Source organism: Saccharothrix sp. (assembly GCF_031180885.1).
Lineage (GTDB): Bacteria > Actinomycetota > Actinomycetes > Mycobacteriales > Pseudonocardiaceae > Actinosynnema.
In genome coordinates, this window is record NZ_JAPSLK010000028.1 from 1 (window position 1) to 56,490 (window position 56,490).

The 56,490-nt window shown below is 72.1% G+C and carries 56 protein-coding genes and 2 pseudogenes (1 of these 58 only partly in view); 35 read left to right on the top strand and 23 right to left on the bottom strand.

The window, feature by feature from the left end; all coding sequences use genetic code 11:
• The 9 genes and pseudogenes from RIN75_RS26675 to RIN75_RS26715 all read right to left on the bottom strand — a co-directional run.
• Positions 1-2,639 (bottom strand): annotated as a pseudogene (locus RIN75_RS26675) (hypothetical protein); the annotation flags it as partial.
• A 127-nt stretch (positions 2,640-2,766) separates the two neighbouring features.
• On the bottom strand, positions 2,767-3,939 hold the full coding sequence (locus RIN75_RS26680) for a histidine kinase (RefSeq protein ID WP_309114776.1): 1,173 nt from the start codon (positions 3,937-3,939) through the stop codon (positions 2,767-2,769).
• Positions 3,936-5,645 (bottom strand): cation acetate symporter, encoded by a 1,710-nt coding sequence (locus tag RIN75_RS26685; RefSeq protein ID WP_309114777.1) that lies wholly within the window; start codon positions 5,643-5,645, stop codon positions 3,936-3,938. Before RIN75_RS26685 ends, RIN75_RS26680 begins: the two co-directional genes overlap by 4 nt.
• Positions 5,642-6,025 (bottom strand): DUF485 domain-containing protein, encoded by a 384-nt coding sequence (locus RIN75_RS26690; protein WP_309114778.1) that lies wholly within the window; start codon positions 6,023-6,025, stop codon positions 5,642-5,644. Before RIN75_RS26690 ends, RIN75_RS26685 begins: the two co-directional genes overlap by 4 nt.
• Positions 6,022-6,846 (bottom strand): LytTR family DNA-binding domain-containing protein, encoded by an 825-nt coding sequence (locus RIN75_RS26695; protein WP_309114779.1) that lies wholly within the window; start codon positions 6,844-6,846, stop codon positions 6,022-6,024. The genes RIN75_RS26690 and RIN75_RS26695 overlap by 4 nt, the downstream gene beginning before the upstream one ends.
• A gap of 33 nt (positions 6,847-6,879) precedes the next feature.
• Positions 6,880-7,188 (bottom strand): hypothetical protein, encoded by a 309-nt coding sequence (locus tag RIN75_RS26700; protein WP_309114780.1) that lies wholly within the window; start codon positions 7,186-7,188, stop codon positions 6,880-6,882.
• 492 nt (positions 7,189-7,680) lie between these two features.
• On the bottom strand, positions 7,681-10,653 hold the full coding sequence (locus RIN75_RS26705) for a BTAD domain-containing putative transcriptional regulator (protein ID WP_309114781.1): 2,973 nt from the start codon (positions 10,651-10,653) through the stop codon (positions 7,681-7,683).
• 108 nt (positions 10,654-10,761) lie between these two features.
• Entirely contained in the window at positions 10,762-13,236 is a 2,475-nt protein-coding gene (locus tag RIN75_RS26710) for a DUF3516 domain-containing protein (protein ID WP_309114782.1), read from the bottom strand.
• A 288-nt stretch (positions 13,237-13,524) separates the two neighbouring features.
• On the bottom strand, positions 13,525-14,634 hold the full coding sequence (locus tag RIN75_RS26715) for a helix-turn-helix domain-containing protein (RefSeq protein WP_309114783.1): 1,110 nt from the start codon (positions 14,632-14,634) through the stop codon (positions 13,525-13,527).
• 121 nt (positions 14,635-14,755) lie between these two features.
• Between RIN75_RS26715 and RIN75_RS26720 the strand changes: the two genes are divergently transcribed.
• From RIN75_RS26720 to RIN75_RS26740, 5 genes and pseudogenes are all read left to right on the top strand, one after another.
• The gene (locus tag RIN75_RS26720; RefSeq protein ID WP_375296028.1) at positions 14,756-15,982 is read left to right on the top strand and encodes a YncE family protein; all 1,227 of its coding nucleotides are present in this window, start codon (positions 14,756-14,758) and stop codon (positions 15,980-15,982) included.
• Between the two features lie 265 nt (positions 15,983-16,247).
• The gene (locus tag RIN75_RS26725; RefSeq protein ID WP_309114784.1) at positions 16,248-16,937 is read left to right on the top strand and encodes an energy-coupling factor ABC transporter permease; all 690 of its coding nucleotides are present in this window, start codon (positions 16,248-16,250) and stop codon (positions 16,935-16,937) included.
• Positions 16,934-17,221: a PDGLE domain-containing protein gene (locus RIN75_RS26730; protein WP_309114785.1), complete on the top strand. Its 288-nt coding sequence runs from the start codon at positions 16,934-16,936 to the stop codon at positions 17,219-17,221. The genes RIN75_RS26725 and RIN75_RS26730 overlap by 4 nt, the downstream gene beginning before the upstream one ends.
• Before the next feature lie 80 nt (positions 17,222-17,301).
• A pseudogene (locus tag RIN75_RS26735) lies at positions 17,302-17,799 on the top strand (energy-coupling factor transporter transmembrane component T family protein); the annotation flags it as partial.
• A 63-nt stretch (positions 17,800-17,862) separates the two neighbouring features.
• On the top strand, positions 17,863-18,645 hold the full coding sequence (locus tag RIN75_RS26740; RefSeq protein ID WP_309114861.1) for an ATP-binding cassette domain-containing protein: 783 nt from the start codon (positions 17,863-17,865) through the stop codon (positions 18,643-18,645).
• Between the two features lie 117 nt (positions 18,646-18,762).
• Here the strand turns inward: RIN75_RS26740 and RIN75_RS26745 are convergent, their stop codons facing one another.
• On the bottom strand, positions 18,763-19,821 hold the full coding sequence (locus tag RIN75_RS26745; RefSeq protein WP_309114786.1) for a lytic polysaccharide monooxygenase: 1,059 nt from the start codon (positions 19,819-19,821) through the stop codon (positions 18,763-18,765).
• 483 nt (positions 19,822-20,304) lie between these two features.
• Positions 20,305-20,961, bottom strand: a complete 657-nt coding sequence (locus RIN75_RS26750; protein WP_309114787.1) for a uridine kinase — start codon at positions 20,959-20,961, stop codon at positions 20,305-20,307.
• A gap of 106 nt (positions 20,962-21,067) precedes the next feature.
• Here RIN75_RS26750 and RIN75_RS26755 point away from each other — a divergent pair, with 106 nt between their 5' ends.
• The 4 genes from RIN75_RS26755 to RIN75_RS26770 are packed head-to-tail and all read left to right on the top strand — an operon-like array spanning position 21,068 to position 23,905.
• Positions 21,068-21,511, top strand: coding sequence for a hypothetical protein (locus RIN75_RS26755; protein ID WP_309114788.1), 444 nt, complete (start codon positions 21,068-21,070; stop codon positions 21,509-21,511).
• Positions 21,508-22,701 (top strand): PPE domain-containing protein, encoded by a 1,194-nt coding sequence (locus RIN75_RS26760; RefSeq protein ID WP_309114789.1) that lies wholly within the window; start codon positions 21,508-21,510, stop codon positions 22,699-22,701. Before RIN75_RS26755 ends, RIN75_RS26760 begins: the two co-directional genes overlap by 4 nt.
• A complete protein-coding gene (locus RIN75_RS26765; RefSeq protein WP_309114790.1) occupies positions 22,698-22,958 on the top strand; it encodes a hypothetical protein in 261 nt (86 codons plus the stop codon). The genes RIN75_RS26760 and RIN75_RS26765 overlap by 4 nt, the downstream gene beginning before the upstream one ends.
• A complete protein-coding gene (locus tag RIN75_RS26770; protein ID WP_309114791.1) occupies positions 22,955-23,905 on the top strand; it encodes a hypothetical protein in 951 nt (316 codons plus the stop codon). The genes RIN75_RS26765 and RIN75_RS26770 overlap by 4 nt, the downstream gene beginning before the upstream one ends.
• 483 nt (positions 23,906-24,388) lie before the next feature.
• Here the strand turns inward: RIN75_RS26770 and RIN75_RS26775 are convergent, their stop codons facing one another.
• Positions 24,389-25,135 (bottom strand): helix-turn-helix transcriptional regulator, encoded by a 747-nt coding sequence (locus tag RIN75_RS26775; RefSeq protein WP_309114792.1) that lies wholly within the window; start codon positions 25,133-25,135, stop codon positions 24,389-24,391.
• Between the two features lie 118 nt (positions 25,136-25,253).
• On the opposite strand from RIN75_RS26775, the gene RIN75_RS26780 reads away from it, so the two are divergent.
• The gene (locus RIN75_RS26780) at positions 25,254-26,012 is read left to right on the top strand and encodes an ESX secretion-associated protein EspG (RefSeq protein ID WP_309114793.1); all 759 of its coding nucleotides are present in this window, start codon (positions 25,254-25,256) and stop codon (positions 26,010-26,012) included.
• Here the strand turns inward: RIN75_RS26780 and RIN75_RS26785 are convergent.
• The 4 genes from RIN75_RS26785 to RIN75_RS26800 are packed head-to-tail and all read right to left on the bottom strand — an operon-like array spanning position 25,979 to position 28,276.
• A complete protein-coding gene (locus RIN75_RS26785) occupies positions 25,979-26,251 on the bottom strand; it encodes a hypothetical protein (RefSeq protein WP_309114794.1) in 273 nt (90 codons plus the stop codon). The genes RIN75_RS26780 and RIN75_RS26785 overlap by 34 nt on opposite strands.
• Entirely contained in the window at positions 26,251-26,511 is a 261-nt protein-coding gene (locus RIN75_RS26790; protein WP_309114795.1) for a YbaB/EbfC family DNA-binding protein, read from the bottom strand. Before RIN75_RS26790 ends, RIN75_RS26785 begins: the two co-directional genes overlap by 1 nt.
• Entirely contained in the window at positions 26,508-27,527 is a 1,020-nt protein-coding gene (locus RIN75_RS26795) for a CHAP domain-containing protein (RefSeq protein WP_309114796.1), read from the bottom strand. Before RIN75_RS26795 ends, RIN75_RS26790 begins: the two co-directional genes overlap by 4 nt.
• Before the next feature lie 5 nt (positions 27,528-27,532).
• A complete protein-coding gene (locus RIN75_RS26800; protein ID WP_309114797.1) occupies positions 27,533-28,276 on the bottom strand; it encodes a type VII secretion target in 744 nt (247 codons plus the stop codon).
• A gap of 91 nt (positions 28,277-28,367) precedes the next feature.
• Here RIN75_RS26800 and RIN75_RS26805 point away from each other — a divergent pair, with 91 nt between their 5' ends.
• Positions 28,368-29,738 carry a replication-associated recombination protein A gene (locus RIN75_RS26805; RefSeq protein WP_309114798.1) on the top strand — a complete coding sequence of 457 codons (1,371 nt, stop codon included), beginning with the start codon at positions 28,368-28,370 and terminating at the stop codon, positions 29,736-29,738.
• Between the two features lie 13 nt (positions 29,739-29,751).
• Entirely contained in the window at positions 29,752-30,483 is a 732-nt protein-coding gene (locus RIN75_RS26810) for a methyltransferase (RefSeq protein WP_309114799.1), read from the top strand.
• On the opposite strand, the gene RIN75_RS26815 is transcribed toward RIN75_RS26810, so the two are convergent.
• Together RIN75_RS26815 and RIN75_RS26820 are read right to left on the bottom strand one after the other, a co-directional pair.
• Complete coding sequence (locus RIN75_RS26815) at positions 30,464-31,438, bottom strand: sucrase ferredoxin (protein WP_309114800.1); 975 nt, start codon at positions 31,436-31,438, stop codon at positions 30,464-30,466. The genes RIN75_RS26810 and RIN75_RS26815 overlap by 20 nt on opposite strands.
• Before the next feature lie 55 nt (positions 31,439-31,493).
• On the bottom strand, positions 31,494-32,681 hold the full coding sequence (locus tag RIN75_RS26820; protein WP_309114801.1) for a JmjC domain-containing protein: 1,188 nt from the start codon (positions 32,679-32,681) through the stop codon (positions 31,494-31,496).
• Positions 32,682-33,112: 431 nt separating this feature from the next.
• On the opposite strand from RIN75_RS26820, the gene RIN75_RS26825 reads away from it, so the two are divergent.
• The 6 genes from RIN75_RS26825 to RIN75_RS26850 are packed head-to-tail and all read left to right on the top strand — an operon-like array spanning position 33,113 to position 39,067.
• Entirely contained in the window at positions 33,113-33,505 is a 393-nt protein-coding gene (locus RIN75_RS26825) for a DUF948 domain-containing protein (RefSeq protein WP_309114802.1), read from the top strand.
• Complete coding sequence (locus tag RIN75_RS26830) at positions 33,502-33,768, top strand: hypothetical protein (RefSeq protein ID WP_309114803.1); 267 nt, start codon at positions 33,502-33,504, stop codon at positions 33,766-33,768. Before RIN75_RS26825 ends, RIN75_RS26830 begins: the two co-directional genes overlap by 4 nt.
• Positions 33,769-33,821: 53 nt before the next feature.
• A complete protein-coding gene (alaS, locus tag RIN75_RS26835) occupies positions 33,822-36,494 on the top strand; it encodes an alanine--tRNA ligase (protein WP_309114804.1) in 2,673 nt (890 codons plus the stop codon).
• Positions 36,481-36,996, top strand: coding sequence for a Holliday junction resolvase RuvX (ruvX, locus tag RIN75_RS26840; protein ID WP_309114805.1), 516 nt, complete (start codon positions 36,481-36,483; stop codon positions 36,994-36,996). Before alaS ends, ruvX begins: the two co-directional genes overlap by 14 nt.
• Positions 36,993-38,216, top strand: coding sequence for an endolytic transglycosylase MltG (mltG, locus tag RIN75_RS26845; protein WP_309114806.1), 1,224 nt, complete (start codon positions 36,993-36,995; stop codon positions 38,214-38,216). The genes ruvX and mltG overlap by 4 nt, the downstream gene beginning before the upstream one ends.
• A gap of 2 nt (positions 38,217-38,218) precedes the next feature.
• The gene (locus RIN75_RS26850; RefSeq protein WP_309114807.1) at positions 38,219-39,067 is read left to right on the top strand and encodes a shikimate dehydrogenase; all 849 of its coding nucleotides are present in this window, start codon (positions 38,219-38,221) and stop codon (positions 39,065-39,067) included.
• Between the two features lie 318 nt (positions 39,068-39,385).
• On the opposite strand, the gene RIN75_RS26855 is transcribed toward RIN75_RS26850, so the two are convergent.
• Genes RIN75_RS26855 through RIN75_RS26865 form a run of 3 tightly spaced genes read right to left on the bottom strand, consistent with a single transcriptional unit; the run spans position 39,386 to position 41,753 of the window.
• The gene (locus RIN75_RS26855) at positions 39,386-39,655 is read right to left on the bottom strand and encodes an HPr family phosphocarrier protein (RefSeq protein ID WP_309114808.1); all 270 of its coding nucleotides are present in this window, start codon (positions 39,653-39,655) and stop codon (positions 39,386-39,388) included.
• A gap of 32 nt (positions 39,656-39,687) precedes the next feature.
• The gene (locus RIN75_RS26860) at positions 39,688-40,989 is read right to left on the bottom strand and encodes a PTS transporter subunit EIIC (RefSeq protein WP_309114809.1); all 1,302 of its coding nucleotides are present in this window, start codon (positions 40,987-40,989) and stop codon (positions 39,688-39,690) included.
• Positions 40,986-41,753 carry a GntR family transcriptional regulator gene (locus RIN75_RS26865; RefSeq protein ID WP_309114810.1) on the bottom strand — a complete coding sequence of 256 codons (768 nt, stop codon included), beginning with the start codon at positions 41,751-41,753 and terminating at the stop codon, positions 40,986-40,988. The genes RIN75_RS26860 and RIN75_RS26865 overlap by 4 nt, the downstream gene beginning before the upstream one ends.
• Before the next feature lie 167 nt (positions 41,754-41,920).
• Here RIN75_RS26865 and RIN75_RS26870 point away from each other — a divergent pair, with 167 nt between their 5' ends.
• The 10 genes from RIN75_RS26870 to RIN75_RS26915 all read left to right on the top strand — a co-directional run bounded on the left by RIN75_RS26870 (position 41,921) and on the right by RIN75_RS26915 (position 49,760).
• Positions 41,921-42,157, top strand: a complete 237-nt coding sequence (locus RIN75_RS26870) for a glucose PTS transporter subunit EIIB (protein ID WP_309114811.1) — start codon at positions 41,921-41,923, stop codon at positions 42,155-42,157.
• Positions 42,154-42,609: a PTS glucose transporter subunit IIA gene (locus RIN75_RS26875; RefSeq protein WP_309114812.1), complete on the top strand. Its 456-nt coding sequence runs from the start codon at positions 42,154-42,156 to the stop codon at positions 42,607-42,609. The genes RIN75_RS26870 and RIN75_RS26875 overlap by 4 nt, the downstream gene beginning before the upstream one ends.
• Positions 42,610-42,699: 90 nt before the next feature.
• The gene (locus tag RIN75_RS26880) at positions 42,700-43,263 is read left to right on the top strand and encodes an A24 family peptidase (protein WP_309114813.1); all 564 of its coding nucleotides are present in this window, start codon (positions 42,700-42,702) and stop codon (positions 43,261-43,263) included.
• Positions 43,264-43,347: 84 nt separating this feature from the next.
• On the top strand, positions 43,348-44,547 hold the full coding sequence (aroC, locus tag RIN75_RS26885; RefSeq protein ID WP_309114814.1) for a chorismate synthase: 1,200 nt from the start codon (positions 43,348-43,350) through the stop codon (positions 44,545-44,547).
• Entirely contained in the window at positions 44,544-45,053 is a 510-nt protein-coding gene (locus tag RIN75_RS26890; protein ID WP_309114815.1) for a shikimate kinase, read from the top strand. The genes aroC and RIN75_RS26890 overlap by 4 nt, the downstream gene beginning before the upstream one ends.
• Positions 45,054-45,063: 10 nt before the next feature.
• Positions 45,064-46,167, top strand: coding sequence for a DNA glycosylase AlkZ-like family protein (locus tag RIN75_RS26895; protein WP_309114816.1), 1,104 nt, complete (start codon positions 45,064-45,066; stop codon positions 46,165-46,167).
• Positions 46,168-46,186: 19 nt separating this feature from the next.
• Positions 46,187-47,293, top strand: a complete 1,107-nt coding sequence (gene aroB, locus RIN75_RS26900; protein ID WP_309114817.1) for a 3-dehydroquinate synthase — start codon at positions 46,187-46,189, stop codon at positions 47,291-47,293.
• Positions 47,290-47,733: a type II 3-dehydroquinate dehydratase gene (gene aroQ, locus RIN75_RS26905; RefSeq protein ID WP_309114818.1), complete on the top strand. Its 444-nt coding sequence runs from the start codon at positions 47,290-47,292 to the stop codon at positions 47,731-47,733. The genes aroB and aroQ overlap by 4 nt, the downstream gene beginning before the upstream one ends.
• Positions 47,730-48,170, top strand: coding sequence for a VOC family protein (locus RIN75_RS26910; protein ID WP_309114819.1), 441 nt, complete (start codon positions 47,730-47,732; stop codon positions 48,168-48,170). Before aroQ ends, RIN75_RS26910 begins: the two co-directional genes overlap by 4 nt.
• A 90-nt stretch (positions 48,171-48,260) precedes the next feature.
• The gene (locus tag RIN75_RS26915) at positions 48,261-49,760 is read left to right on the top strand and encodes a beta-xylosidase (protein ID WP_309114820.1); all 1,500 of its coding nucleotides are present in this window, start codon (positions 48,261-48,263) and stop codon (positions 49,758-49,760) included.
• Between the two features lie 34 nt (positions 49,761-49,794).
• Here RIN75_RS26915 and RIN75_RS26920 read toward each other — a convergent pair whose 3' ends face one another.
• Positions 49,795-50,205, bottom strand: a complete 411-nt coding sequence (locus RIN75_RS26920) for a B-4DMT family transporter (protein WP_309114821.1) — start codon at positions 50,203-50,205, stop codon at positions 49,795-49,797.
• A gap of 52 nt (positions 50,206-50,257) precedes the next feature.
• On the opposite strand from RIN75_RS26920, the gene RIN75_RS26925 reads away from it, so the two are divergent.
• Genes RIN75_RS26925 through nusB form a run of 3 tightly spaced genes read left to right on the top strand, consistent with a single transcriptional unit; the run spans position 50,258 to position 52,361 of the window.
• Complete coding sequence (locus RIN75_RS26925) at positions 50,258-51,343, top strand: Xaa-Pro peptidase family protein (RefSeq protein ID WP_309114822.1); 1,086 nt, start codon at positions 50,258-50,260, stop codon at positions 51,341-51,343.
• 33 nt (positions 51,344-51,376) lie between these two features.
• A complete protein-coding gene (efp, locus tag RIN75_RS26930) occupies positions 51,377-51,940 on the top strand; it encodes an elongation factor P (RefSeq protein WP_309114823.1) in 564 nt (187 codons plus the stop codon).
• 1 nt (position 51,941) lies between these two features.
• A complete protein-coding gene (gene nusB, locus RIN75_RS26935; protein ID WP_309114824.1) occupies positions 51,942-52,361 on the top strand; it encodes a transcription antitermination factor NusB in 420 nt (139 codons plus the stop codon).
• 145 nt (positions 52,362-52,506) lie between these two features.
• Here nusB and RIN75_RS26940 read toward each other — a convergent pair whose 3' ends face one another.
• Entirely contained in the window at positions 52,507-52,995 is a 489-nt protein-coding gene (locus RIN75_RS26940; protein ID WP_015103676.1) for a transcriptional regulator, read from the bottom strand.
• A gap of 258 nt (positions 52,996-53,253) precedes the next feature.
• Here RIN75_RS26940 and pyrR point away from each other — a divergent pair, with 258 nt between their 5' ends.
• The 4 genes in view from pyrR to RIN75_RS26960 are tightly spaced (each overlapping or abutting the next) and all read left to right on the top strand, a layout consistent with a single transcriptional unit that may run on beyond the window.
• Positions 53,254-53,826 (top strand): bifunctional pyr operon transcriptional regulator/uracil phosphoribosyltransferase PyrR, encoded by a 573-nt coding sequence (gene pyrR / locus RIN75_RS26945; protein WP_309114825.1) that lies wholly within the window; start codon positions 53,254-53,256, stop codon positions 53,824-53,826.
• Complete coding sequence (locus RIN75_RS26950) at positions 53,823-54,755, top strand: aspartate carbamoyltransferase catalytic subunit (protein ID WP_309114826.1); 933 nt, start codon at positions 53,823-53,825, stop codon at positions 54,753-54,755. The genes pyrR and RIN75_RS26950 overlap by 4 nt, the downstream gene beginning before the upstream one ends.
• On the top strand, positions 54,752-56,035 hold the full coding sequence (locus RIN75_RS26955) for a dihydroorotase (RefSeq protein WP_309114827.1): 1,284 nt from the start codon (positions 54,752-54,754) through the stop codon (positions 56,033-56,035). Before RIN75_RS26950 ends, RIN75_RS26955 begins: the two co-directional genes overlap by 4 nt.
• A protein-coding gene (locus RIN75_RS26960; protein WP_309114828.1) for a transporter crosses the window boundary here: on the top strand, positions 56,032-56,490 show its 5' portion. 24 nt of this gene lie beyond the right edge of the window; the window shows 459 of its 483 coding nt (coding positions 1-459); it begins with the start codon at positions 56,032-56,034; its stop codon lies beyond the right edge, outside the window. Before RIN75_RS26955 ends, RIN75_RS26960 begins: the two co-directional genes overlap by 4 nt.

Sequence of the window (56,490 nt, forward strand, 5' to 3'; positions counted from 1 at the left end):
TAGCGGGGGTCGTGGGGGACGCGGTGGGGCAGGTCGCCCATGTCCGGGTCGCCGCGGTGGTGGGAGATGCCGGACGGGGTGGTCTCGCCGTGCCGGGCGTGCGCCTCGTCGATGTCGGGACGGTCGGTGTCGTGCTGGTTGGGGGTGTTCGGGTTGTCGGCGCTGTCCGGGCGATCGGTGCCGTCGGTGCGGTCGGGGTCGGTGTGGGGCTGGTCGGACTTGTGGGGGGTGGTGTCCTCGCGGGTGTGGGGCGGGGTGTCGGGGTCGCGGTCGCGGGTGGGCGGGGACCACTGGTCCGGGTCGCGCTTGGGCGGCTGTGTGGAGTCGGGGTCCCGGCGAGGGGACGGGGTGTTCTCCGGGTCGCGGCGGGGCGTGGGAGTGCTGTCCGGGTCGCGGCGGGGGGACGGGGTGCTGTCCGGAGAGCGGTGCGGTGGTGTGGGGGTGTTGTCGGGGGTGCGGTGGGGTGGCGTCCAGTTCTGCGGGTCTTGGCGGGGGGACGGGACGCTGTCGGGGGAGCGGCCCGGGGCGTGCGGCGGTGGCGTGTCGCCGCCGCGGGGGCGGGGGGCGTCGGGCCCCGTGTGCTGCGGGCCGCGTTGGGTGGGCATGCCGGATTGGGGTGGGGCCGAGTGCGGGCCGCGCTGGGGTGGAGGGCCGGCGTTGGGGTGGTTCGGGGACGGGTGGGTGGACGGACCTGGGTGCGGGCCGGGGCTGGTGGGGCCGGGGCCGTGGGTCGGCGTGTGAGGGCTCGGTGCGTGAGAGGGCGGCGTGTGAGGGGTCGACGGGCTCGACGGGCCGTAGGAGGACGGGCGCGGGTTGTCCGGGGTGCGGGCGGGCGGGACGCTGGAGCCCAGGTCGCCGCGGTTGCCGGGAGTGCCGGTCCAGCCGGCTCCGCCGCCGGGGCGGTTGCCGCCGGTCGGTGCGCCGCCGCCGCTGTTCGGGGTGCCGCCGCCGGGTGCCCCGGCCGGGGCCTGGCCGGGCGGAGTCGTCGGCGTGGACGACGGGGAGTTCGGGTCGCGTGGCGTCGAGGACGCTGCGGGCTGGTCCGGGCGGGGCGGAGCGTCCGGGGGTGCGGCGGTGGACGAGTGCGTCGAATCCACCCGGGACGGGGTGGGCGACGGCGTGTTCGGGGTGCCTGAGCCACCGCCGGGAGAGGAGCCACCACCGGGCGATGAGCCGTAACCGGGAGACGAGCCGCCGCTGGGAGACGAGCCGCCGGGCGACGGCGAGCCGCTGGAGGGCGACGTGGAGTGGGGTGCGGGCTGGCCCATGGGGCCGCCGCGGTGTTCGCCGGACGCGCGTGGCGAGTCTGGCGACGACGGTGACGACGGCGTGTAAGGCGAGGAAGGACTCGTCGGCGACGATGGCGGGTTGGCGCTGCCGGGACCGCCTCGGTTCTCGCCCAAGCCCCGCGGCTGGTCGGAGTCCGGGCTGTTGCCGCCGGGATCGCGGCCCGGGCGTGGGGCACCGGTGGGCGTGGTGTCGCCGGGGTCGGCGCGGCCGGGGCGCGGGGTGTCGGTGGTGGTCGGGGTGCTCGACGTGTTCGTCGTGCCGTCTCCCGGGCGGTTCGACGGCGGGGTCGAGTCGCTGTCCGGGCGTGAGGACGAGTTCGGGGTGGAGGACGAGTTCGGGGTCGACGAGGACGGTGAGTTGCCGTCACCGGAGCCGTTGCCGTCGGAGCCGTTGCCGTCGGAGCCGTTGCCGTCGGAGCCGTTGCCGTCGGAGCCGGTGCCGGTGGAGCCGGTGCCGGTGGAGCCGTTCGGGGTGTCCACATTGGACTTCCCCGTCTGGAGGAAGCCGCCCTTCTTGATGTTCTTCGGGTCCAGCACGTCCAACCCGGTCGCCTTGCCGGCGATCTTGCCCAGGACCTTCATCACCTTCTCGAACACCTCGACCAGACGCTTCAGCATCGGCGAGACCTTCTTGATGGTGTCCAACAAATCCTGGATGATCTTCGCGATCTTCGCGGCCCACTTCGAAATCGCCGTCACCGCCTGCGCGACGATCACCGGCGTCCCGAAACCCAGCGAGAACACCGCCTCCAACACCCAGGCGATGAGCTTCCCCACCAGATCCGCGATCAGGTCGCGCACCATCTCGCGCACGAACCCGACCACCATGCCCATCATCCCGACAACCGTGCCGACCGTCCCCGCCGCCGACGCCGCACCGGTCAGGGCGTCACCGTGCGCCGAAGCGTTGGTCAGGTACCGCGAAGCCGCCGCACCACCCCAACCCGCCGTACCCTTGGCCACCGCCGCCTTGTAGTCCTCGGCGATCTTCCCCAACTCGGTGCCGACGTTGTTCCACGTCGTCGCATACGACTCGATCACCGGCGGGTTGCCCGCCAGCCAGTCCAGCATGTCCTTCAACGGCTGGACGTGCTCCATCAAGAACGACGCCGACGACGACATCAACGTCCCGAACGGGTCGATCGCCATCGCCGCGGCGTCCGCGGCCAGGCCGACCATCCCCAGACCCGCCTGGATCCAGTTGCCGTCCTTGATCCCGTTGAACGTGTCCATCGCCGACTCCGCGATGGAGATACCGGTCGCCCACCCGTTGTCACCGGTGCCGGCGTTGAACACCCCACCGGGCTCGGCGGGCGGGGCGGCCACCAGCGGGTTCTCGGGATCGGTCATGCGGTCCACCCCCGCGCACCGCATCCGCGCACGTCACAACAGAACACCAAGGCGCTGCCCTCCCCATAACAGGCACTGGTCATCCACAATGACGCATCCCGGACCAGAACGGTTCCGGATTCGTCGATCAGGCGTGCACACCGGCCTGGTACTTGGGCACCCGCACGCTGATCTTCGTCCCCAACCCCTCCGCCGTCTCCACGACCAGGCCGTAGTCGTCGCCGTAACACCTGCGCAGGCGCTCGTCGATGTTGCCCAGGCCGATCCCGGCCGTCTCGCCGACCTGACCGGCCAACGTCCGGCGCAGGGCCTCGGGGTCCATGCCGATGCCGTCGTCCTCGATGGTGATGTGCGCTTCCTCGCCCGCGTCCGCCGCCTGGATGGTGATGTGCCCGGGCCCGACCTTGCCCTCCATGCCGTGCCGCACCGCGTTCTCCACCAGCGGTTGCAGGCACAGGAACGGCACGGTCACCGGCAGCACCTCGGGCGCGATCTGCAACGTCACCTTCAGCCGCTCCCCGAACCGCGCCCGCTCCAGCGCCAGGTACTGGTCGATCGACTTCAACTCCTCCGAAAGCGTGGTGAAATCACCCGCCCGGCGGAAGGAGTACCGGGTGAAGTCGGCGAAGTCGAGCAGCAGAGTCCGCGCCTTCTCCGGGTCGGTGCGCACGTAGGAAGCGATGGCGGACAACGAGTTGTAGATGAAGTGCGGCGAGATCTGCGCCCGCAGCGCCCGCACCTCCGCCTCCACCAACCTGGTCCGCGACCGGTCCAGCTCGGCCAGCTCCAACTGCCCGGACGCCCAGCGCGCCACCTCGTTCGTCGCCCGCACCAGGCCCGCCGACGGCTCCCGGCTGTACGCGGCCAGCACCCCGACCACTCGGCCCTCCACGGTCAACGGCGCGAGGACCGCCGAGTGCACGGGGCAGTCCGGCGAACCGCACGTGATGTCGAACGCCCGCGTCCGCCCGGTCGCGAACACCTCCCGCGCCAGGTCCATGGCGTCCGCCGCGTGGTGCTCGCCCTCCCCCTCCCACGCCACGACCTCGGTCTCGTCGGTCAGCGCCAGCGCGGGCGTGCCGAGCAGGGTCCGCAGGTGCTTGGCGGACTTCTTCGCCGCGTCCGGCACCAGCCCCGCGCGCAGCGGGGGAGCGGCGGACCACGCGGTGTGCAGGGTCTCGAACGTGATCCGCTGCTCGTGGGTCAGGAAGTCGTTGCGGGTCCGCGACGTCCGCCACAGCGTGATCACCACGGCCAGGCCGGCGAGCAGTATCGCCCCGGCCGTCCACAGGCCGTTCACAGCCGGTCCTGACTGCGCAGACCCAGGTTCTCCGGCGCGTGCAACCGCACCATCACGTGGTTCACCCCCGGCGGCACCTTGCGCGGTGTCAGCAGCGACACCACGTACATCACGATGAACCCCAGCGGCACGGTCCACGCCGCGGGCCGGGCCAGGAACACGTTCCCACCGCCCGCGCTGATCGTCACCAGCCCGGCCACCAGGGCGGGCACCCCGCCGGCCAGCATCCCGGCCACCGCCCCCGCCGTGGTGATCCGCGTGCTCCAGATCCCCAGCACCAGCAACGGGCACAGCGACGACGCCGCCACCGCGAACGCCAGCCCGACCATGTCCGCCACCGGCACCTTGCCCACCAGCCACGTCATGCCCAGCGGCACCAGCACGGCCAGCACCGTGGACACCCGGAACCCGCGGATCCCGCGGAACTTCAGCACGTCCCGGCTCAGCACCCCGGCCAGCGACACCATCAGCCCCGACGACGTCGACAGGAACGCCGCGAACGCGCCCCCGGCGACCAAAGCACCCAGCAACTGCCCGCCGACCCCGTCCACCATCCGGCTGGGCAGCACCAGGACCACCGCGTCGGTGTCCCCGGTCATCAGCAGCTCCGGCGTGTAGAGCCGGCCCAGGGCGCCGTAGATCGGCGGCATCAGGTAGAAGATCCCCAGCAGCCCCAGCACGATCAGCGTCGTGCGGCGCGCGGCCCGGCCGTTCGGGTTGGTGTAGAAGCGGACGATCACGTGCGGCAGGCCCATCGTGCCCAGGAACGTCGCGATGATCAGCGAGTACACCGCGTACAGCGGGAAGTCGTCACCGCCGCGCAACGGCAGCGCCCAGGACGCGTTGGTGTTGAACGGGATCGACGCCACGTGCGGCACCGGCGCGCCCTCCGGGAACACCAGCCGCGACCCGGCCGCGATGGTGTGCTCGCCCGGCCCGAACTCCGCCGGCCCGTCCACCTCCGAGCCGTCCACCACGCCGTCGCCGCGGAACGCCACCGCCTGCTCGACGCGCACGGACGTGTTGGTGTCGAAGGAGACCGTGGTCTCGCGCGGGAACACCGGGAACTCCGGCCCGGTCAGGTCCCGCGCCCCGTGCGCCTGCCACGCCACGACCAGGAACACCACCGGCACGGCGATCGCGGTCAGCTTGAGCCAGTACTGGAACGCCTGCACGAACGTGATGCTGCGCATGCCGCCCGCGATGACGTTCGCCGTCACCACCACCGCGACCACCAGCGCGCCCACCCAGTCCGGCGCGCCGGTCAGCGTGTGCAGCGTGAGCCCCGCGCCCTGGAGCTGCGGCAGCAGGTACAGCCACCCGATGCCCAAGGCGATCACGCTCGCCACGGCGCGCACGGCGGGCGAGCCGAACCGGGCCTCGGCGAAGTCCGGCAGCGTGTACGCGCCGCTGCGCCGCAACGGGGCCGCGACGAGCGCCAACAGCACCAGGTACCCGGCGGTGTAGCCGACCGGGAACCACAGCATGTCCGGCCCGTGCGCGAAGATCAGCCCGGCGATGCCCACGAACGACGCCGCCGACAGGTACTCGCCGCCGATCGCCGAGGCGTTCCACCACGGGGACACCGTGCGCGAGGCGACGAAGAAGTCCGAGGTGGTGCGGGAGATCCGCAGCCCGTACGTGCCCACCAGCACGGTGCCGACCGCGACCACGACCACCGCGATGATGCCGTACGAACTGCTCACGAACGTTCCACCAGCTCCGCGAACTCCCGCTCGCCGCGCTCGGCCTGCCGCACGTAGAACCACCCGGCCAGCACCAACACCGGGAACACCAGCACGCCCAGCAGCAGCCACGGCAGCGGCAGCCCGAGCAGGCGCTGCGAGGTGACCGACGGGACCAGCGTGAACACCAGCGGGAGCGCCGCCACGCTCCCGCACACCACCGCGCACAGCAGCAGCCCCAGCCGCCGCTGCGTCCGGATCAGCGACCGCATGTAGACCGCGCCCAGCTCGCTCTGCTCGTCGATCTCCCGCGACGCCGGGTACGGCCGAGGCACGCGCGGCGCACGCGTGCGCGGGCTGGTCACCACGACGCGCTGGGTCGGCTTCTCCGGGGTGGTCATGACGGCTGCCGGTTGCGCCGGACCAGCAGTTGGCGCAGGTGCCGGGCGTGGCGCCGGCTGACCGGCAGCACCGCGCCGCCGATGTTGACGCTCAGGTGCCCGTCCTCCAGGCGCAGCTCGTCGATGTGCCCGAGGGAGACCAGGTGGCTGCGGTGGATGCGGACGAACCCGGCCGACCGCCACCGCTCCTCCAGCCCGTTGAGCGCCGCCCGCACCAGCCCGCTGCCGGTCGCCGTGTGCAGGCGGGCGTAGTCGCCGTGCGCCTCCACGTACCGGATGTCCGCCAGCCGGATGAACCGCGTGATGCCGCCGAGTTCGACCGGGATGACCTCGTCACCCACGTCCGGGGCCTTCTCCGCCGGGGCCGGCACCGGTTCCGCGGCCTTGAGGTCGAGCACCTCGTGCACGATCCGGTGCACGGACTCGGCCAGCCGCTCCGGCCGGACCGGTTTGAGCAGGTAGTCGAGGGCCTTGAGTTCGAACGCCTCGACGGCCGGCTCCTGGTGCGCGGTGACGAACACGATCGGCGGCGGCTGCGCGAACCGCGACAGCACGCGCGCGAGGTCCAGCCCGTCCAGGCCCGGCATCCGGATGTCGAGGAAGACCGCGTCCACGCCCTGCCCGGCGTGCAGCGTGCGCAGCGCCTTGGTGGCGTCCGTGACGGCCTCGACGTGCCCGATCCGGGGGTCCGCCTTGAGCAGGTAGACCAGGTCGTCCAGGGCGGGCGCCTCGTCGTCCACGGCGAGCACGCGGAGCCTGCGCTCCAGCGCCCCGCGGCGTTCCGGCCCCTCACAGATCGGGCAGGGAAGTCCTGACGTCATGGAATTCCAATGCGGGTTCGACGGCGTCGGCGATTAGACCATTGGATGGTCATCCTCGCTCTTCAGCCCCACCGGAGGCAATGACCGCCGCGCGGCCTGAGCGTCACCCAGCGTGACCTCCAGTTCGAGGAACGCCTCCTCGGCCCGCCGAGCCGCCACCCCGACCGACGCCGCAGCCGCCGTCCCGACCATCCGCCGAGTGGGTTCCTGCAGCTCACGCACCAGATCGGACCACCGACTGGCCAACCGCGCCAGCTCCCCCAACCGCTCGACCAACTCCGCCGGCGACCCGGGCACCCCACCGCGAAGCGCCGCGAGATCCCCTCGCGGATCGACACCCATGACACGCCCCCACCGATCCGCCACCCAGGTCACCGATGCTCCCGCCGGCCCGCGACGAGGTCAACGCTCCACGCCAGTGGTCTCAATTGGCCCCGCGTGATCACGCCCACTCCCGCCGCACCCTCCGCCTTTCGCCGCGCACCGCCACCCCCCGCCGCGCCGCGGCCCCAACGCGTTTCGCCGCGCTCCGCGCGGCGGGCCGGCTCCCAGCCACAGGTGGGGCCTCGGTTCCCCCACCGTATGGCCTGCCCGAAGGGCTGCCACAGATTTCCCGGGTGCGGCCAAAAGTTTTGCGAGGATCGAGCAAAAGGTTTCAGCGGCACCCGGAAAATCTGTGGTTGGCTCCGCCAGGCCATGCGGTGGGGGAACCGACGCCCTTCCTCCCCCATTGGCGGCCTGCCCGCCGGCGAGGCGCTTGTGATCTTGAGGGCGCGCAGCGCGTTCAGCTTGAGAGCGCGAAGCGCGTCGCCGAACAGCGAAGCGCAGCGTGCCTCAAGGAAGAGGAGCGCCGAGTTCCTCGAGAAGGGTTTCGGCGGTGTTCGCGAACGCCCCGAAGCCACCCACCACAGACAATTCGAGCCCAATCCGCGCATGGCGCAGTGCGTCGGCCCGCCGCCCGTCATGAGCCATAGCCCGAACCAAATGAATATGAGACCGAGCAACCCCGTACCGGTAATCACAAGCCGAAGCCAGCTCCAACGCCCTCAGGTGAGCCGCCACCGCCCGACCCGGTTTGCCCAGGTGGAGCAACACCAACCCCAGCGCGTTGTGAACCTCCGACTCGATGCGCGTGCTGCCGCCCAGCTCCTGGACCAGCGCCAACGCCCGCTGCGCCGTCCGCAACGCCTCCGCGTGCTCCCCGGCCAGGCACAACGCGGTCGCCAGGTGCGCCATCCCCTCGGCCCGCGCGTGGCGAACCCCCGTCCGGTACCAGTTCGCCAGCGCGTGCCGCAGCAGCGACACCGCCCGGTCGTACTCACCCCGGGCGGTGTCGCAGCGGCCCAGGAGAGCGGCACAGGCAGCCTCAAGGTTCTCGCCGTCCGCGGTTCGGGCCAGTTCCAGACCCTCGGTCAGGTACGAGACCGCCGGGCCCAGGTCGCCCTGCATCAGGTGCAGCGCCCCCAGACCCGCCAGAGCCGCGATCCGAACGTGGGGAATATCAGGAAGTACAGCACTGAGGTCCATCAACCGCGTGAACGACGTCCGCGCGGCGGCGAAGTCGCCCAGCTCCAGGTTGACCACACCGTCCAGCCCGGCGTGCAGCCACAGCGTCCGCCCGGACGGAGACGCCTCGCGCAGGAACCGCTGCGCACCCCGCAGGTCGCCCAGGTTCCGGTGCTCGGCGGCCAGCCAGACCAGCATGGACGTCTCGGCGTCGTGGTCGCCTGCCTTCCGCGCGGCACCGAGCGCAGCGGTGATGGCGTGGACGAACTCGACGTGGTGGCCGTGGGACCCGAAGTACCCGCTGACCGCGTCGATCAACTGCCACGACAGCGGCAGCGGGCCGTGCTCGGCGCAGTGCTCGGTCGCGGCCAGGACGCTGGGGCGTTCCGCGGTCAGCCAGGCCCGCGCGGCGTCGGCGGTCATCGTCGGCGGGCCGGACGGGCCGCGGCGCAGTTCGGGGTACAGGACGTTGCCGACCTCGACCGCCGTGCGCAGGTACCAGTCGAACAGCCGCCGCCGGGCCGCCGCGAGGTCCTCGCCCTCGAATCGCGCCCGGTCGGCGGCGTAGTCGTGCAGCAGGTCGTGCAGCACGAACCGGTCCGCCCCCACCCGCTGCACCAGGTGCGCCGACGCCAACTCGCCCAGCAGCCGAGCAGCCTCCCCCATGGGCGCGTCCGACAACGCCGCTGCCCCCGCCGCGCTGAAGTCCGGGCCGGGGACCAACCCGACCAACCGGAACAACCGCGCCGCGTCGGCGGGCAGGGCCGCGTAGGACAGGTCGAACGCGCGGCGGATCGCGGCGGTGTCGTCGTTGTCCACCGCGAGCGCGGCCAACCGGTCGCCGCCGCGCAGTTCCTCCACATAGGACTCGATGTCCAGGTGGGCCGACCCGATCAGGTTGCCCAGCGCGATGCGCAGCGCCAGCGGCAGGTACCCGCACAGCGTGGCCAGCTCGGCGATCGCGTCGAACTGCGCCACCGCCGCCTCCGGGCCCAACGACCGGGCCAGCAGCTTCCACGCCTCGTCGCCGCGCAGCACGTCCAGCCGCACCAGCGTCGCCCGCAGCGGTTTGCGCAGCTCGTTGCGGCTGGTGATGACCACCGAGCACCCCGGCTCGCCGGGCAGCAGCGGCAGCACCTGCTCCACCGACGCGGCGTTGTCCAGCGTGATCAGCACCCGCCGGCCGCGCAGCCGCGCCCGGTAGCCGCGGACCAGGTCCTCCTCGTCGACCGGGATGTGGTCGGCCCGCACGCCCATCGCGCGCAGGAACCGGGCCAGCACCGCCGACGTGGTCAGCGGCGGGGACGTGGAGTGCCCGCGCAGGTTCACGTAGAGCTGCCCGTCGGGGTACCGGTCGCGCACCGCGTGCCCCACCGCCGTCGCGAACGCCGTCTTGCCCACCCCCGGCGGACCGCACACCACCACGGTCGCCGCCGCCCGCGTCAGCAGCGCGGTGACCCGGGCCAGTTCGGCGGCCCGCCCCACGAAGTTCCCGACCGGCGCGGGCAACTGCGACACCGGTGCCCACGCGTCGGCCGCGGGCTGGTTCAGCGACGGGTCCCCGGTGAGGATCGCGTGGTGCACCGCGCGCAGCCGGTCGCTCGGGTCCACGCCCAGCTCCCTCGCGAGCGCCGTGGACGCCTGCCGGTACGCGTCCAGCGCGTCGGCCTGCCGGTCCACCCGGTACAGCGCCACCATCAGCTGCGACCAGAACCGCTCGCGCAGCGGGTGCTGCGCGGTGAGCCGGCGCAGGTCCGCGATCACCTCGTCGCACCGGCCCAGCCGCAGCTTCACGTCGATCAGCTCGGAGGTCACCCGCAGCCGCTGCTCGGTCAGGTTCGGCACCTCGGTCTCGTGCAGCGACTCCGACGGCACGTCCGCCAGCGCCGACCCGCGCCAGTGCCCCAGCGCCTGCTCGTACACCCCCCGCGAACCCTCGAAGTCCTGCGCCGCCGCCAGCGCCGCACCCCGCTCGGCCAGGTCGGCGAACCGGTGCAGGTCCAGCGCGTCGCGCGGCAGGTCGATGCGGTAGCCGGTGGGCGTGGTGTGGATCAGCGGAGGGTCGCCCAGCGCCCGGCGCAGCCGCATCACGTACACGGGGAGGGTCTGGGCGGCCCGGTCCGGCGTCACCTCGCCCCACACGCGGCGGATCAGGTCGCTCGCGGGCACCGACCGGTTCGCGCCGAGCAGCAGGGTCGCCAGGACGATCCGGTGCTTCGCGGCGGTGATCGGGACCAGCCGGCCGTCCCGGCGGACCACGAGCGGTCCGAGCACCCCGAACTCGTCCTGCGACCGGGTCAACTCGCCTCCGCTCCTGTAGAGACCTTGACATGCTGGTACTCCGGTCCGGTCCGGAGTACCACCGGATGGACCCGACCACCCGGATCGCCGCCGATCGGCCCCGAAGCGCTAGAGCCGCCCCACTTCGGTGATCCGCAGCGCGGCGGTGCCGGCCTCGTCGGACTCGGCGAGGTCCACTTCGGCGGTGAAGCCCCAGTCGTGGTCCTTCGCGGGGTCGTCGAAGATCTGGCGGACCGTCCAGCGGCCGGGCTCCTCGGTGATCACCAGCAGCTGCGGGCCGCGCGCGTCCGGGCCGATGCCGATCTCGTCGTGCTCCTCGAAGTACGGGTCCAGCGCGTCCTGCCAGTCCTCGGCCGCCCAGCCCGAGTCGCCGTCGAGTTGGCCCAGCTCGTAGTAGTTGCGCCGGGCGGCCAGCTCCACCCGCCGGAACAACGCGTTGCGCACCAGGACGCGGAACGCCCTCATGTTGCGGGTGACGGCCGGCGGGACCTCGTCCACGACCGTGTCGTCGGCCGGGTTGCGCAGCTTCTCCCACTCGTCGATCAGGCTGGAGTCGACCTGGCGCACCAGTTCGCCCAGCCACTCCTCCAGGTCGGAAAGCTCCTCGGTCTTCGCGTCACCCGGCACGGTCTGGCGCAGCGCCTTGTAAGCGTCGGCCAGGTACCGCAGCACCAGGCCCTCGGAGCGCGCGAGCTGGTAGTACGACACGTACTCGGCGAACGTCATCGCCCGCTCGAACATGTCCCGCACCACCGACTTGGGTGACAGGTGGTGGTCGGCGACCCACGGGTGCCCGCGCCGGTAGGTGGTGAAGGCCGCTTCCAGCAGTTCGGCCAGCGGCTTCGGGTAGGTGACGTCCTCCAGCAGCTCCATCCGCTGCTCGTACTCGATGCCCTCGGACTTCATCGCGCCGATGGCCTCGCCGCGCGCCTTGTGCTCCTGCGCGGACAGCACCTGGCGCGGGTCGTCCAATGTGGACTCGATGACGGACAGGACGTCCAGCGCGTAGGACGGGGAGTCCTTGTCCAGCAGCTCGATCGCGGCCAGCGCGAACGGCGACAACGGCTGGTTGAGCGCGAAGTTGACCTGGAGGTCCACGGTGAGCCGGATGTGCTCGCCCTCCCGCTCCACCACACCCGCCGCGAGCAGCGCCCGGTACATCGAGATGGCGCGCAGGATGTGCTTGCGCTGCGCCGGGCGGTCCTCGTGGTTGTCCTCCAGCAGGTGCCGCATGGCGGCGAACGTGTCGCCCGGGCGGCCGATCACGTTGAGCAGCATCGCGTGGCTGACCTGGAAGCTGGACGTGAGCGGCTCGGGCTCGGCGTTCTTGAGCCGCTCGAACGTCTGGTCGCTCCAGGACACGAACCCCTCGGGCGCCTTCTTGCGCACCACCTTGCGCCGCTTCTTGGGGTCGTCACCGGCCTTCGCCAGCGCTTTCTCGTTCTCCACGACGTGGTCGGGCGCCTGGACGACGACCGTGCCGACGGTGTCGTAGCCGGCCCGACCCGCGCGGCCCGCGATCTGGTGGAACTCGCGCGCCTTGAGGTGGCGGGTGCGGGTGCCGTCGTACTTGGACAGCGCGGTGAAGACGACCGTGCGGATGGGGACGTTGATGCCGACGCCGAGCGTGTCCGTGCCGCAGATGACCTTCAGCAGACCGGCCTGCGCCAGCTGTTCCACGAGGCGCCGGTACTTGGGCAACATGCCCGCGTGGTGCACGCCGATGCCGTGCCGGACCAGGCGCGAGAGCGTCTTGCCGAACCCCGAGGTGAACCGGAACCGGCCGATCATCGCGGCGATGGCGTCCTTCTCGGCGCGGGTGGCGACGTTGACGCTCATCAGGGCCTGGGCGCGTTCGAGCGCGGAGGCCTGGGTGAAGTGGACGACGTAGATCGGGGCCTCGCGGCCGTGCAGGAGTTCCTCGATGGTCTCGTGCAGCGGGGTGAGGACGTACTGGAAGTTCAACGGGACGGGGCGCTGGGCGGAGCGCACGGTCGTGGTCGGGCGGCCGGTGCGGCGGGTGAGGTCCTTCTCGAAGAACGTGACGTCACCAAGGGTCGCCGACATGAGGAGGAATTGAGCCTGGGGCAGTTCGATCAGCGGGACCTGCCACGCCCAGCCCCGGTCGGGCTCGGAGTAGAAGTGGAACTCGTCCATGACGACCTGGCCGACGTCGGCTTCCTCGCCGTCGCGCAGGGCGATGTTGGCCAGGATCTCGGCGGTGCAGCAGATGATCGGGGCGGTCTCGTTGACGCTGGCGTCGCCGGTCATCATGCCGACGTTCTCCGCGCCGAACGTGTCGATGAGGGCGAAGAACTTCTCGGAGACGAGTGCCTTGATCGGGGCGGTGTAGTAGGTGCGCTTGCCTTCGGCGAGGGCGGCGAAGTGCGCGCCGATCGCGACCAGGCTCTTGCCCGAGCCGGTGGGCGTGCTCAGGATGACGTTCGACCCGGAGACGATCTCGATGAGCGCCTCCTGCTGCGCGGGGTACAACTCGAGCCCCCGCTGTTGGGCCCACTCGGCGAAGGTGTCGTAGAGGAGGTCGGCGTCGGGGGTGGGCGGCAGCAGGTCGGTGAGAGTCATCGCAGGCAGATCATAGTGGGTCCACCCCGAGAGCCACGTCCGCGCAACACCCACCCCCGCTCCGGCCGACCTGGCACCCCACCCGACACCGTCGCGCCGAGCCGGCCGGATCGCGCAGGCCGGGTTGGGGTGGGCTGCGTTGAGCCGCGCCGGGCCGGATCGGGTCGTGCCGCAAAACCGCCGAACCCCTTGTCCCGGGTGTTGGACGATGGCTTTGTTTTCCGGCCGGAAATTGCGGGATCGTCCAACGCGCAAAACCGTCGCCCCGCCGCCGCACCCGCCAAACGGCTAGCGGTCCAGCCACACTCGCAGCGACCACCACCGCTGGAGGCTGGTGAGGACGGAAGGTGGGTCGTCGTCCCACGGTGTGCCGGTCAGTTCAGCCAACCGGTCCAGGCGGTAACGCACAGTGTTCGGATGGACGTGCAGAGCGGCGGCGGTGTGGCTGAGGCGTTGGCCGTGGTCCAGGTAGACCATCGCGGTGGCGACGAGCTCCCGGTGGAAGTCGTCGGTGTGGTCGAGGCCGGTCAGGGTGTTGGCCAGCAGGTCGGCCAGCACCGGCTGTGCGTCCAGGGCGACCTCGCCGGCCAGGTCGGTCAGGTGGCGCAGGCCCGAACGGGTCGTCAGCCGGGCCGCCGCCACGCACAGGGCGTGGATGTCGTGCACCCGATCGAGGGGCGAAGCGGGGGCGACCACCAGCAGGACGCCGGGCACGGCGGTGGGCAGCCGGGCCGCCAAGCCGGTCAACCTGCCCTCTACCAGGCCGAACACCCCGCCGGCGGCGCGCAGGTGCTGCTCCAGGACCCGCGCGCGACCCGGGTCGCTGACGTCCGAGACCAGGCAGTGGTAGCGCTCGCCTGGGATCAGGCCGGCGCGGCGCAATTCCCCACCCGAAGGGACGTCGCCGGCCAGCAGGAGGCGGCGCAGGAGGTGGGTGTCGGCGTCGCGGGTCGTGCGGGACAACTCCAGTTCGGCGGTGTGGTAGCCGTTGACCACGTGCCGTTCCAGCGCGCCGGTGTAGCGGTCCATGTCCAGCACCGCCTCCAGGATCGCCTCGGACGGCACGCCCGCCTCCCGACCCCGGGAGATCGCGATCTTCATCGCCTCCGCCCGACCCGCCTGCACGCCCCGCAGCAGGCCGTCGATCGAGATGCCCTGCGCCGCCCGGTCCGCGCCCAGGGCCTCGGCGGCGGCGAAGTGGCGGTCGTCGGGTTCGCCGGGCCGCTCGAAGAAGTCCAGCGCGGCGGCCAGGAGGACCTGCACGTGCCGGCGGGTCTCGGCCTCCGGCAGCGCGGCCACGTCCGACGAACTGCGCCGCGCCACCCGGACCAGCTCCTCGACGACGCGGCCGTCCGTCGCCACGTCCCGGAACACCCGCTTGACCAGCTCGTCGCGCACCCCGCCCCCTCGAAGTTGTGGCACTGGCACAACGAGCTTGCGGGTCGTTGGGCGCGTTCCCCTACCGCCGGACCGCCGAAACCCGCTTCCCTGGTCGGCACACAGCCGAAAGGTGTCCCCCGTGCGACCACTCCGAACGGCGGCCCTGCTCGCCGCGTGCGCCCTGCTCGCGACCTCCGCGCCGGCCACCGCCCAACCACCCCTGCGCCAGGTGATGTTCGTCGGCAACAACTGGGACGGCACCGCCGACGTCATCGCCGCCACCGGCGACTTCGCCAAGATCGCCCGCGTCAACGTCATCCCGGACCGCGAGGAGCGGTTGCGGGAGATCTACCTCAACCCGGTGAAGCTCGCGTTCTTCCTCGGCATCCGCAACGGCCCCGGCGAGGGCCACGACCAGTTCGTCGACGACATGTACACCACGCCGGACGGCACGGCGGTGGTCGCGTCCCGGCCGAGCTTCGCCGACGTGGTGTCGATCGACCTGGCCACCGGCCGGATCAAGTGGCGGTTCCCGGTGTCCGGGTTCCGCTCCGACCACATGGCCGTGTCCCCGGACGGCCGGCGGGTCGCGGTGTCCGCGTCGACCTCCAACACCGTCCACGTCCTGGACATCACGAGTGGGCGCGAGGTCGGCAAGTTCTCCGCCGGCGACAAGCCGCACGAGAACGTCTTCACCGACGGTGGCACCCGCCTGTGGAACATGTCGATCGGCGAGGTCAACACCGACCTGGACGCGCCGTGGCTGGACTTCACCAAGGGCGACCGGCGGATCACCGTGGTCGACGCGGCCACGTTCCAGCAGGTCAAGGTGATCGACATGCGGCAGCGGCTGGACGCGTTCGGCCGCTCCGACCTGTCGGACTCGGTGCGCCCGGTGGCGTTCACGCCCGACGAGTCCAAGCTGTACTTCCAGGTGTCGTTCTTCAACGGCTTCGCGGAGTACGACGTGGCCGCCGACCGGATCACCCGCGTCAAGACCCTGCCCAAGAACCCGAACACCAGCGAGGACCGCACCACCTGGGTCAACGACTCGCGCCACCACGGCATGTCGATGAACCCGGCGGGCACCAAGCTGTGCGTCGCGGGGACCATGGACGACTACGCCACCGTGGTGGACCGGGCGAGCCTCGTTGAAGGGCCGCTCGTGCCCGCGTCCAAGCCGTACTGGGCGACGGTGAGCGGTGACGGCAAGGCGTGCGTGATCTCCGAGAGCGGGGCGGACCAGGTGACGGCGATCGACTTCGCGACCGGCCGCAAGATCACCTCCGTGCCGGTGGGCGACCACCCGCAGCGCGTCCGCATCGGCCACGTGCCCGCCGGCTGGTCCGGACCGGCCGCGGGCTGAGGCGGGCCGGCCGCGGGTTGACCGGGACCGGCGGCGGGGCTGGCCTGGGCTGGCGGCGGGCTGACCGCGACCCCGCCCCCGGGCGGACCGGGGTCGGCCGGAACGGGTTCGGTGGGGCCGCAACCACCGGACCCGTTCGCCGGATCTTCACCCCGCGCCACCTTCTCCGCCGGTAGCTTGGGGACTGGTCCGCGCGGCTGACCTCACACCCCCTTTGTTGCCTCATGCTGGCCATAGCGGGGCACTGGCAATTACGGTGATGACCGTGTCCGAACCGGTAGCCATGCACATGAGCGACGGCCTGCTCAACGCGCCGACGTCGCTGCTGTTCGTCGCGGTCGCCGTCGTGGGGGTCGGCGTCGCCCTCGCCAAGGCCCGGGGCGACCTCGACGACCGCACCGCGCCGATGGCGGGCCTGGTGGCGGCGTTCGTGTTCGCCACCCAGATGCTGAACTTCCCGGTGCTGCCCGGTGTCAGCGGGCACCTGCTGGGCGGTGCGCTCGCGGCGATCCTGGTCGGACCGTGGGTCGGCGCGCTGTGCGTGACGATCGTGCTGGTCGTGCAGTCGCTGTTCTTCGCCGACGGCGGCGTGACCGCGCTGGGCGCGAACGTCACCAACATGGCCCTGATCGGCACCGCCGTCGGCTACCTGACCGCCGTCGCCCTGCGCGGCCTGGCCAAGCGCGGCAAGGGCGGTCTGGCGCTCGTCTCCTTCCTGTCCGCGCTGGTCAACACGGTGCTGGCGAGCTTCGGCTTCGTCGTCGAGTACGCGATCGGCGGCGCGGGCGGGGTGTCCTTCGGGACCGTCGCGACCGCCGTGCTGGGCGTGCACGTCCTGATCGGCATCGGCGAGGGCCTGATCACGGCCGCCACGGTGTCCGCCGTCGCCGTCGCCCGACCCGACCTGGTGTACCTGCTGCGCGGCGTGCCGCAGAAGCTGGAGCTGAAGGCGTGAAGCGCTTCTTCGTGTGGTTCGCGCTGGTGAGCCTGGTGCTCGCGGGCGCGGTGTCCTACTTCGCCAGCTCCGACCCGGACGGGCTCGACTTCGTCACCGAGGAGCACGGCATCGCCGAGCACGCCCAGGACCACCCGCTGGCCGACGGACCGTTCGCGGACTACGCGCTGGGCGGCGACGACCGGTTCACCGGCCTGGCCGGAGTGGTCGGCGTGGTGCTCACGCTGGCCGTGGCGGGTGGGCTGTTCTGGTTGCTGCGCAAGCGTTCCCCGTCCGCGAAGTGAACGCCGTCCTGCACCGGCCGGGCGACTCGCCGGTGCACCGCCTGGCGCCGCAGGTCAAGATCGTCGCCGCGGTGGTGGCCGTGCTGTGCGTGGTCGCCACGCCGCGCGAGGCGTTCCCGGCGTTCGGGGTCTACCTGCTGGCGATCACGGCCGTCTGGTTCGTGGCCCGGATTCCGCCGTCGTGGTTCGCGTCCCGTGCGCTGATCGAGCTGCCGTTCGTGGTGCTGGCGTTCGCGTTGCCCTTCACCGGTCATGCGCCGTACACGGATTTCCTCGGCCTGACCGTGTCGGTGGAGGGTGCGTTGGCGGGCTGGAACATCCTGGCCAAGGGCACGCTCGGCGTGCTGGTCTCGCTGACCCTGGCCGCCACCACCGCGCCGCAGGACCTGTTGCTGGGCCTGCAACGCCTGCGCATGCCGTCGGTCCTGGTCACCATCGCCACGCTCATGCTGCGCTACGCCGAGGTCGTGGTGGCGGAGGCGAAGCGGATGCGCGTGGCCCGCATCTCCCGCGGCGACGACCCGCGCTTCCTGTGGCAGCTCGGCGCCACCGCGAAGGGCGTCGGCAGCCTGTTCATCCGGTCCTACGAGCGCGGCGAACGCGTGCACCTGGCTATGGTGTCGCGCGGTTGGACGGGCCGGATGCCGGACGGGCGGGGGAGCACGACGTTGGAAGCCGTACCCGCGACGACGACCGCGCCCGCGTTGCTGGTCGAGAAGCTGGCCTTCGCCTACCCGGATGGTCACCAGGCGCTTTTTGGCGTGAACCTGCGGATCGAACGCGGTGAGCGGGTGGCGGTCCTGGGGCCGAACGGCGCCGGCAAGACGACGTTCGTGCTGCACCTGAACGGGGTGCTGGGCGGCGGTTCGGGCCGGATCGAGGTCGCGGGTCTGCCGGTGACCAGGGAGAACCTGCGGGAGATCCGGCGCCGCGTGGGCGTGGTCTTCCAGGACCCGGACGACCAGCTGTTCCTGCCCACCGTGCGGCAGGACGTGGCGTTCGGCCCGGCGAACTTCGGCCTGCGGGGCGAGGAGCTGGACGAACGGGTCCGGGCGGCGCTGGCGGCGGTGGGCATGTCGGATGTTGCCGACCGGTCACCGCTGCACTTGTCGGGTGGGCAGCGGAGGCGGGTGGCGTTGGCGACCGTGTTGGCGTGCGACCCGGAGATCCTGGTGCTGGACGAGCCTTCAGCGAACCTGGAACCGGTCGCGCGGCGCGAGTTGGCCGAGGTGTTGCTGGGGTTGGACCGGACGATGCTGATGGTCACCCACGACCTGCCGTACGCGCTCCAGATGTGCCCGCGCAGCGTCTTGGTGGACGGTGGGGTGGTGGTGGCGGACGGCCCGACCCGGGAACTGCTCGCCGACGCCGACCTGCTGGCCCGGCACCGACTCGAACTCCCTTACGGCTTCCGCTTGGACTAGCTCGCGCGCGCTTTCGACTATTTCGTGGGCGCTGTGCTTGCGGGCGCTCGTGGGCGCTGCGTTTGCGGCACAGCGCCCACGAGCATGGTCGTACGGGCTGGGTCGTGGAGCCGGTTCCTACGGGCTGGTGCAGGTGACTTCAGGCAGCGGGTTGGAGCCCGTCGTGTTCGCCGTGAAGCCGAAGGTCACCGATTGCTCGACGCCCACGGTCCGGTTCCACTCCGCGTTCTTCACGACCACTTCGGCTCCGGAGCCGGACTTCACGCCGTTCCAGACGTTGGTGATCGTCTGGCCGCCGGAGAAGGTCCACTTGGCCGTCCAGCCGTTGTACGGGCTGGTGCTGTGGTTCATGATCTCGACCTCGCCCTGGAAGCCGCCCTGCCACGTGCTGGTGATCTTGTAGATGGCCATGCAGTGCGACCCCGACGGGGGAGGGGTCGTGGTGGTGGTCGTGGGCGGGGTGGTGTTCCCGGGGCGGCCGACGCCGGTCACCTCGCCGTTGCCGCCGTCGAAGACCACGTCGGAGCAGTTGTAGAACGTTTCGGTCGAGTCGGAGCGCTGCCACACCGAGTAGACGATGTGCCGACCAGACTTGCCCGACGGCAGCCGGCCGCTCCAGTAGTAGTGGCCCTCGGCCGTGCCCACCGAACCCGAGCGGGGCGGGTCGGTGACGGACAGGAACGGAGTGGACTCCAGGTCGCTCCACGCCAGGGGACGGGTCGGGCTCCAGCTGTCCTTGGTGATGTAGAGCCGGAACGTGCCCGGGTGGTGGGCCCACATGTTGTAGGTGAAGTTGAAGTTCGCGCCCGCGGTCAGGTGGGTGACCGGGTAGTCGTCGCGGGCGATGTCGAAGCCGGCGAACGTGGGGTTGTTGCCGCTGCACAGCTTGCCGTCCGGGATGAAGCCCGCCATCCGGCCCGCGCCGTCGGAGCGCAGGACGCCGAACCAGTTGTAGAGCGCGTTGGTGCCGCCGGCCTTCACCGCGGCGTCGCAGGCGGGGTTGACCGGGACGATGTTGCCCTGCGGGGTGAGACCGTCCTGCCAGCACAGGAACGTGCGGCTGCCGGGTTTCATCATGGCGCCGTGGGCGGACGCCGTCGTCGCGTTCACGAGCACGGCGACCAGGAGTCCGGCGGCAGCGAGCGCCGCTGCGGCGAACCATCGTCGGGTCGTCACGTCGTCACCTCCTCTTTGAGGTTCTGGGAGCGCTCCCAGTCGGCCTGACTGTAACGGCCCCACCCCGCTCTGTGAACGAAATACCGCCCTACGGCCCAGCCACGCCCTCTCAACGGCCCCAACGGTCTCGACCTCGGGTGTTCGCCCGCTGCTGGGCGGCTGGCGTTGCGGGGCGGCTGCGCTTGCGGGATGGGCGCGGCTGCGGGGGCTGCGGCTGTGCTTGCGTCAGGGGCGGGCGCGACTGCGGCTACGGGGCGGCTGCGGTTGCGGGGTGGGCGTGGTTGCCGGGACAGGTGGGGCTGCGCTTGCGGGGCGGCTGCGGTGCGGTGCGGTGTGGGCGCGGCTGCGCTTGCGGTGTGGTGTGGTGCGGGCGCGGGGTGGGGTGGGCGCGGTTGCGGTTGCGGGGCAGGGGTGGGCGCGGCTGTGCTGCGGCTGTTCTGGCTGTGCCGTGCGGAGAGGCGCAGCGTGGCGGCCCAGGCCCCCTCACCGAGCCGGTTCGGACGCGCTTTCCGCCGAGATGTCAGACCCCTGTGAGATCATGGAGACGGGGGCCGGAGGCCGGCCCAAGGCACGTGCCGCCTGGTGCGGAGTCAGCCTGCGCATTCCCGCCGCCACGCACCGCCGCACGACCGCCGGCTGTTCCCACAACAGCCGCAACCCCCGCCGCACCAGCAACGGCACCGGCTTGCGCGCCTCCGCCACGTCCCGCGCCAACCGCCGCACGAACGTCACGAAAGCGTTGGGCGCCAACACGATCGCGTCCGCCAGCACCCCCGCCTCGCGGCACCCCGCCACCAACCGGTCGGCGAACAAGCCCTCCGCGATGAACGGCCCGTCCGCCACCACGACCCGGCACCCGACCCGCCGGTCCTCGCCGATCTCGTACACCGGGGCCTCGACCCGCCCGGTCGTCGCCAGTTCGATGATCGCCGCCAGCGCGTCCGCGGTGTTCCACGACTCCTCGGCGTCCCAGTCCGGACGGCCGCTCGCGTCGCGCGGGAGCAGGGGGTCGTCGCCTTCGCGGTAGAAGTCGTCGAGGCGCAGCACGGGCCGGCCCAGGTGGGCGGCGAGGGTGGACTTCCCCGAACCGGAAGGCCCGGCGAGCAGCACGACGTGCGGGTGAACGGCAGGTGACGGCACGGAGTGCAATGGTCGCACACGCGGCCCTTGTCCCGGCGTGCAGGGGAAGTGCTCCGCTGTGCACCGGCTCTGGCACTGAGCGCGAAGGCCCGCCACGATGTCGGTCATGGAGAGGGTGCGCGACGAGGAACACGCGAGACGGCTGCTCAAGGACCTCGAACGCGACAAACCGCGGCACGAGCGCCCGCCGGACGTCGCCGCGCCCACCGGGGCGGGGTCCGCGGACGTTGTGGCCCAGGGCGGTGACCGGATCGAGTTGGACCCGGCCGAGTTGGCCGAGGCGGTGCGGCGGCTGGACGCGTTGCACGACGAGATCGCCACCAAGCTCGGGGAGTCCGTCGAGCTGGAACGCCCGTTCGGCGACGGCCGCGGTCCGGTCGCCCGGCACATGCGCGCGGCGTTCGGGCTGCGTGGCGGGCACAGCGGGGTGCAGGGCGCGCTGAAGTCCTACCTGGACGAGCTGGGCGCGTTGCGCGAGGCGCTGCACCAGGTGGGCGTCACCACCCGGAACCAGGACGAGGCCGTCGCGGACACGATGAGGCGCAAGTGACCGAGCAGCGCAAGCACCGGTACTGGTCCGACGACCACCGGCCCAGCGCGCGGGCGCGGCGGCGGGCGCGGCGCGTCAAGCGGGACAAGGAAGCCAACCGGCTGCCGGAGAACTTCGGCCACATCAACTGGGCCGTCTACACCCACCGCGAGATGTGGGACATGGTCAAGTCCGCCGACACCGGCCGGATGGGCAAGCGCGCGCACGACTGGCAGTCCCTGGCCGCCGACGTCGACCGCGCCACCGGGGACGTCCAGCAGTTGGTGCAGCGGCTGGTGATGTCGTGGCACGGGCCGTCGTCGGTCGTGGCGGCGGAGTCGGCGTCCCGGTTGACCGAGTGGGCGGCCGACGCCTCGCGCCGGGCGTACGGGGTCGGGACCGGGATGACGGCGTACACGTCGGCGGTGGAGGAGGCGGCGCGGCGGATGCCCGAGCCGGTGCACCCCGACGCCGAGAAGTGGTTCCGCGAGGGGTACGACGTGACGACCCTCGACGGGCCGGAGGGCGCGTACTTCCTGCGGCAGCTGCTCGACGACCACCGGCCGGACAAGGAGGAGCAGCAGGCGGCCAAGGCGCGGGCGGTGGACGTGATGGTGGCTTACGAGCACGCGAGTCGGGGGGTGTACACGGAGCTGCCCACGTTCGACGCCGCCGCGCCGCCGGGTGCGCAGATCCACGCGGACCAGGCACCGGTTCCGGCGCCGGGGTCTGGGGGAGTCGTGCCCGCTCCGGGGCGGCCGCAGGACACGACGACGGTCGCGGCGGTCACGGGGCCGAGCGGCTACGGGCCTGGTGGCTCGGGACCCGGTGGCTACGGGCCGGGTGGCTACGGCCCGGGTGGTTTCGGACCCGGTGGCGCTGGGCCTGGTGGGTTCGGGCCTGGTGGTGGGACCGGTTCGGGTGGGGCGGTTCCCGGTGGGTTCGGGCCGGGTGGTGTCGGGACCGGGCGGGGTGCCGGGTTCGGGCCTGGTGGGTCGGCCGGTGTGCTCGGTGCGGCGGGGCCGGGAGTGGTGGCGCGGGGTGGGGTCGTGGGGCCCGCGGGAGCGGCCGGTGCGGCTGGGTACGGCATGTACCCGCCGGTGGCGCCCGCGAACCAGGAGGAGGACCGCGAGCACCGCAACCGCTACGACAACGGCCTGGACCTGCTCGACGACCTCCCGCCCGCGTTCCCGCCGGTGCTGGGCGAATGAGCGACGGCTTCCGGGTCGACCCGGACGAACTGGGCTGGTACGCGAACCGGCTGGCCGAGTCGGCCGACGAACTCGCCCACCTGCTGTCCACTGTGGACAGTCCGGTGGGCGACCTGGGGCCGCAAGGGGTCACCGAGGTGGTCGACGGGCTGGTCCGCGGGTGGGTCGACCGGTTGCGGGCGGTGGACCTGGCGGACGTGGCGGGCTCGGTGCGGGAGGCGGGCGAGGCGTACCGGCGGGCGGACGAGCTGCCGTGACGGACTACCGGGGGCTGGGGTTCGACCCGACGCCGGGTGACGCGGAGGCGGTCGCCGCGGTGAGCCGGCGGTGCGCGTTGGCGGTGGACGTGCCGGGGGTGCCCGCGGGCTGGTCGGGTGCGGCGGCGGAGGGGCTGGCGACGCGGTGGGAGGCCGTGGTGTCCGAGTTGGCGGCGGTGCGCCGTGCGATGCGGGCGGCGGCGGAGGTGCTCGACGCGTGGGCCGGTGAGTTGCTGGGGAACCGGCGGCGGGCGGAGGAGTTGGACGCGCGGGCGGTGCGGCTGCGGCGGGAACTCGCGGACGCCGCCGACGAGGTCGACCACACGGGGGCGCTGGCGTCGTTCACGCCGGCGCACGGTGAGCTGCACGCGGCGGCGGTCGCGCGGCACGACGAGCTGAGCCGGCGGCTGGAGGAGGTGCTGGCGGAGGCACGGCTGCTCGAACGCGACCACCACGCCGCCGCCCGCCGCGTCGCCGAACGCCTGCGGGAAACCGAAGCCGCGCACACCGACGCACCGGCAGGCCCGGCGGTGGCTGCTGGGCCGGCGGATGCGGGCAGGCCGGCGGGCGGGGGCGAGCGGGCGGGCGCGGGCGAGCGGGCGGATGCGGGTTGGCCGGCGGGCGCGGGTTGGCCGGCGGGCGGGGGCGAGCGGGCGGGCGCGGGCGAGCGGGCGGATGCGGGTTGGCCGGTGGGCGCGGGCGAGCGGGCGGATGTGAGTGGGCCGGCGGATGTGAGTGGGCCGGCGGATGTGAGTGGGCCGGTGGGTGTGAGCGGGGCGCGGGGGGTGTTCGGGGAGGCGTTGGCCGGGTTCTCGGTGGCGACCGAGGAGTTGGCCTCGGTGTTGTTCGGCGGGCGGACCCTGGCGCGGCCTCCGGCCCCCGATTCCATTGTCTCACGGGGGACCGACAATTCCGGGGCGGCGGCGTTCTTGGCGGGGCTGGGGTGAGGGTTCCTGCTGTGCCGGGGGTGACTCCGGTGGCGCTCGGCGCGCCCGATCGCACGGCCGCTGAGCTGCTGGAAGTGTTGCGGCGCATCAAAGGGACGCGTGATCCTGGGCTTGAGGTGTCCGCGGTGCAGGCGGCGGATCTCGCGCATCGGCATGGGGCGGCGTTGCTCGCGGTCGTGGAGCACCCCCTGGCTGATCCTGCCCTCCTGATGGCGGTGGTTGTTCCGGGGGAGCGGGTTCCGGGCGATCAAGTTGGGCTGGGGTTGGACGGGCCGGCGATTCGGGATGTGACAAAAGGGATTACGGCCAACGGGTATCCCGTTGTGATCGTCGAACGGGTGCCGGTGTCCGGCGTGGGGGCGCAGCTCCAGGTTGTGGTGAGTGCGGGGCGGGTGGCGGTGGTGTTCACGTTGCACTCGCCTACCGGGCGGGGGTGGTTGGACGTCTCCGGGATCGCTGGGCGGTTCGTTTCGGGGATCGAGGTCAGCGAGTCCGGTACTCCGTCGGGGTCGAGCCCACGACCTGGCGGAACGTCCGCGAGAAGTGGGCGGCGCTGACGAAACCGCAGTCCCTCGCTATCTCGCCGATGCCCCGGCCCGCCTTCGCCGGGTCGCTCAGCAACGCCTTCGCCCGGTCGATCCGCAAGCCCCGGATGCGTTCCGACACGCCCTGACCGTCGTCGAACAGCTGGTACAACCGCCGCCGCGAGATGAACATCGCCTCGGCCACCCGGTCCGCGCTCAAACCCGGGTCGGACAGGTGTTCACGCATGTAGTCCAGAGCTTCGCGGCGGCGGGCGGCCAACGCATCTACACGGTCCAGTTCGGCCTTCAAAGCGCTGCGCAGCACCAGTTCTGCCAGGCCGACCAGGTGGTGGGACAGGCCGTGCGGGTCCAGTGAGCGTGCTGCGGCCAGGACGTGGGCGACTGCGCCGGCGAACACCGCACGTAGGGGCGGGTCGACTGGGACTGGCTGGAACATCAAGGGTTTCAGGTCGCCGAAACCGATGGTCAGCCGGGACTCGGCGACGGTCAGCAGCACCGCGCCGGCGGGGGAGGCGTGCAGCGACGCGTCCGGCAGGCGCAGCGCGGCACCCTGCTCGGGCAGGCCCTTCGGCACCGCGCAGCCCATCAGCAGCTGGATGTCCTGCGGCGGCGCGCCCCCGAGCGCGGCCCGCGCCGCCGCCGCGCCCGACGCCCGGACGGTGAGCAGACCGTGGCCGACATCCATGCCGGGCAGCGTACGAGCCAAATGCCCAGGACCCGAGTCCGCGAGGCCCGCTCGGGTTGCGGGCGACTTCGGCGATACCGGCACGCGCACCGCCCCCGCCCCACTACCTTCGGTCGACATGGCACGCCGTTCCGGGACCGCGGTCGTCCTGTCCCACCTGGAATTCGACCTCCTCTGGGAGGACCTCGGCGCGGGCGACCCGCCGTACCCGCTGGAGGTCCCCTCGCACGGCGAGACGATGGCCGAGCGGGACGCGTTGGGCGCGCAGGTGTTCCGGACGCTCAGCGAGGCGGGCCTGGCCGACGGCGACGACGTCGCGCCCGAGGTGGAGGACCTGTTCGGCTACCTCACCGGCAGCACGCTGTCCGTCGACGCCCTGGTCTTCCGGCCCCAACCCTGGCGGGTGCTGGCCGCCGTGCGCGGGGCGCGCGGGGTGCTGGCGGTGCTCAACGACCGCGAGGTCGCGTTGGAACCGATCACCGACCTGGTCCCGGCCGTGGCGAAGGTCGTCGGCGACGCCCAACCCGGCCCCGGCGACCAGATCAGGCTGCCCCGCACGGCGTTCTCCGCCGCCGTCGACGCCTACGCCACCGGTGGGTACGCGGCCCTGGAACGCGCACTCGCTCAAGCGGGCATCACCGGGCGCGCCACCCGGGCGCTCACCACGTTGCTGGAGTCCGGCCGGGGCGCGGCGGGCCAGCTCGCCGGCAGCGGGCCCGGCGGCCGGACACCCGTGCTGAGCTGGACCGACACCACCGCGGGCCGGTACGCGATGGCGGCGGAGGACGTGGCCGGTGAACCGTGGGTGCGCATCGCCCCGGCGGACGGCGCGGCGCTGGTGCGTCACCTGACCGTGCTGCTCGACGAGGTCCGCTGATCGTCCGACCACCACGCCGGCACCACCTCGGTCACCACCGCCGTGCCCTGCGCCAGGGCGTCCGCGGTCGCCGCCTCGGCCAGCCGCCGCACGACGTCCGCGAGGTCATTCGGGCGCCGGGTGAACGCCTCCCGGTCGAACGCCAGCCCCACGAGCTTGCCGTGCAGGTCCACGGTCACCGACACGCCCTCGCCGGACGCCTCGCCGCGGATGTCGTCCAGCCGTGCTCCCAGTCCCATCAGACCCTCCACGTCGTCGGGGTGGTGTCCTCGGCCTCGGCCGACCCGCGGATGCCGAGGTCGGTCAGGTCGCCCAGGGCGTGCGCGGCCCGGGCGTCGGCGCGCGCGGTCGCGGTGTCCACCAGGGCGAGGATCGTGCGGGCCAGGTCGCTGCCCGGGCGCAGCGCGCGGCCGTCGAGGGTCAGGTCGAGGAGCGTTCCGCCGGGGCCGACCTCGACGGCGACTCCCCGGTCCGGGTCGTGGGCGTGTGCGCTGATCACGGGTGCACCCCTCCGTAGAACTTGCCCGAGCTGAGGCTGTGGGTGTTGCGGCGGACGGCGTCGCCGGAGTTGCCCTCGATGAGGGTCACCGTGCCGCCCTCGACCTTCTCGACGATGCCGATGTGCGTGCTGGTGGCCGGGCTCTGCGGCCCCGTGCCGAACAGCAGCACGTCACCGGGGCGGACCTGCTTGAGGTTGGTGTACGCCTTGCCGTTGCGCCGGCCCCAGCGGAAGACGTCCCCGGTGAACGGCAGCAACGGGATGTCCACGCCCGCCTTGCGCCACATCGCGGTGGCGAACGACGAGCACCACGCCGCCGTGGGGCCGTACGGGTTGCGGTTGCTGCCCGGTGGGTTCTCGCGGGTGCCGATCTCCTTGCGCGCCTTGGCCAGGATCGTCCGGACGCGGCCCCGTTCGCGGGCCTGGGACGGCTTGGTCCGGCCGCGGGTCCGCTCCGGCCGGGCGTCGGCGACGCCGTCGTGCTCGACCTCGCGCTCCAGCGCCTTGAGCTTGCGCGCGGCGTCTTCGAGTTCGTCGCGGGCGTGCCGGAGCGCGGTGGCGGTTTCCTTGGTGTAGCGGGGTTCGAGGTCCGCCGCGGCGGCGACGGCCTTGAGCAGGGCGGCCCGTGACCCGACCGCCACGCCGGCGTCGAGGATGCGCACGGCCTGCGCCAGGTACTCCTCGACCGCCTGCCGCGCCCTGGTGTGGTTGGTGGTGAGGGTGGCGCTGACGCCGGCGACGATCTTCTCCGCGTCCCGGGCGGCGTCGGCGGTGACCCGGAGTTGGCGGCCGATCCGGCCCGAGCGCTTCTCGAAGCCCTCGGACTGGCTGCCCTTCCAGTTGTCCAGGACGGTTCTGGAGGCCTTCTTGTGGTCCTCGTGGCCTCCGGTGAGGGCTTCGGCGGTGCGGTTGAGGGCGTACTGGACCTTGACGGCGTCCTCGGCCTTGCCCGCCAGCGCGTTGCGGTGCCCGATCATGCTCTCGGCGAAGTGCCTCGCCATCGCGCGTGTGTCCACGGTGGTCAGTCCTTCAGCGAGCGGGCGGTGTCGTCGTCCTGGTCCCGGTAGGACCGGGCGGCGCGGGCGGCGGAGTCGGCGAGCCGGTCGGTGTTGTGCGCGACCGCCTTCACCTGCCTGCGCAGGGCGGAGGCGAAGTTGTCGAGGGCTTCGGTGAACCCGGACTGCCTGCCGATGCGCCCGAAGCTGTCGTCGGCGATCTCCCGGACCTCGCGCACGTGCCGGCGGCCCACCGCGGTGAGGTCGTCGGCGGTGCCCCGGGTGCGCCGGGTGAACTCCCGCAACACGTCGAGGTCCACCGAAAACCCGCCACCGGAGCCGCCCTGGCCACCACCGGAGCCGCCACGACCACCGCCTGAACCACCGCGGGAGCCGTTGTCGCGCAAGGCCTTCACGCCCCGCCGCGCCTCGTCCAGGTACTGCCGGTAAGCGCCGTTGGTGTAGGTCGACCACGGCGTCCACGACCGCCCGTCACCGGAGATCCTGTTCGCCGTTTTCGCGTTCTCCGCCGGGTCGAACAGCTCCCGGTTGGACTCCAGCCCGAACTCGCGCCGCCGCGCGGGTCCCAGCGCACCCAGCATGTTGATCTGCCACAGCCCGTAGGAGTTGTCGGGCGGCACGTCGTTGTGCGCGCGGGGGTCGCCGCCGGACTCGGCCAGCGCCACCGCCACCGCGATCGTCAGGTCCTCCCCGCGGAAGCCCGCGTCGTGGGCGTGCCGGGCGATCTGCTCGGGACTCAGCCTGCTCATGGCACCGACCCTGGCCCGCCGGCCACCCCACCGGGTACCGCCGTTGCACGCTCGGACAGCGGCTGTGCACGGGGGAGCTACAGTCGAACATGTGAACGAAGGGCTGTTCGACGAGGGCTTGTTCGGCGCCACGGACGAGGAGAAGGCGCAGCGCATCGCCGCCAACGCGCCCCTCGCCGTGCGCATGCGCCCCCGCACGCTGGACGAGGTGGTCGGCCAGGGCCACCTGCTCGGACCGGGCGCGCCCCTGCGCCGCCTGGTGGAGGGCTCGTCGCCCGCGTCCGTGATGCTCTACGGCCCGCCCGGCACCGGCAAGACCACCCTCGCCACCCTCGTCTCCCAGGCCACCGGCCGCCGGTTCGCCGCGCTGAGCGCCCTGTCGGCGGGCGTGAAGGAGGTCCGGGCGGTCATCGACGAGGCCCGCCGCCGGCTGGTGCGCTCGGGCGAGTCGACCGTCCTGTTCATCGACGAGGTTCACCGCTTCTCCAAGACCCAGCAGGACGCCCTGCTCGGCGCGGTCGAGGACCGGATCGTCCTGCTGGTCGCCGCGACCACCGAGAACCCCTTCTTCTCGGTCGTCTCACCCCTGCTGTCCCGCTCGCTGGTCCTCCAACTGCGCCCGCTGAGCGACGACGACGTCCGCTCCCTGGTCCGCCGCGCCACCGCGGACGAACGCGGGTTGAACGGCGCCATCACCATCGCCCCCGACGCCGAGGACCACCTGGTCCGCCTGGCCGGCGGCGACGCCCGCCGCGCCCTGACCGCCCTGGAGGCGGCAGCCGACGCGGTCACCAACGGGGTGCTGGACCTGGCCACCCTGGAGGCGACCGTCGACAAGGCCGCCGTGCGCTACGACCGCCAGGGCGACCAGCACTACGACGTGACCAGCGCGTTCATCAAGTCCATCCGGGGCTCGGACGTCGACGCCGCCCTGCACTACCTGGCCCGCATGATCGAAGCGGGGGAGGACCCCAGGTTCATCGCCCGCCGCCTGGTCATCCACGCCAGCGAGGACGTGGGCATGGCCGACCCGACCGCGTTGCAGACCGCCGTCGCCGCGGCTCAGGCCGTGCAGCTCATCGGCCTGCCGGAATGCGCCCTGAACCTGGCCCACGCCACGGTCCACCTCGCCACCGCCCCGAAGTCCAACGCGGTGACGGTCGCGATCGGGGAGGCGATGTCCGACGTCCGCAAGGGCCTGATCGGCCAGGTCCCGCCCCACCTGCGCGACGGCCACTACGCGGGCGCGGCCAAGCTGGGCAACGCCCAGGGCTACCGCTACCCCCACGACGTCCCCGAGGGCGTGCTGACCCAGCAGTACGCGCCGGACGACCTGGTGGACCGCGACTACTACGTCCCCACCAACCGGGGCGCGGAGCGCTACATCGCCGAACGCCTGCCCAAGCTGCGCAAGGTCGTGCGCGGCGAGCGAAATTCCGGTGACGATCAAGGCCCCGTCTGACACGGTGTGCGCCGTGACGGCTTCTCCGCCCCGCAACGGGCACGCTCTCCTCGACTTCAACTCACCGCTCTCGGACGCCAAGTCCTACGAGCTGATCGCCGGCCTCGGCGACCTCCGGGACAAGACGGTGGTGGACTACGGCTGCGGCTGGGCCGAACTGCTGCTCCGGGCGGTGGAGCACGAACCGGGGGCGACCGGCGTCGGGGTGGACGGCGACGACTACGCCATCGCGCGCGGCACGGCCAACGCGCGGGCACGTGGCATCGCCGACCGGGTCCGGCTGGAGCTGGGCGACGTGACCACCTGGGACGGGCCGGTCGCGGACGTGGCGATCTCCATCGGCGCCTCCCACGCCTGGGGTGACGCTCGCGCGGTGCTGGAGGCGATGCGGACCAGGATCCGCCCCGGCGGGCGCCTGCTGCTGGGCGACGGCTACTGGGAGCGGGAACCGTCGGACACCATTCGCGAGATGTTCCGGGGCGACGCGCTGGGCACCTTCGAGGACCTGGTGGACCTGGCCCTGGAGTCGGGCTACCGCGTGCTGCGGCTGACCACGGCGAGCCAGGACGAGTGGGACAGCTTCGAGTCGCGCTGGTGCGGCGCCCGCGAGCTGTGGCTGCTGGAGAACCCGGACCACCCCGAGGCCGCCGCCGTCCAGAAGATCGTCGACGACCACCGCGACACCTGGATCAAGGGCTACCGCGGCGTGCTGGGCTTCGCGTACCTCACGCTCGCCCGCCGGTGAGGGACGCCCGTCCCGTCCGGTCGGGGATACCGGACGGGACGGTGCTCCCGACCCGGAACCAGCGCTCCCCGGCGCGGACCAGCGCCTCTATCGACCGGGTGGTGTAGGCGGGCGGGGTGATCACGCCCGAGCAGCGGCTCGCGCCCGACGCGGTGGCCACCGTGCGGGCCACCGTGACCTCGTACAGGTTGTCCAACCCCTGCACCGTCACCACCCGCACCTCGTCACCCTCGCCCGGCCGTTCGTCCACCGCGAGCACCGAATCGACGCCGCGCAGCCCGAACGACTTGCGCACCGCGATCTCGGCGAACTGCGCCCACGGGCTCGGCGCGGACGTCCGGCCCCGCAGCTGCTCCGCCACGACCTGCCCGACCAGCGCGGACTTCGCCACCAGGGCCGCCTCGCCGGGGTCGAGCTGCCCGTGCAGGAAGCCGTCCGGGACGACCAGCAGGTTGCCCGCCCACCGGTCGCCGCCGACGTGGCTGACCTCCCACGCCCGACCCGGGTGGTTCTGGCCCAGCACGCCCGCCAGGGGCCGGCCCAGCACCGCGCAGCACACGTCCTTCGTGCCGTGCGTGCAGACCAGGAACAACGGTCCGTCGACCCGCTCGCCGTGGCCGGGGACGCCCGCCGCGACCGCGGCCACGTCCAGCGACGCGAGGTCGGCCAGGTCGGCGACCTCGATCTTCTCCAGCCACCGGTTGCCCGGCACGCCGCTGCCCACGAACACGGTGTGCGGCGCGTCGGGGTCGCGCTGGTGCCGGCCGGGACGGCGGATCAGCAGCGGGCGCAGTCCGGCGGCCCGCGGCCCGTCCAGTCGTCCCGGCCCGAACACCGAGGCCAGGGTCTGCTCCAACGCGTCGGCGGGCCACGGGCCGGGCTGCTCGATCAGCAGCCACGACGTCATCAGCGTCGCCGTCCCGGCCGGGTTACCGCCGAGTTGGCGCGTCAGCACCGCGCACCCCGGCAGCCCGTCGGAACTTATGTTAGGCATACCTAAGCCTAACGGATCATTCCGGCGCGAGCACCCCTTGTGTGACCAACTCACCGAGCAGTGCCCGGACGGTTACCCGATCGAGGAGCGGAGCGCCCGCCTCGACCAGCTCCTTGATCGGGTGCCGCGCGGCCCCGATCAGGACCTCCAGCACCGGTTCGGCGGCCTTCGCGAACACCAGCCGCTTGCCCGCCGCGGCCAGTGACACCGTCTCCGGTCCTGCGGAAAGCACGGCACGGGGCGTCAGGAGGCGCACCTCGGACTCGTCACCCGGTGGGAGGAGGTCCTTGGTCGCCGTCCACGGCATCCCCACGTCCGAGATGGCCGGGGCCTGCGCGTCCCGGTCGTCGAGGAACCGCGCGACCACGTCGTCGTCCATCAACGCGGCTACGCGTTCCCGCAACGCGCGGGCGCGTTCGGCCTTCTGCTCGGGCGTGCCGAACCGGGGCAGGTCGGTGCGGAACACCTCCTCGGCGCGCAGTTGGTCGGCCAACCACGCCACCAGGTCCACGCCGGTCGCCCGGTTGAACCCGATGGTCAGGTGCAGCGATTCCTCGCCGACCGCCGACACGTCGTGCCAGTGCCCGCGCGGCACGTAGAGGACGTCGCCATCCTCCAGCATGAAGTCGTCGATCGGCTCGCCGGTGGGCTTGTCGGGCAGCACCACGTCCCGCTGGAGCGGCGCCGGCCGGGTCACGCCGTGCACGCGCCACCGCTTGCGGCCGGAGATCTGGACGATGAGCGCGTCGTGGTCGTCCCAGTGCACGTCGAAGCCGTGCGTGACGCCCCACCCCGCGTAGAGGTTGACCTGGACCCGCTCCCGCAGCTCGTGCTCCAGCTGCGCGGCCAGGTCGCCGACGGGTCCGAACATCTCGTGGACGGAGTCCAGCACGAGCGTCGCGCCGCCGCGCATCTTCTCGGCGAACGCGGCGGGCAGCAGCCGGGACACCGGTCCCGTGCGCCGGGTCTCCACCGTCTCGGCGTAGGAGTGCGTCGGGACGACCTCGCCGCCCTGCGCGAGCCGCAGCCGGGGGAACTCCAGCCGGTGCTGCCGCAGCACCCGGTTGACCTCCGACCACGGCAGCAGGTCGGCGAACCGCCCCGCACGGCCGGGGAACCGCTGGTGGACCCGGCCCTGCACCGCGTCGAAAAACTGGCTGACCCCGATCGGTGCGACGAGGTCAGCCAGGGTCGGGACGGTCACTCAGTCGTTGCCGTCGGTGTCGTCCAGGGCGCCGTTGGCCTTGTTGCGGTCGACCGCGCTGGTCAGCGACTCGGCGCTGAGCAGCAGACCGCTGGCCTGGGGGGTCTCGTTCTCCATGCCGGTTCCTCCTCTGGTGGGGGGTCGGACGGAAGGTCACGCTACGACAACGAAACCCGTCGAGTCATCGGTCATTTGAGTAGTCCTCACCCTTGATCCCGTCACGTGGGAAGTGCCAAGCGAGATCCACCAGAGATCATTCGGGTGGCACGCGAGGCCGCGTCGGCTTTCCCGACGATCACGCTTTTCGATCGGCGGGAAACGCGGCGCGACGAGCCGACTTCCAGGCGGCCTCGCCTGCCTCGGCGAAGCCGAGGCGATCCGACACGGTAACCTCATCGCACCAAGCCTCAGCTCGCCTTTCAGGAGGACTCGTGTCGCCAGGGCAGATCGCCGCGCTGGTCGCCGCCGGCGCGTTCGTGCTGCTGGTGATCCTGCTGGCCATCCCGCTGATCAAGCTGGGCCGCACGCTGGACGAGGCCACCATCGCCATCCGCAAGGCGCACCAGAACAGCGACCCGATCTTCAGCGGCGCGAACACCACGATCACGCACGTGAACACCCAGCTGGAGCGGGTGGACGGCATCACCGCCAACGCGCGCGCGGTCACCGGCAACGTCTCCGCGCTGACCTCGCTGTTCACCGCCACCCTGGGCGGGCCGCTGGTGAAGGCCGCGGCCCTGTCCTACGGCGTCAGCAAGGCCATCAAGGCGCGCCGGCAGGCCGCCCAGGAGCCGAAGAAGCACTCGCGCCGGGGTCGGCGATGAGGCGCCTGTTCTGGTTCGGGCTGGGCATCGCCGCGGGCGTGTTCGCCACCCGCAAGGCGGGCAGGGCCGCGCACGCCGCCACCCCGGCGGGCATCGGCGCCAACGTCGGCGAGGGCCTGCGGGAACTGGCCGGCGCCATCGGGTCGTTCGGCGCGGAGGTCCGCGCGGGAATGACCGAGCGCGAGCAGGAGTTGCAGGACACCGTGGAACGTCAGACGGGCTTCACGCCGGGTCGGCGAGCGCGCAGGGCGAACGACCGCTGAGGTCGTTCGCCTCGCCGTGCCCTGATTTCCACTCGTAGACCCAAGGACAACCCGTGCAGACCCACGAGATCATCAAGCGCTTCCGCGAGCACTTCGAGAACAACGGCCACACGGTCGTGCCGAGCGCCTCGCTCATCCTGGACGACCCGAACCTGCTGTTCGTCAACGCCGGCATGGTGCCGTTCAAGCCGTACTTCCTGGGCGAGGCCCCGCCGCCGTTCAAGCGCGCCACCAGCATCCAGAAGTGCGTGCGCACGCCCGACATCGACGAGGTCGGCAAGACCACCCGCCACAACACGTTCTTCCAGATGGCGGGCAACTTCTCCTTCGGCGACTACTTCAAGGAAGACGCCATCCGGCTGGCCTGGGAGCTGGTGACCAACCCCCAGGACAAGGGCGGCTACGGGTTCGACCCCGAGCGCATCTGGGTGACCGTCTACGAGGACGACGACGAGGCCCAGCAGCTGTGGCAGAAGGTCGCCGGCCTGCCCACCGAGCGCATCCAGCGCCGTGACGGCAAGGACAACTACTGGGACATGGGCGTGCCCGGCCCCGGCGGTCCCTGCTCGGAGATCTACTACGACCGCGGCCCCGCCTACGGCAAGGAGGGCGGCCCGGTCGTCGACGAGGACCGGTACCTGGAGATCTGGAACCTCGTCTTCATGCAGGACGAGCGCGGCGAGCTGAGCCCGAAGCTGGGCCACAAGCCGATCGGCTCCCTGCCGAACAAGAACATCGACACCGGCATGGGCGTCGAGCGCGTAGCCGTGCTGTTGCAGGGCGTGGACAACGTCTACGAGACCGACCTGGTCCGCCCGGTGATCCAGAAGGCCGAGGAGCTGTCGGGCCGCAAGTACGGCGACAACCCGGTCGACGACGTCCGGTTCCGGGTCATCGCCGACCACGCCCGGTCGGGTGTCCTCATCGTCGGTGACGGCGTCACCCCCGGCAACGAGGCCCGCGGCTACGTGCTGCGCCGCCTGCTGCGCCGCATCGTCCGCTCGGCCCGCCTGCTGGGCGTGACCGAGCCGGTGCTGGTGCGGTTCGCCGAGGTCGTCCGGGACGCCATGGGCCCGGCCTACCCGGACCTGGTCAGCGGGTTCCCGCGGATCGCCCAGGTGCTCAAGGCCGAGGAGGACACGTTCCTGCGCACGCTGGAGGCCGGGTCGCGGATCTTCGACAACGCCGCCGCCGAGGTCAAGGCCGACGGCCGCGCCACGCTGCCGGGTGACAAGGCGTTCCAGCTGCACGACACCTACGGGTTCCCGATCGACCTCACCCTGGAGATGGCCGCGGAAGCGGGCCTGACCGTGGACGAGGACGGGTTCCGCAAGCTGATGGCCGAGCAGCGCGCCCGCGCCAAGGCCGACGCCGCCGGCAAGAAGACGGGCCACGGCGACCAGACCGTGTACCGGGAGCTGCTGGAGCTGGGGGCCACCGAGTTCACCGGCTACCAGGAGCTGGCCTCCGAGGCCACGCTGCGCGGCATCATCAGCGAGGGCAAGCGGGTCCGGTCGGCTCGCGAGGGCGACATCGTCGAGGTCGTGCTGGACCGCACGCCGCTGTACGCGGAGTCCGGCGGCCAGGAGAGCGACGCCGGCGTGATCGTGTCCGGCAACGCCGAGCTGGAGGTCGTGGACGTCCAGAAGGTGGCCCGCAAGCTGTGGGTGCACCAGGTGCGGGTCGTCTCCGGCGAGATCGCCGAGGGCGAGCACGTGGAGGCCCGCGTCGACCCGGAGTGGCGCATCGGCGCCCGCCAGGGCCACTCGGGCACGCACGTCGTGCACGCCGCCCTGCGCCAGGTGCTCGGCCCGTCGGCGTTGCAGAGCGGTTCGTACAACAAGCCCGGCTACCTGCGGCTGGACTTCGCCTGGACGGGTGGTCTTTCCGAGGAGACGCGCAGCGAGATCGAAGAGGTCTCCAACCTGGCCGTCCGCAAGGACCTGCCGGTGCGCGTGGTCTACACCGACATGCCCGGCGCCCAGGAGATGGGCGCGGTCGCCCTGTTCGGCGAGACCTACGACGACACCGTCCGGGTGGTCGAGATCGGCGGCCCGTGGTCGCGTGAGCTGTGCGGTGGCACGCACGTCGAGCACTCGTCGCAGATCGGCCCGATCACCGTGATCGGTGAATCGTCGGTGGGTTCGGGCGTGCGCCGCCTGGAGGCCTACGTCGGCATCGAGGCGTTCAAGTACCTGGCCCAGGAGCGGGCCCTGGTGCAGAACGTCGCCGCCATGCTGAAGGTGCCCGACGCCGAGGTCCCGGCCCGGGTCGAGGCCCTGGTGGAGCGGCTGCGCAACGCCGAGAAGGAACTGGAGCGGGTGCGCGCGGCCCAGCTGATGTCCTCCGCCGGGTCCCTGGCCGAGCAGGCTTTGGACGTGCGCGGCGTGGCCCTGGTCGCGCTGGAGCTGCCCGAGGGCACGGCCGCCGCCGACGTGCGGACGCTGGCCGGCGAGGTGCGCAACCGCCTCGGCGACCGGCCCGGCGTGGTGGGCCTGTTCGCGCCCGACGGCGACAAGGTGAGCTTCGTGGTGGCCACCACGGCCGCCGCCCGGTCGCTGGGGCTGGCCGCCGGCAAGCTGGTGCCCGCGTTCGCCCCGGCCGTGGGCGGTCGCGGCGGCGGCAAGCCCGACCTCGCCCAGGGTGGCGGCACCAACCCCGCCGGCGTCAACGAAGCCCTCGCCGCCCTGCGCAACGAGGTGGACCGCGCCGTTGAGCAGCACTGACCGTCCCGGCGTCGACGACCCCGGCCTCGGCCGGAGGCTGGGCGTCGACGTCGGCTCGGTGCGGGTGGGGATCGCGCTCAGCGACCCCGGGGCATTCCTCGCGACCCCGCTGGTTACCCTGTCGCGTGACGAGAAGACCGGCCGGGACCTGGCAGACCTGGCCGGGCTCGTCACCGAGCACCAGGTGGTGGAGGTCGTGGTCGGACTGCCCCGAACCCTGGCCGGGCGGCACGGGCCGGCGGCGGAGGCGGCGGCGGCGTACGCTGCGGCGTTGGCTGAGCGGGTCGCACCGGTCCCGGTGCGCCTGCACGACGAACGGCTCACCACCGTCACGGCCGGCCGCGTGCTCGCCGAGCGCGGGGTGAAGGGCAAGAAGCAACGCGCCGTCGTGGACCAGGCCGCCGCCGTGGAGATCCTCCAGTCCTGGCTGGACGGGCGGGCGCGACACGTGGCCCGCTCCGCCGACGAGGAGCAGGCCCCCGGACCGAAGGACCGCACGTGAGCGACGACCTCGGGTTGTTCAGCGAACCTGACGTGCAGCACCACGAGCAGGACCGAGCGCGCGGCAAGGCCGCCGCGGCCGCCCGGCGGGCCAAGCGCCGCCGGAAGAAGACCGTGCTGTGGCTGGTGGTCGCGCTGGTGCTGGTCGGCGGTGGCGCCGGCGCGTACTACGGCTACCAGCAGCTGCGCGGCATCGGCTCCTACGAGGACTACGCCGGCGCCGGCGAGGGTGACGTGGTGGTCGAGGTCAAGGACGGCGACCTGGTCACCACCATCGCCACCTCGCTCAAGGAGCAGGGCGTCGTGGCCAGCGCGCGGGCGTTCACGGAGGCGGGCGAGGGCGACTCGCGGGTGACCGCCATCCAGCCCGGCTTCTACCTGATGAAGACGAAGATGTCGGGCAAGGCCGCGGTCGAGCGGATGGTCGACCCGAAGGCCAAGGTCGTGCCGCTGGAGGTCAAGGGCGGCAACGTCCTGCACGACATCACCGCGCCGGACGGCAAGGTCACCAAGGGCATCCTGTCGATGCTGTCCGACGCCTCGTGCGCCGAGCTGGACGGCGTGAAGAAGTGCGTCACCCCGCAGGAGCTGCGGGACGCGGCGGAGAACGCCGACCCGGTGGCCCTCGGCGTCCCCGACTGGGCCTTGCCGGACGTGGCCAAGGCGCCCAAGGAGCACCGCCTGGAGGGCCTGATCACCCGGGGCCTGTACCACCTCAAGCCGGGCGCGTCGGCGGTGGAGCTGCTCAAGAGCGTCATCGAGACGTCCAACACCAGGTTGCAGGGCTACGGCATCCCCGGCGGCACGACGAAGACCGGTTTCCGCCCGTACGAGGTGCTGGTCATCGCGTCGCTGGTGGAGAAGGAGGGCCTGGAGAAGGACTTCGGCAAGATCTCCCAGGTCATCTACAAGCGCCTGGCGGAGAACCACATCCTCCAGTTCGACTCGACGGTCAACTACAAGCTCGAACGCCCGATCATCACCACCAGCGACGAGGACCGCGAGCGCTCGGGCCCGTACAACACCTACAGCGTCAAGGGCCTGACCCCGACCCCGATCGCCTCGGTGAGCCGCGAGGCCATCACCGCGGCCATCACGCCCGAGCCCGGGTCGTTCATGTACTTCGTGAAGTGCCAGAAGGATGGCACTTCGTGCTTCTCGGACAACATCACCGAACACAACCGCCTGGTCGCCAAGGCGCGCGCGGAGGGTGTCTTCTGACCGTGGCCGTTCGTCACGCCGCGGTGATCGGGTCACCGGTGTCGCACTCGCTGTCCCCGGTGCTGCACAACGCGGCCTTCGAGGCTCTGGGTTTGTCGGAGTGGTCGTACGGGCGCATCGAGTGCGCGGAGGACGGCGTCGAGCCGTTGGTCCGGGGGTTGGACTCGTCGTGGGTCGGCTTGTCGGTCACCATGCCCGGCAAGCGCGCCGCTCTGGCCGTTGCGTCTTCGGTTTCTCCGCGGGCTGCTTTGGTAGGGGCGGCCAACACTTTGGTGCCTCGCGGTGCGGGGTGGCACGCCGACAACACCGACGTGGATGGGGTCTTGGGCGCTCTACGGGCGGAGTGCGGTTTTTTTGCTGGTTCTCGCGGCGTGTTGCTGGGTGCGGGCGGCACGGCGACGGCGGCTTTGGTGGCGTTGGCTTCCGTGGGCGTACGGGACGTGTCGTTGGTCGTACGGTCGGTGAGCCGTGCCGGCGAGGCTTCGGCGTGTGCTGAACGTGCCGGGGTCGCGCTGACCCTGATCCCTTGGGAGGACGCGGACTTCGCCGAGCTGGCGGCTTCTTCGGACGTGTTGGTCAGCACCGTTCCGCCCGCGGCCACCGAGCCGATCGCGTCGGAACTGGCCGAATCGCCTTGTGCACTCGACGTCATCTACCACCCGTGGCCCACGCCTTTGGCTTACGCGGTGGAGAAGCGGGGGCGGGCGTTGGCGACCGGCTTGGACATGCTGATGCACCAGGCCTTCGGCCAGTCCGAACAGTTCACCGGCCAACCCGCTCCCCGCGAGGCGATGCGAGCCGCCCTCCGAGCCGCCACCGACAACGTCCTCCCGCTACCCCTGGGCGAGTAGGCACGTGGCCGGGAAGGCGCCGCTGATCTCGGCGTCCCGCTACGACTACGAGCACCTCCCTGACCTCCCTCCGTCGCGGGGACACCGGCCACCATCGTCCGCTTCGACGCCTGGCGCCAGGCCCGCATCGCCCCGCCCTGGTGGACCCTCCTCGCCGCCACCCGGAAGTGCTCGGCGACCTGGTCCATGGGGTTGGCCGTGGTCTGCTCCAACAGCTTCGCGCCCTCGGCGCTGTCCGTCATCCGGCGGTGCTGCGGGACCGAGGACTGAGGAGGCCCTGCCCGCGCGAGGGTGCGGGCAGGGCCTCCCGGGAGTGGATCAGGCCTCGTCGAGGTCGGTCGCGATGATGGACGCGATGGCTTCCAGCGCGGCGTCCGCGCCTTCGCCGTCGGCCGCCAGCACGACCTCGTCGCCGTGCATCGCCCCGAGTGTCATCAGGCCGAGCACGCTGGCCGCCTCGACCGGCTGGCCGTCCTCCTTGCGGATGGTGACCTTCACCGGCTGACCGGCCGCCGCCTTGGCCAGCACCGCCGCCGGGCGGGCGTGCAGGCCCACCTTGCTCGCCACGGTGACCCGTCGCTCAGGCATGATCCGTCCTTTCGTCGTTCACGGAGTGCAGGTCAGGACGCCGGCGCGCCGGACTTGCCGTCCTTCTTGTCGCCCTTGCCGCCGCCGTTCGCGGTCTCCACCACGCTCGGGTCGGCCTCCGGGTCCTCGTCCTCGTTGCGACCCGGTGTGCGCAGGTTCCACTTCTGGATGACGAAGCGGAACAGGAAGTAGTAGATCACCGCGTAGATCAGGCCGAGGACGATGATCAGCAGCGGCTTCTCGGCGATGTTGAAGTTGATCAGGTAGTCGATGGCGCCCGCGGAGAAGCCGAAGCCGTCGCGGATGCCCAGGGCGTTGCTGATCGCCAGCGAGGTGCCGGTGAGGATCGCGTGGATCACGTACAGCGGCCACGCCACGAACATGAACGCGAACTCCAGCGGCTCGGTGACACCCGTGATGAACGAGGTCAGCGCGGCCGAGCCCATGATGCCGGCGATGATCTTCCTCTGCGCCGGGCGGGCCGTGTGGATGATCGCCAGCGCCGCGGCCGGCAGGGCGAACATGAAGATCGGGAAGAAGCCGGTCATGAACGTGCCCGCGGTCGGGTCGCCCGCGAAGAACCGGTTGAGGTCGCCGGTCTTGCCCTCGTACTCGCCCACGACCTGCCAGATGAACGTGTTCGGGATGTGGTGCAGGCCCAGCGGGATGAGCAGGCGGTTGATCACGCCGTAGATGCCCGCGCCGACGATCGTGCTGTCGGAGATGGTCTTGCCGACCCACTCCAGGCCCTTGTCGAACCCGGGGTAGACCAGGCTCATCAGCACGCCGACGACGATCATGACGCCCGCGACGATGATCGGCACGAACCGGCGGCCGCCGAAGAACGCCAGGTACGGGGGCAGCTTGATGCGGTGGTACCGCTGCCACAGCACGGCGGTGATCAGGCCGACGACGATGCCCGCCAGCACCGAGTAGTTGATCAGTTCCTGCTTGGCCGTCGCGGGTGCGTCCGCGGGCAGCGGCAGCATGATCGGCGACATGGCCTTGAAGACGCCTTCGAGCACCACGAAGCCCACGACCGCGGCCAGTGCGGTCGAGCCGTCACCGCGCCGGGCGAAACCGATGGCCACGCCCACGGCGAACAGCAGCGGCAGGGCGCCGAAGATGGCACCGCCGGCGCCGCCGATGACGGCGGCCACCTGGTTCCAGCCCAGGCCGTCCTTGCCGAGCAGGTCGTCCTGTCCGAGTCGCAGCAAGAGTGCCGCGGCCGGCAACGAGGCGATCGGCAGCATGAGACTGCGACCGAACCGCTGGAGAGCAGCGAGACCCTTGATCTCTCGACCGCCGGTCGCCTGAGGGGCGCTGGCGCTCATGGGTTACCTCCCTTGGCGGAGAAAGGGCCGGATTCCGGGACGGTCCGGTCCAGTTGCATGGTCACCTGGTAGAGATCGCCCCGGTACCAGGACGTCATGTCTTCCACGGGCCGGCCGGCGGAGCTGGTGACCCGGCGGAAGACCAGCAGCGGACTGCCGGTTCGCACGCCCAGCAACCGCGCGGTCTCCGGGTCCGCGCCTTCGGCCCAGACCGTCTGATCCGCGTGGTCGAGCTGGACGCCGTAGGTGTCGGCGAGCAGCGAGTAGAGGGAGCCGGTCAGGTCGTGCCGGTGCAGGTCGGGGACGACCCGCCGGCTGTACCAGCCGCGCTCCACGGCCAGCGGCACCCCGTCGGCCAGCCGCAGGCGGACCACGTGGCACGCGGGCTCGTGCGGGGGCAGGCCCAGGGCGGCGGCCGCCGACGGCGGCGGGACCTCCTCGGCGCACCTCAGCACCCCGGTCGCGGGGGTGGACCCCCGCCGGCGCATGTCGTCGGTGAACGACTCCAGGTAGAGCTGGGCGTCCATCCGGCGGCGGGCGGTGAACGTGCCCCGGCCCTTGGCCCTGGTCAACAGCCCTTCGGCGACGAGCTGGCCGACCGCGGCGCGCACCGTGATCCGGGAGACCCGGTAGAGCTGGGCGAGGTCGCGCTCGGACGGGATCGGGGAGCCGGGGGGCAGCTCCTGCTCGGCCATGCGCCGCAGGATGTCGCGGAGCTGGGCGTGCTTGGGCTTGGGCCCGTCGACGATCTCGTCGCGGTTCATGACACCTCCCCGTGCTCGCGCTCGCAGACCGGGATTGGTACTTTCCGGTCTAGACCAGTTGGTGCGGGGAGGATGCTCCGCGCGCCAAGCGGGTGTCAACCGCCGTTACGCGACCGTGGCCGAGCGGTGGCACCCTCACCACAGGTGTGTCGAGAGAGGACTGCGAAGTGGCGGACGACAAGGCGGCTGGGATCCTCGCCGCGCTCGGTGGGGCGGACAACATCATCGAGATCGAGCCGTGCATCACGCGGCTGCGCTGCGAGCTGGAGGACGGCTCGGTCGTGGACGAGGCGGCGCTGAAGAAGCTCGGCGCGCACGGCGTCATGCGGCAGGGCAACGTCGTCCAGGTGGTCGTGGGCCCGGAGGCGGACACCATCGCGAGCGACATCGAGGACCTCCTGTGACGCTTCGGGTGGGCAGCCCGGTCGCCGGGCGCGTGGTGCCGCTGACCGAGGTGCCGGACCCGGTGTTCGCGCAGGCGATGGTCGGCCCGGGGATCGCCGTGGAGCCGGACCGGGTGGCGGCCGAGGTGGTGTCCCCGGTGGACGGCACGGTCGTCACGCTGCACCCGCACGCGTTCGTCGTGGCCACCGGCGACGGTGCGGCCGTGCTGGTGCACCTGGGCATCGACACGGTGAAGCGCAAGGGCGAGGGCTTCACCCTGCACGTGGTGAAGGGTGAGTCGGTCCGGGCCGGCCAGGCGATCGTGACGTGGGACCCGGCCGAGATCGAGGCTGCCGGCTTCGCCCCGATCTGCCCGGTCATCGCGCTGGACGCCAGTGCGGACGCGTTGCTCGACCAGGCCTCCGACGGTCCGGTGGCGGCGGGCGACGCCTTGTTCTCCTGGCGGCGATGACCTCCTCTTTCGACGACTGGCGCGACTGAATGGACCATTCAGTCGCGCCTTCCCTTGTGCTCCGAACGGCCCAGTGGACACGCTGGGTCCATGGTCATCTACTCGCTGTCAGGCTTTCTGGTCGGAGCCTTCGGGGCTCGTCTGCTGCGCTCGCTCCCGCGCGGTGCGTCCGTCCACTGGGCGTGGTGCGCGCTGCCCACAGCCGGCCTGTGGGCGCTGTCCGCCGGAGTTCCTCCCCGGTGGCTGCCGGTGCCGTTCTTGGTCGCCTGGCTCGGCGTGCTGTTGTCCGTCGTGGACTTCCGGCACCGACGCCTCCCCGATTTCCTCACCCTGCCCGCGTACCCGCTGGTGGGCGGCGTGCTGGCGGTGTGCGGGGCGGACCTCGCGCGGGCTCTGGGCGGCGGCTTGGCGTACTTCGGGCTGCACTTGGCGGTGCACAAGCTGTCACCGGCCTCCATGGGTGGGGGAGACGTCAAGCTGGCCGGGTCGCTGGGCGCGGTGCTGGGTTCGGTGTCGTGGGTTGCGCTGCCCGTGGCTGCGGTCCTCGCGAGCGTCATCACACTGACGATCGCGCTGTGGCGACCCAGGGACGGGCCGCCGCACGGTCCCGGGTTGGTCGGTGCGACGTGGCTGGTGTCACTGGCCGGCGGGTAGTGGCGGCGCACACCGGACAGGTTCGGGTGCGACGTCGGTAACCAGGGCTCTCGGTGCTGTTAACGCTGTGAAAGGATTCGCGGCGTGCTGCGCTGGATCACCGCTGGGGAGTCCCACGGACCGGCCCTGGTAGCCGTGCTGGAAGGCATGGTCGCCGGGGTGGAGGTCACCACTGCCGACCTGTCCGCCCAACTGGAGCGCCGACGCCTCGGGTTCGGCCGGAGCCCCCGCATGGGGTTCGAGGCCGACGAGGTCGAGATTCTCGGCGGCGTCCGCCACGGGCTCACCCAGGGCGGGCCGATCGCGGTCCGGATCGGCAACACCGAGTGGCCCAAGTGGCAGAAGGTGATGTCCGCCGACCCGGTCGACCCGAGCGAGCTGAAGCCGACCGGCCGCAACGAGGCCCTCACGCGGCCCCGGCCCGGCCACGCCGACCTGCCCGGCATGCAGAAGTTCGGGTTCGACGAGGCCCGGCCGGTGCTGGAGCGGGCGAGTGCCCGCGAGACCGCCGCCCGTACCGCGCTGGGCACGGTGGCGCGGCACTTCCTCAAGCAGGTGTTCGACGTCGACGTCATCAGCCACGTGGTGTCGATCGGCAAGGCCAAGACGCCCGAGGACGCTCCGGTGCCGGGTCCGGGCGACCTCGACGCGGTCGACGCGAGCCCGGTGCGGGCGTTCGACCCGCGCGGCACCGAGGCGATGGTGGCCGAGGTCGAGGCGGTGAAGGACGCCGGCGACACGGTCGGCGGCGTGATCGAGGTGATCGCGTACGGCCTGCCGCCGGGCCTGGGGTCCCACGTGCACTGGGACCGCCGGCTCGACGCGCGGCTCGCGGGCGCGCTGATGGGCGTGCAGGCGATGAAGGGCGTGGAGATCGGCGACGGCTTCACCACCGCCGAGCGGTGGGGCAGCCAGGCGCACGACGAGATCGACCGGGGCACCGGTCCCAAGGGCGTGACGCGCCGCTCGAACCGGGCGGGCGGGCTGGAGGGAGGGATCACCAACGGCGAGCCGCTGCGCGTGCGCGTCGCCATGAAGCCGATCTCGACCGTCCCCCGTGCACTGTCCACTGTGGACGTCCGCACCGGCGAGCCGGCGGTGGCGATCCACCAGCGGTCGGACGTGTGCGCCGTGCCGCGGGCCGGTGTGGTGCTGGAGTCCGTGGTGGCGCTGGTGCTGGCTGAGGCGGCGCTGGAGAAGTTCGGCGGCGACTCGATCGCGGAGACCAAGCGGAACGTGGCGTCCTACCTGGAGGCCCTGGAGGCCCGCTGGGAGGGGCTGTGAGCCCGCGCTACGTCGTCCTCGGCCCGCCCGGCGCGGGCAAGACGACCGTGGGGCAGTTGCTCGCGGCCCGGCTCGGGGTGGCCTTCCGGGACACCGACGAGGACGTGGTCGCCACCGCCGGCAAACCCATCGCCGACATCTTCACCACCGACGGCGAACCCGCGTTCCGGGCGCTGGAGGAGGAGGCGGTCGCGAAGGGCCTGGCCGAGCACGACGGCGTGCTGGCGCTGGGCGGCGGCGCGGTGCTGTCCGCCGCGACCCGCGCGCGGCTGGCGGCGCACACCGTGGTGTTCCTCAACGTCGGCATGGCCGAGGGCGTGCGGCGGACGGGCCTGTCCACCGCGCGGCCCCTGCTGGCCGGCGTGAACCCGCGCGCCACCTTCAAGGCGCTGCTGGACGCCCGGCTCCCGCTGTACCGGGAGGTCGCCACCATCGAGGTGGGCACCGACCAGTTGGAGCCGGAGCAGGTGGTCGACGCCGTCCTGGCGAAGGCGGAACGGACCTGACCCGGTGGACGTGACCGCCGCTCGTGTCCTCGCGCACCGCGCCGCGGTGCAGGGGCTGCACGACGGCGACCTGGGCGTGCTCGCACTCGGCGTGGTCGACAGCCCGCCGAACACGGGTGCCGCCGCCCTGGCGGTGCGCGCCCACCACAGGCTCGACCGGTTCCCGGGTGGCGTGCGGGAACCGGCGGAGTTGTGGGGCGACGAGGAGTTGGTGCGCGTGCTGAGCCTGCGCGGCGCGCCGCACCTGCACCGGGCGGCCGACGTTCCGGGGTTGCGGCGGCTGCTGCGCCCGCGCACGCCGAAGCAGTTGCAGGCGTGGTGCGGCGGGATGCCCGCGCCGGAACTGTCCGATGTGGATCTCGTGGTGGAGTTGATGCGCCGCGAGTTCCCCGGCGAGACGGCCACGAAGGGCGGGTTGTCGGGCGCGATCAGCCCGTTGCTGCCCAAGCGCGCCACGCCGTACTGCCCGTCGTGCAAGGTGGAGCACGTCATCGAGGGGCTGTTCCGGCTGGGGACGCTGCTGGCGGGCATCGAGCTGGAACCGCGCGGCGCGAAGCTGGTCTTCCGCGCACCCGGGCCGAACGAGGAGGGCGAGTCTCCCCTGCTCCGGGACTACGTCCGGTACGTGGGTCCGTTCACCAAACCCGACGTGGAGAAGTGGCTCGGAGCGGGGCCGCGGACCGACTGGCCCGACCTGCGGCCGGTGACGGTCGAGGGCAAGAAGCTGCTGACCCTCGCCGACACCGCCACCGACACCGCCGCCCCCGCCGCCCCCGCTGCGGCCGACTTCTTCGCCGCCGACGCGCCTGAACCGCCGGCCGGGTTGCTGCTGTTCCCGCGTGATCCCTACCTGCTGGGGCCGCGGTGGCTGGTCGCCGAGCCGGACGTGGCCAAGCGGGTGTGGCGGCCGGTGGGCAGTCCCGGGGCCGTGGTGGTCAAGGGGCGTGTCGCGGGGGCGTGGCGGTACGAGTTCAGCGGCAGGACGATGATCTTCCGCGTCGAAGGGTGGTCCCGTGTCAAAGGGGCCGTCCGGAAGGCGTTGCGGGAACAGGCCGACGTGCTCGCCGGGGTGTGGGGCGCGAACGTGCTGGAAGCGACCGTGGTCGAATGGTGACCCGACAAGAGGAGTGGTGATGGGCGAGCCGGTGCGCATCCGCGTGGCCGCGGAGCGGCCGTACGACGTGCTGGTGGGTCGCGGCCTGCTCGGCGACCTGGTGGAGGGCCTGCGCGGCACGGCCAAAGCGGCGATCGTCCACACGCCGACGCTCGCCGAGACCGCCGAGGCGGTCCGCGCGGAGCTGGCGGAGGCGGGCGTCGACGCCCACCGGGTCGAGGTGCCCGACGCCGAGGACGGCAAGGACCTGCGCGTCGCGGGCTACTGCTGGAACGTGTTCGGCCAGATCGGCCTGGGCCGCACCGACGCGGTCATCGGCCTCGGCGGCGGCGCGGTGACCGACCTCGCCGGGTTCGTCGCCTCCACGTGGATGCGCGGCGTGAAGCTGGTCAACGTCCCGACCACCCTGCTGGGCATGGTGGACGCGGCCATCGGCGGCAAGACCGGCATCAACACCGACGCGGGCAAGAACCTCGTCGGCACGTTCTACGAGCCGCACGCCGTGTTCGTCGACCTGGCCACCCTGGAGACCCTGCCGCGCAACGAGCTGGTCGCGGGCATGGCCGAGGTCGTCAAGGGCGGGTTCATCGCCGACCCGGTCATCCTCGACCTCATCGAGGCCGACCCGGAGAAGGCGCTCGACCCGACCGGGGACGTCATCGAGGAACTGGTCCGGCGCAAGATCCAGGTCAAGGCGGACGTGGTGTCCACCGACCTGCGCGAGTCCGACCTGCGGGAGATCCTCAACTACGGCCACACCCTCGGCCACGCCATCGAGCGCCGCGAGCGCTACCGGTGGCGGCACGGCGCGGCCATCAGCGTCGGCCTGGTGTTCGCCGCCGAACTGGCCCGCCTCGCCGGTCGCCTGGACGACGCGACCGCCGACCGGCACCGCACCGTCCTCACCGCGCTGGGCCTGCCCACCAAGTACGACCCGGACGCCCTGCCGCAGCTCATGGAGGGCATGCGGTCGGACAAGAAGAACCGGTCCGGCGTGCTGAGGTTCGTGGTCCTCGACGGCCTGGCCAAGCCCGGTCGCCTGGAGGGCCCGGACCCGTCGCTGATCGCCGCCGCGTACTCCGCGGTCGCCGACGAGCCGAAGACCGGCGGGAGCGTGCTGCTGTGAAGGTCCTCGTGCTCAACGGCCCGAACCTGGGCCGCCTCGGCACCCGCGAACCCGACGTCTACGGCCGGACCACGTACGCCGACCTGGTCCGGCTGTGCGAGGACACCGGCCGCGAGCTGGGCGTCGAGGTCGAGGTGCGGCAGACCGACTTCGAGGGCGAGATGCTCGGCTGGCTCCACCGGGCCGCCGACGACGCGACCCCGGTCGTGCTCAACCCGGCCGCGTGGACGCACTACTCGGTCGCCGTGCGGGACGCGTGCTCGCAGCTCACCGCGCCGCTGGTGGAGGTGCACATCTCGAACGTCCACAAGCGCGAGGAGTTCCGGCGGCACAGCTACATCTCGGCGGTGGCGGAGGGCGTGATCGCGGGCCTGGGCGTGCAGGGCTACGCGCTCGCGATCCGCTGGCTGGCCGCCAAACTCGGACCGAGCCAGGCGTGACGGGCGGGGCTGCGGCCGACGGCGGGGCTGCGGCGGGCGGGCGCGTGACCCACGGGGCGCTGCACCACGTCGAACTCTGGGTGCCTGACCTGGGGCGCGCGGAGGCGAGCATCGGCTGGCTGCTGCGCGAGTTGGGCTGGAGCGAGTACCAGCGCTGGTCCGCCGGGGTTAGTTGGCGCCTTGGCCCCACCTACGTCGTGGTCGAGGAGTCGCCCGCCCTCGATCGGCACCACAGGCTCGGGACCGGGCTCAACCACCTCGCCTTCCACGTCGCGACCCGCGGCCGAGTGGACGAGCTGACCGAAGCGGCCCCGAAGCACGGATGGGCGTTGATGTTCGGGGACACGCACCCTCATGCGGGTGGTCCTGATCACTACGCCGCCTACCTGGAGAACACGGACGGTTTCGAGGTGGAGTTGGTCGCGTCCGAACGGTAGTCACCCGAGAGGGTGAGTGGATCTCTACACTGATGCGGAACCGGGGTCGCCGCACGTTGCTCCCCGTGATCAAAACCGGAAGTGGAGACCATGCCCGGCCCGACGAGGCTCCTCGGATGCGCCCTCGCCGTCGCGACCCTCACCGCCTGCGCCCCCGGTGTCGCGGACCCCGCGCCGCCCGCCGCGTCCCAGGCGACGACGACCACGACGAAGAAGCCCGCGCCGAGCAGACCCGCGCAGCCGGTCAAGCCCGTCACCACCGACCGCGGCCGGCAGAGCCCCGGCGTCATCGCCGCGGGTTTCGAGGCCCCGTACAACTACGCCCCCTCCGTGATGCTGGAGGGCGGCCGGTACCGGATGTGGTGGTGCAGCCAGGTCCGCCACGCCGAACCCGGCGGTGACGACGTCCTCTACGCCGACAGCGCCTCCCCGGACGGCGGGTTCGCCGGGCCCGACGGCAGCTCCGCGCTGGCCGTCCTGTCCGGCAGCACCCACGGCTGGGACGGCGTGCACACCTGCGACCCGTCCGTCCTCAAGGTCGGCGGCACCTACTACATGTACTACACGGGCGCGCCCGGCGACGTGCCGTTCGGCAGCCTGGTCGGCGTCGCCACCAGCCCGGACGGCATCAACTGGACCCGCGCGGCGGGCGGCAACCCGATCCTCGGCCCGGCCAACGACACCATCCGGGACAACCACTACGGCAGCGGCCAGCCGTCCGCGGTGTACGTGGACGGCTGGTTCTACCTGCTCTTCACCGACACCACCGCCAAGGCCGCCGGCTGGAACGGCGCGGGTCAGTTCGTGCTGCGCGCCAAGGACCCGACCTTCGGCAGCCAGGTCGAGGCGCTCGGCGCGGCCGGCTGGGAGAAGGTCGCCGACACCCGCAAGCCACGCACCCGGTCCGTGGTGGACGCGTTCAGCGCCGACTGGATGTACGTGGACGCGCTGCGGGCCTTCCTGATCGCCCACTCGACCGACGCGGGCACCACGCTGACCTTCTGGAACCACGACTTCGCCACCCAGCCGTTCCCGCCGCTCCACATCCCCGGCCCGTGGAAGGAAGGCCCCGGCCTGGTCCGGACGCCGGAGGGCCACGCGCCGATCTCCGCCGAGGACCCCTGCGGGCGGATGTCCGTGGACGTCATGCGCGCCACCGTCACCGGCGCGGCGGGCGCGCCCACCGACATCGGCCACTTCGGCCTGGACCTGGTCAACATCCCGGGCTGCCGCACCAAGGCGCAGGCGTCGGTGCTCAACGGGTTCGCGGTGCCGTCCCCGGAGAACACCATCGACCTGGTCGTGGACGGCAAGGTGGTCCGGGTGGAACGCCGATCGGTGACCGACCGCCTGGCCACCCGCGTTCTCGCCCAGCGCCCGGACATCGTGGACGAGCTGCCCGTGGTGGCCCGCATCCCGGCCGGCGTGAAGGCGGTGCGCGCGCCCAACGGCCAGACCGGACTGCTGGTGGACGGCAAGCTGTGGCGGGTGGGGCCGGAGGAGGTGGCGAAGCTGAACTCGTCGCCGGTCACACCGGTCACCCAGCAGCAGTGGGACGCCTTCGACCACGCGGGCGCCCTGAACCGCTAGCGGGCGCCTCGAACCGCTAACGGGATCGGAACCGCTAGCGGGAACGGGACCCGTCGGGCTGTGGCAAGGCGTTGCCGAGCGCCAGCCCGATGCCGGCCGACGCCATGACCAGCAACGCCGTGAACGCCGCGCCACCGGTCAGCGCCGCACCCAGCGACTCCAAACCCGTCTGGTCGACCACCAGCGACTTGCCGGCCACCCCGGCCACCCCGGCGACCGGCCCGGCCACCAGCGCCGCGAAGAACCAGACCATGCCCGGCCCCTCCAGCTGCCGCCACGCGTCCAGCGCGCCCCACAGCACGCCCGCCACGAGCACCAGACCCAGCGCGATGTAGCGCAGCGACGACGAGGCCCCGGGGCTGTGCACGGCCACCGCGTCCGTGCCGACCTGCACCCCGCCGTGCAGCAATCCCATCCAGAGCCCTCGGGGCAGCCACCTGCGCATGGGCCCACCCTAGGCCACTGTGAACCCACGCCGATGCCTCTAGGCTGCGGGTATGCCGCACGCGACACGCCGCGCCGCCCTGCGCGCCACGCTCCGGGACCGGGAGCTGGACGCCCTGCTGGTGACCAACCTGCTCAACATCCGCTACCTCACCGGGTTCACCGGGTCCAACGCCGCGCTCCTGGTGTCCGCCGAGTCGGACGCCGCCAGCGTGTTCTGCACCGACGGCCGCTACCTCACCCAGGCCGAGCGCCAGGTGCCGGACCTGGAGCGGGTCATCGACCGGCCCTGCGACCTCGCGCTGGCCCAGCGCGCGCACAAGGACGGCAACCGGCGCGCGGGTTTCGAGAGCAACCACGTCACCGTCGAGGGCCTGGACGCGCTGGGCGAGGCCGCCGAGGACGTCGAGCTGGTCCGCGCGCCCGGCCTGGTCGAGCAGTTGCGGCTGGTCAAGGACGACGCGGAGGTCGAGGCGCTGCGCATGGCGTGCGCCGCCGCCGACCGGGCGCTGGCGAGCCTCATCGAGCACGGCGGCCTGCGCGCGGGCCGCACCGAGCGGGAGATCGCGCGCGAGCTGGAGAGCCGGATGCTCGACCACGGCGCGGCCGGCCCCAGCTTCGAGTCGATCGTGGCGACCGGCGCGAACTCCGCCGTCCCGCACCACCGGCCCACCGACGCGGTCGTGCACGCGGGCGACTTCGTGAAGCTGGACTTCGGCGCGCTGGTCGACGGCTACCACTCCGACATGACCCGCACCCTGGTCGTCGGCCCGGCCGCGGACTGGCAGCGGGAGCTGTACGAGCTGGTCGCGACCTCGCAGGCGGCCGGGCGGCACGCGCTCGTGCCGGGCGCGGCGGTGTCGGACGTGGACCGGGCGGCGCGCGAGGTGATCGAGCAGGCGGGCTACGGGGAGCAGTTCCTGCACGGTCTGGGGCACGGCGTGGGCCTGCAGATCCACGAGGCTCCGGCGCTGTCGAAGGCGGGTGACGGTACACTTCTGCCCGGTATGACGGTCACCGTCGAACCCGGTGTGTACCTGGCCGGGAGGGGCGGAGTCCGCATCGAGGACACGCTCGTGGTGCGCGAAGGCGGCCCCGAACTCCTCACCCTGACCACGAAAGAGCTAGTGGTCGTCTGACGCCCGAACACACGTAACAGGAGAAGCCCACCCGTGGCCACGACCAACGACCTCAAGAACGGCCTGGTGCTGAACCTCGACGGCCAGCTGTGGACCGTCACCGCGTTCCAGCACGTCAAGCCGGGCAAGGGCGGCGCCTTCGTGCGCACCACGTTGAAGCACGTCCTGTCCGGCAAGGTCGTGGACAAGACCTTCAACGCGGGCACCAAGGTCGACACGGCCACCGTGGACAAGCGGAACATGACCTACCTGTACAAGGAGGGTTCCGACTTCATCTTCATGGACGGCGAGACCTACGACCAGATCCCGGTCCCGGCCGAGACCGTGGGCGACGCCGCCAACTACATGCTGGAGAACCAGGAGGCGATGGTCGCCACCCACGAGGGCGTCCCGCTGTTCGTGGAGCTGCCGACCAGCGTCGAGCTGGTCATCCAGCACACCGACCCGGGCCTGCAGGGCGACCGCAGCACCGGCGGCACCAAGCCCGCCACCCTGGAGACCGGCGCGGAGATCCAGGTCCCGCTGTTCGTGACGACCGGCGAGAAGATCAAGGTCGACACCCGCGACGGCCGCTACCTCGGCCGGGTCAACAACTGACATGGGCGCTCGGAGCAAGGCCCGCAAGCGCGCGGTCGACGTCCTGTACGAGGCCGACCTGCGGGCCATGGACCCGGTGACCCTGCTCGCGGAGCGGGTGGGCTCCCCGGACGTCCCGCCGATCAACGACTACACGGTGGGCCTGGTCGAGGGCGTCACCGCGCACCGGGCCCGGATCGACGACCTGATCTCCGAGCACTCGGAGGGCTGGACGCTGCAGCGCATGCCCGGGGTGGACCGGGCGGTGCTGCGGGTCGGCCTGTACGAGCTGCTGTGGGCGGCGGACGTGCCGGACGCGGTGGCCATCGACGAGGCGGTCGAGCTGGCCAAGCAGCTGTCGACCGACGACTCGCCCCGGTTCGTCAACGGCGTGCTGGGCCGGATCGCGGTCATCGCGGACCAGCTCCGAGCGGTGCTCTAGACGCGCGTCACGCGACCCCCGGCTGCTTGCGGCGGCCGGGGGTTTTCGTGTGCCCGAGCGTGGTGCGGCGGATGCCCTGCTGTCGGAGCGCACGTCCGCCGGCCGCCCTCCACGTGAGCGGCCGGGTCCGTCCCTCGTGGGTCGTTCAGTCTTCCTTGGCCGGTCGGGCCTCGGGAGGCAGCACGCCCCAGTCGATGAGCTGCTCGGTCAGCTCGCCCGGCGTCATGTCGTAGATGATCGCCAGGGAGCGCAGGTCCTCGGTGCGGATGGAGAGGACCTTGCCGTTGTAGTCGCCGCGCTGGCTCTGGATGGTGGCCGCGTACCGCGCGAGCGGGCCCACCTTCTCCGCCGGGAGCTGTTGCAGCCGTTCGAGGTTGATCACGATCTTCGTCGCGGGTTCGGCGCCCGAGGGCACGCGACCCTCGGGGAGCAGCTCCGCGACCGGGACACCGTAGAAGTCGGCCAGCTCCGCGAGCTTCTGCACGGTCACGGCTCGGTCTCCGCGCTCGTACGAGCCGACGACCACGGCCTTCCAGCGACCGCCGGACTTCTGCTCGACGCCGTGCAAAGACAAGCCCTGCTGCTGGCGGATCGCGCGGAGCTTTGCCCCCAGCGCCTTGGCGTAGTCGCCCATGTGGCGGTTCTCCGTTCATTCGCCCCGTCAGCCGGTAGGGGACTGCCGCGGGGAGGCTTAGATCAATACGCAGAGTAATGATTGCTCTCCGTGGTCACCAGGTCAAGCTGATCTCGCCGGCCCGGGTGGGCGAGACCACGTGGACCACCCGGTCGATTGACCCCCGGAGCCTGATACGGTGCTGGTCAACCCGGTCACAACCGGGTGTCCGACGTCCTTTAAGGACCCGTCCAGCGAGGCGGGGAAGGAGGTCCAACCGTGGCGCCACGTCAACGTGGCGCGACGGACCCGGCCGGGGAGCGCGAGCTTCTCTCGGCCGGCGACGTCGCGCGCACTGTCGCCCGAATGGCCCATCAGATCATCGAGAAGACGGCTCTCGATGCACCGAGCGCACCCGAAGTAGTCCTGATGGGGATTCCAAGTCGAGGTGCTCCGCTCGCCCGCCGCCTCGCGGCGAAGATCAAGGAATTCAGCTCGGTGGCGGTACCGACCGGCACCCTGGACGTCACCCTCTACCGGGACGACCTGCGCCGGGGCCCGACTCGTCCGTTGGAGGCCACCCGGCTGCCCGAGGGCGGCATCGACGACCGCCTCGTCGTCCTCGTGGACGACGTCCTGTTCTCCGGCCGCACGATCCGCGCCGCCCTGGACGCCCTGCGCGACCACGGCCGGCCCCGCGCCGTGCAGCTGGCGGTGCTGGTCGACCGGGGGCACCGCGAGCTGCCGATCCGCGCGGACTACGTGGGCAAGAACGTCCCCACCGCCCGGTCCGAGGAGGTCCACGTGCTGCTGGAGGAGTTCGACCAGCGGGACGGGGTGGTGCTGCGGTGAGGCACCTGCTGTCCACCGAGGGCATCGACCCGGCGGACGCCACCGCGATCCTCGACACGGCCGCGAACCTCAAGCAGTCGCTGGAGGGCCGTGAGGTGCGCAAACTGCCCACCCTGCGCGGCCGGACCGTGATCACGATGTTCTACGAGAACTCCACCCGGACCCGGGTGAGCTTCGAGATCGCGGGCAAGTGGATGAGCGCGGACGTGGTCAACGTGTCCTCGTCGGGCTCCAGCGTCAGCAAGGGCGAGTCGCTGCGGGACACCGCACTGACCCTGGCGGCGGCGGGCGCGGACTGCGTCATCGTGCGCCACCCGGCGTCCGGGGCGGCCCACCGGCTGGCCGACTGGCTCAAGCACACCGGCACGTCCGTGGTGAACGCCGGCGACGGGATGCACGAGCACCCGACCCAGGCCCTGCTGGACGCGGCCACGCTGCGCGAGCGGCTGGGTGACCTGCGTGACCGCCGGATCGCCATCGTCGGCGACGTCCTGCACAGCCGGGTAGCCCGCTCGAACGTCCACCTGCTCACCGCCCTGGGCGCGCACGTCACCCTGGTCGCCCCGCCGACGCTGCTGCCCAGCGGCGTGGAGCGCTGGCCGGTCACCGTCTCGCACGACCTGGACGCGGACCTGCCCAGCCAGGACGCGGTGATGCTGCTGCGCGTGCAGGCCGAGCGCATGCACGGCGGGTTCTTCCCGTCCGCCCGCGAGTACTCGATCGCCTACGGCCTCAACGAGCGCCGCCTGGCCCTGCTGCCCGACCACGCCGTCGTGCTGCACCCCGGTCCGATGCTGCGCGGGATGGAGATCGCCTCGTCGGTCGCCGACTCGCCGCGCGCGGCCATCACCGACCAGGTGCGCAACGGCGTCCACGTGCGCATGGCCGTCCTCTACCACCTGCTTGCCCACGAGGAGGAAACCGCGTGAACACCCTGATCATCAGGGGAGTACGGCCGTACGGCGAAGGCGATCCCGTGGACGTGCTCGTCCGCGACGGTGTCATCGCGGAGATCGGGGACGTCGAGGACGACGACGCCGAGGTCATCGACGGCGACGGCGCGGTCCTGCTCCCCGGCTTCGTCGACCTGCACACCCACCTGCGGGAACCGGGTCGCGAGGACACCGAGACCATCGAGACCGGGTCGCGCGCGGCGGCCCTGGGCGGCTACACGGCGGTCTTCGCCATGGCCAACACCGACCCGGTCGCGGACAACGCGGTCGTGGTCGAGCACGTGGCCCGCCGGGGCCGCGAGGTCGGTCTGGTGGACGTCCACCCGGTCGGCGCGGTCACCGTGGGCCTCAAGGGCGAGAAGCTCGCCGAGCTGGGCACCATGGCCAAGACCGGCGTCCGGGTGTTCTCCGACGACGGCCATTGCGTGCACGACCCGCTGATCATGCGCCGCGCGCTGGAGTACTCCAAGGCGCTGGACGTGGTGGTCGCGCAGCACGCCGAGGAGCCCCGGCTGACCGTCGGCGCGCAGGCCCACGAGGGCGAGCAGGCTTCGCGCCTGGGCCTGCAGGGCTGGCCGGCCGCCGCCGAGGAGGCCATCGTGGCCCGCGACTGCCTGCTGGCCAAGCAGGTCGACGCCCGGCTGCACGTCTGCCACGTGTCCACCTCCGGCACCGCGGACGTGCTGGCGTGGGCCAAGGCCCGGGGCACGAAGGTCTCCGCCGAGGTCACGCCGCACCACCTGCTGCTGACCGACGAGCGGCTGGAGACCTACGACCCGGTCAACAAGGTCAACCCGCCACTGCGGACCGGCGACGACGTCCAGGCGCTGCGCCGGGCGCTGGCCGAGGGCGTCATCGACTGCGTCGCCACCGACCACGCGCCGCACGCCGTGCAGGACAAGGACTGCGAGTGGTCCGCGGCCCGGCCGGGGATGCTCGGGCTCCAGACCGCGCTGTCGATCGTGGTGGAGACCATGGTCGAGACCGACCTGCTGGACTGGCGCGGCGTGGCGCGGGTGATGAGCGAGCGCCCCGCCGCCATCGCCGGGCTGCCCGACCAGGGCCGGCCGATCGAGGTCGGCGAGCCCGCGAACCTGGTCCTGGTCGACCCCGGAGCCCGGTGGACCGTGCGCGGCGCGGAGCTGGCCAGCATCTCGGCCAACACGCCGTTCGAGGGCATGGAGCTGCCCGCCCGGGTCGTGGCCACGGTGCTGCGCGGGCGCGTCACGGCGACCAGCGGAAGGATCCCCGCATGACCCGCGTGCTGCTGTCCCTGGCGATCCTGGCCGTGTTCCTGCTGTGCCTCTACGGCATGTGGCGCGGCTGGCAGAACCGCGCGAAGCGCCAGTCCGCGCTGCCCGCCTTCCCCCAGCCGCCCGCCGCCCCCGGCGCGGCGACGCTGGAGGCGACCGGCGTCTACGTGGGCACGACCATCGGCGAGAACTGGCAGGACCGGGTCGCCGTGGGCGACATCGGCCACCGCGCCGAGGCGACGTTGAAGCTGACCGACACCGGTGTGCTGGTCGAGCGCACCGGCGCGAGCCCGATGTGGATCCCGTTGGAGGACGTCCTGGACGCCCGCACCGCCCGCGGCCTCGCGGGCAAGGTGATGGGCCCGGACGGCCTGCTGGTGGTGCGCTGGCAGAACGCCGGCCACACCTTCGACACCGGGTTCCGCGGCGACGACAAGGACGTGTACGAGCAGTGGGTG

Coding starts and splice junctions, on each gene's coding strand:
- RIN75_RS26780 (WP_309114793.1), top strand. CDS start 25,254: ATGGCACGCCGTTCCGGGACCGCGGTCGTCCTGTCCCACCTGGAATTC.
- RIN75_RS26755 (WP_309114788.1), top strand. CDS start 21,068: ATGGAGAGGGTGCGCGACGAGGAACACGCGAGACGGCTGCTCAAGGAC.
- RIN75_RS26920 (WP_309114821.1), bottom strand. CDS start 50,205: ATGCGCAGGTGGCTGCCCCGAGGGCTCTGGATGGGATTGCTGCACGGC.
- RIN75_RS26830 (WP_309114803.1), top strand. CDS start 33,502: ATGAGGCGCCTGTTCTGGTTCGGGCTGGGCATCGCCGCGGGCGTGTTC.
- RIN75_RS26710 (WP_309114782.1), bottom strand. CDS start 13,236: ATGACTCTCACCGACCTGCTGCCGCCCACCCCCGACGCCGACCTCCTC.
- RIN75_RS26700 (WP_309114780.1), bottom strand. CDS start 7,188: ATGGGTGTCGATCCGCGAGGGGATCTCGCGGCGCTTCGCGGTGGGGTG.
- RIN75_RS26785 (WP_309114794.1), bottom strand. CDS start 26,251: ATGGGACTGGGAGCACGGCTGGACGACATCCGCGGCGAGGCGTCCGGC.
- RIN75_RS26925 (WP_309114822.1), top strand. CDS start 50,258: ATGCCGCACGCGACACGCCGCGCCGCCCTGCGCGCCACGCTCCGGGAC.
- RIN75_RS26940 (WP_015103676.1), bottom strand. CDS start 52,995: ATGGGCGACTACGCCAAGGCGCTGGGGGCAAAGCTCCGCGCGATCCGC.
- RIN75_RS26800 (WP_309114797.1), bottom strand. CDS start 28,276: ATGAGCAGGCTGAGTCCCGAGCAGATCGCCCGGCACGCCCACGACGCG.
- RIN75_RS26865 (WP_309114810.1), bottom strand. CDS start 41,753: ATGAACCGCGACGAGATCGTCGACGGGCCCAAGCCCAAGCACGCCCAG.
- RIN75_RS26860 (WP_309114809.1), bottom strand. CDS start 40,989: ATGAGCGCCAGCGCCCCTCAGGCGACCGGCGGTCGAGAGATCAAGGGT.
- RIN75_RS26855 (WP_309114808.1), bottom strand. CDS start 39,655: ATGCCTGAGCGACGGGTCACCGTGGCGAGCAAGGTGGGCCTGCACGCC.
- RIN75_RS26880 (WP_309114813.1), top strand. CDS start 42,700: ATGGTCATCTACTCGCTGTCAGGCTTTCTGGTCGGAGCCTTCGGGGCT.
- RIN75_RS26695 (WP_309114779.1), bottom strand. CDS start 6,846: ATGACGTCAGGACTTCCCTGCCCGATCTGTGAGGGGCCGGAACGCCGC.
- RIN75_RS26775 (WP_309114792.1), bottom strand. CDS start 25,135: ATGGATGTCGGCCACGGTCTGCTCACCGTCCGGGCGTCGGGCGCGGCG.
- RIN75_RS26915 (WP_309114820.1), top strand. CDS start 48,261: ATGCCCGGCCCGACGAGGCTCCTCGGATGCGCCCTCGCCGTCGCGACC.
- RIN75_RS26740 (WP_309114861.1), top strand. CDS start 17,863: ATGCCGGACGGGCGGGGGAGCACGACGTTGGAAGCCGTACCCGCGACG.
- nusB (WP_309114824.1), top strand. CDS start 51,942: ATGGGCGCTCGGAGCAAGGCCCGCAAGCGCGCGGTCGACGTCCTGTAC.
- RIN75_RS26690 (WP_309114778.1), bottom strand. CDS start 6,025: ATGACCACCCCGGAGAAGCCGACCCAGCGCGTCGTGGTGACCAGCCCG.
- RIN75_RS26765 (WP_309114790.1), top strand. CDS start 22,698: ATGAGCGACGGCTTCCGGGTCGACCCGGACGAACTGGGCTGGTACGCG.
- aroB (WP_309114817.1), top strand. CDS start 46,187: ATGGGCGAGCCGGTGCGCATCCGCGTGGCCGCGGAGCGGCCGTACGAC.